This window comes from Pelagimonas sp. (genome assembly GCF_058892305.1).
Genome location: NZ_JBZXVN010000043.1, coordinates 1 through 55,962 on the forward strand (window position 1 = coordinate 1; position 55,962 = coordinate 55,962).

Consider the following 55,962-nt stretch of genomic DNA (forward strand, 5'->3'; position numbering starts at 1 on the left):
AGTTGGTCCGTGAGGGCGGTCACAGTGACGTGCTGATGATTGATGCAACCCACCTGAAGGCGCATCGCACAGCATCCAGTTTTGGGCTCAAAAAGGGGGCAAAGGCCGCTTCATTGGCCTGACCAAGGGGGGGAACTCCAAACTGCACGCCGTGACCGACGCACAGGGCCGTCCGATCCGGATGTTTCTGACCGCCGGAAACCTCGGCGACTATATCGGTGCACGGGCCATAATGGGATCATTGCCACAGGCCCATTGGCTGCTCGCAGATCGCGGGTATGACGCTGATGGGGTCCGTAACAACCTGAAAGATATGAAGATTGAGCCATGCACCCCTTCGCGCAAGTCACGTAAACAGGTCATCCCGCACGACAAAACCCGCTACAAACTGCGTCACAAAATCGAGAACATGTTTGGCAGGCTCAAAGATTGGCCGCGCATCGCAACCCGCTACGATAGGTGCCCTGAGCTGTTTCTCTCGGCCATCGCGCTCGCAGCAACAGTATTGTTATGGTTATGTGTCCTGAGCCTAGGCAAAGTGGGCCCTTGATGACCTCGCCCCCCAGACGTTTGGTTGTTGGCGGCATCAGGCCCTGCCCCTAGGGGGCGCATCCCTCCCCTAAAGTCCGTCCAATGATTTACCGGCAGAACCTTCGGCTCTCCCTCAAAGCGCCAAACTTGCTTCTCGCGTGACTTTGGGCTTGGCCCTTGCCGATCCTCCGGTGAGGATTTCGGTTTTATTAAAGCCGGAGCTTTGACTAGGGTCCCAAGAGCGGGTCACTTAGACATGATCCCCCCAACAGGACAGCTTTGACCATGACCACATCCCAATTGCCCGACCTTTCCTGTCGCTCCCATGGGCGCTCTGTTCGGGCTGCGGCTGTCTTGGCTGGGGTTTGGCTGATTTTGATGATCCTTTGGTCGATGTTTGATGCCGCTCCCTGGGTCATTGCGCTGCTCTTCCTTCCGACGCTCCCGGCGGCCTATGAATTTGCCACCGACAAACAGGCGTGGTTTGACCTCACCGACACGACGATGCGCTGGCAATCAGGCAAACGTCGGGGCGACATCGCGCTCGACAAGGTTGAGGCCGTACGCCTGAAAACCCGGCTTGATCTTTCGGTTCGGGTCCAGGTTTTGGCCGGGGGCAAGCGGATCATTCTACCGCAAGACTGTGTGCCCCCGCATCAAGACTTGGAAACGGCGCTACAAGCGCGCGGCATTGACGTGACCCGCCACCATTTCGGCATCTAAGCGCCCCTTCCCCCCCTGTGTCATATGGCTGTCACCGAATCCTGCGATTTTTGCAGGCATGAAACATCGTATCGACCCGCTCATCCAAGACCGCGCGCCCTGGCTTTTCCAAAACCGTCCGGGCACCGCCCAGATGCGCACCCTTTTGAACCGAATGTTGGGCTATGAACGCACCTTGCAGATCGGCGAAACGCTTCAGGATATGAGCGCCGATCACATCATGACCACCATGGGCAATCTGTTGGCGCGCAATGTTGAGACCACCGGATTACGCCACCTACCCGGCTATGGCCCGGCGCTGATTGTTGCCAACCATCCAACCGGCATTGCCGATGGCATCATCCTGAACCATGTGCTGCGTCAGGTGCGCCCCGACATTTTTTACTATGCCAATCACGATATTCTGCGCGTTCTCCCCCAGATGGGCGAGGTGATCGCCCCGGTCGAATGGCGCAAAGAAAAGCGCAGCCATGCCAAGACCCGCGCGACCATGGCCTATACCCGTCACGCGGTTGATGCGGGACGGCTTGGGGTGATTTTTCCTTCTGGGCGGCTCGCCAAACGGCGTGGGCTAAGCCTGCATGAACGACCGTGGATGGCCTCGGCGGCGATGATTGCCCGCAAGTTCGATCTGCCGGTGATCCCGGTGCATATTCAGGCGCGCAATTCGGCGATGTTCTATCTGTTTGATCGCATCCATCCGACCCTGCGCGACATTACATTGTTCCACGAGACCCTGAACAAAGCCCAACAGCCCTATCAAATCACCATAGGTGAACCGATTTCAGCCTCGGCCCTTCCGGCGAAATCCGAGGACGGAATTGCGATGCTGCGCAGGGCAACCCTTGGGTTGGCGGGGCGCAAAGCCCCGGCTGTGTCTTTAGTCGATGCCACACGCCGCCCAAGCCGGACGTGATCCGGAGCTGGGCCGCAAACGGATCAGCCTTCGCTGACTTCTTCGGGTTGGATATTGATGGCCTCAAGCGCTGCGGGCATCTCTGGCCCAATCGACTCAAAGGGCCGCGCCTGCGGGCGGACCGGCTCTGGCCCGATCCCGTCTGGGCGGGCCACGGGGCGCAGTGAACTGGACATCCCAACACAATAGTCTTGCTTGCGCGTCCAATCCTTCATATCCTGACGCTTGCGTTTGGAATGAAACGGCCCCCAATCCGCCGCAACCCCACGCCAGTTTTCACTGACGACGCCGTCGCGCGGAACCGTCACCGCCATGATCCGCATGGCGCAGGAGAGATTATCCTCTGGATTTTTAAGCGCCTGACCGCTGCGCGCCTTGCACTTATAGTGCCGTGCCGTGGCGGGTAGAATTTGGACCAGCCCATACCACAAGCCACCACCGCCAACCGCATGGGGGCGATGGGTGCTTTCGTGCCATGCGAGCGAGGACACGAGGCCAACCCAAAAATCTTCGCGCTGTTCGCGGCTCGCACTAGGATAGGCCGGGCAATAGGCGGCAATGTCACGCGGCACCATTTCGGGCAGAACCGAGGCATGGGTTCGCAGGCTGGTTTGGATGGCGCGAGTCCAGCTAGACCGCCCCCCCTTGGTTCCCCAGCGGGCATTTGGCAACGGACGAACCGCCCGCCGCGCCACAGGGCGCAGAGAAGCAGTTACAGCGAGCTTCGAGGGCACAGCATCAACCCCAGCCGCGGCCGTCGGAGCAGATTCCAATGGAGCGGGACCAGGATTGGCAGTGGCTTGCGCCGCAAGAAGCGTGAAAAGAAGGGCAGCACGCAACATGGGCACGATAGGTGCCGCAACTCAAAGATTCGCGCAAGACTTGTGGTCGTTCTCAAATCGGCAACACAGCGTTCGCCAATTGGTGTCGAAGCCGCGGAAAGACCGACACATCGCCCGCGACAAACCGTTTTGGTGCCCCGTTTTGGCCGCAAAGCCCAGTCACGTTAGACCCTGAAATAAGGAGCGACATGCTGCCACCATGCGTATTCTAACAGAAAAAATCGCCGCCTTTCGGGCGGCCCAGGGCCTCTTGTCAAACGACAACGAGAGCCTCTTGCCCCTCTCTTCGGAGCCGACCCCAACCGAGGTTGTTCCACTGCGTCCGCGCGTTGACATCCCGGTTTGTGATCCGGCACCGGACGCCAAAGCACAGGAAAAAGCCTTTAAACGCGGGCAATTCCTTGCCCGACAAGACGCCTGTGAGGAGCTTGCAAATGAGATCCGGTCTGCGGAAGCCAACCGTCAATTGACCCCCGGCTTGGCATCGGTTGCCCAGATATTAGCCAAGGGTGCCCGCTCGGATATCCTCACCGCGATGCAAGCCTCAGTTGCCAAGACGGAACCTAAAAAGGCACAAGTCATTCTGACATCGCTCGAGGCAAGCTTTGAGGACTGTCCAGATGACCCGGCCTTGGCCTATATCCTGGCCATGGCCCATGTTGATCTGGCCCAGTTGTGGCGCGGAGCTTCAAGAACACGCGACCTTGCGCCGCAGCGCCGTAACGCCCATGACGCGCACATTCAGGCGGCGGCAGCTCTGGCGGACAAATACGACCCATTCGAATTTGATTCGCCGCTTTGGGCCCAAGTCCGTTGTGCTGTGCTCGAAGCCGACCCGTGCCCTGCGCAGCGGGTTTCCGACGATTTCGAAAATCTTATTGATCTGGACCCGTCCAATCCCTCACATTTGCTTGCTCTGGGTCGAGATTTGTTGCCGCGTGGATATGGCACTTTGGAACTGCTCGATATTCAGGCCCGCCGTCAAGTTGCCCAACTCAGAGATATTTGGGGAACCGGAGCCTATACTTGGGTGTTCATGGGGGCCATACAAATGGACCCTTCGGCCTTTCGACGGGTTGATCCCGAACTCTTTGTCGAAGGTGTGCATGATATTCTGGGGCGTCATCCCTCGCAACATATGGCCAATGTCATGGCGGCCTTTAGTGGGCTAACCATTGCGGCCCCAAGCGAAGGGAACAGCTCACGCATGCGCCTAATGGATTGTTTTAGCTGGATTCTCCAAGACCACCTACGGGAATTGCATCCGCTGGTCTGGGCTCTGGCTCCTGTGCCCGGCAAACCCAACATGCACCTTGGTGATGATGTCGATCTGATCAAACTTGGCACAACCCGAGCCATTGGCTCCATCGCCCAGCATTTCGCCCCGGCGCTGGACGCGGGGCGCCGGCTTGTTTTCACCCCCAACGGTCTGCAACTGCGAAAATCTGAATGAGCCTCCGGGCTCTTCTCGCCTGCCTCTTGCCCCCTGCCCCGCCTTGGCGTATTCCCTGCGTCATTCCATGAGAGCCGAGGAACGCCATGCTGGACCTGACATTCGACACCCCAAAACCCAAGGTCATTGCCGGGGCCAAGTATGACTGGGAATTGGTCATCGGGATGGAGGTGCATGCGCAGGTCTCCAGTCAGGCAAAACTCTTCTCCGGGGCCTCGACCAAATTTGGTGCCGAGCCGAACTCAAACGTGGCTTTTGTTGACGCTGCCATGCCCGGCATGTTGCCCGTCATCAACGAATACTGCGTCGAACAAGCGGTGCGCACCGGGCTTGGCCTAAAGGCGGAAATTCACCTGAAATCGGCCTTTGACCGCAAGAACTATTTCTACCCCGATCTGCCGCAGGGATACCAAATTTCCCAGCTATATCATCCGATTGTCGGCGAAGGCGAAGTCATCGTTGATATGGAACCGGGCATTGCCCGCCGCGTACGCATTGAGCGCATTCACATCGAGCAGGATGCGGGTAAGTCGATCCACGACATGGATCCGCATATGTCCTTTGTTGACCTGAACCGCACCGGTGTGGCGCTGATGGAGATCGTCAGCCGCCCCGACATTCGCGGACCAGAGGAAGCGGCGGCCTATATTGCCAAGCTGCGCCAGATCCTGCGCTATCTCGGAACATGCGATGGCAACATGCAAAACGGCAACCTACGCGCCGATGTGAACGTGTCGATCTGCCGTGCGGGTCAATTCGAGAAGTATATGGAAACGCAGGACTTTTCGCATCTAGGCACCCGTTGCGAAATCAAAAACATGAACTCCATGCGCTTTATCCAACAGGCGATCATGGTCGAGGCGGAACGCCAGATCAAGATCGTTGAAGGCGGTGGTGAAGTCGATCAGGAAACCCGTCTTTATGATCCTGATAAGGGTGAGACACGCTCGATGCGCTCAAAGGAAGAAGCGCATGATTATCGCTATTTCCCTTGCCCCGATCTGATGCCATTGGAGATCGAACAGGCGTGGGTTGACGACATTGCCAAGACTCTCCCTGAACTTCCAGATGAGAAAAAAGCGCGTTTTGTCAAAGACTTCGGCCTGTCTGAATATGATGCGTCGGTTCTTACCGCCGAAACCGTAAGCGCGGATTTCTTTGAAAAGGTTGTGGCCGGGTCCGGTGATGGCAAATTGTCCGCCAACTGGGTCATCAACGAGCTGTTTGGACGCCTCAAGAAAGAAGATCACGACATCACGGATAGCCCGGTGAACCCAGAGCAACTCTCTGGTATCATTAAGCTAATCAAGTCCGATGCCATCTCTGGGAAGATTGCGAAAGACCTGTTTGAGATCGTCTATACCGAAGGCGGCGACCCAGAAGCCATCGTTGAAGAACGTGGCATGAAACAAGTGACCGACACCGGCGCAATTGAAACCGCGGTAGATGACATCATCGCCGCCAACCCCGCGCAGGTCGAAAAAGCCAAGCAAAATCCAAAGCTTGCCGGTTGGTTTGTCGGACAGGTCATGAAGGCCACCGGCGGCAAAGCCAACCCCAAAGCGGTAAACCAGATCGTTGCCGCCAAATTGGGCCTGTGATCCGGGTTTAGGCTCAATCCTCCGAAACCCCCAGTAGTCCCTTTCTCCCCCTCGAATTTTTCGGGGGGGTAGGACGTTTTTTTTGATGCGAATAGAAGATTGCGACATGAAAAACATCTTATTGTCAGCAGTGATGCTGATCGCCCTAAGTGCTTGTAAAAGCAACGGAACCATGACCATGAGCAGCGCCGATGGCCAGAAGGCCACAGTGGCCTTAGGCGGCCCCAAGGCCAAGGTCTCTAAAGAAGCGATCGAAGCCTGCTGGAAACGGGCTGGTTTGAAGGGGGACATATACAAGTTTATGACCCCAGCAGAGGCAGCGGGCCTGCTCCCCTCGGAGGCGATTTCGCAAACACAAGTGGATGTGTTCAAAACCTGTTTGGGTCACTGACAACGGTGGGGTGAAACCCCACCCTACATCCCTTAACCCAACGCCCGATGCCGGTAACGGACCGAGCGCTTTTTGTGCAACAGGGCAAAGGGGACATTCTCCACCGCGTTTGGGGGAGATTGCCACAGCGCGATAAGAGCCCCGGATCAGGTCCAGACATGCAATTTGTCCGATTCTAGGTCGGTTTGGGGGAGATTGGCAAAGTCCCGCCCCTTTCGGCGATCCACATCGGGACCACTGCAGTTAAAATCGGTTTACCGGTGTTAACGCCCTATCCAAACCACGCCAAAGTCACCGCCGCGAGGACCAAATACCGACCGGCTTTGGCGACTGTGACCAAGAGCAGAAACGACCAAAGTGGCTCACGTAAAACACCGGCCATCACCGTCAGAGGATCGCCGACAATGGGAAGCCAGCTCCCCAACAAAGACCAGCGGCCATAGCGGTGATACCAGCCCTGCGCGCGGCTCAATTGTTGATCAGAGGCGGGGAACCATTTGCGGTTCCGAAACCGAAGAGCAAAGCGGCCCAGATACCAATTGATCACCGAACCAAGCACGTTGCCGATGGTCGCGACCAAAACCAAAAGCGCCGGAGGTTGCCCGCCACCAAGCAGCAAGCCAACCAAGACCGCTTCGGATTGCATGGGCAAAATCGTGGCCGCAATCAGCGCCGAAGCAAAGAGACCGAGATACCCGATCATCGCCGCTTGGGGCCGAGAGTGATCAGATGAAAAAGCCGCGGCATGGCAATGGCCCCTGTTGATGACATCGTGACGGGTTTTGAGGATCACAAGCCAAGTTGCAAGGGGGTCACGCCCAATAGGTCCGTTCGGACAAATCAATGGAGGACAATTCGGCCTCAAGGGTTTCAAGAAAGGTGTTTTCCACCTCTGAGAACCGACGGGCCGGATTTGAAAGGAAATAGATGTCGACCTCTGGCAGGTCCTCATAGGGCGGCAATTGGCGGAGATGACCGGCGGCAACATCTTGTTTCGCAACATGAACGGGCAAGGCTCCGACGCCGACATTGGCCATGATCATCCGCCGGATTTCATTGAGGCTTGACGAGACACCGCGCCACCGATTGGCAAGCCCAAGACGGGCGCGCAGTTTCGAAATCACCTCTAGCGGGCCGCCTTCTGCTTCGGTTTGAAAGGCCACAAAGGGGTCACCTTCGAGATCGCGAGGGGCAATTGTGTCGGCATGAAACAGCGGATGGCGCGCCCCGCAATAAAGGCCGAAATATTCACGATAAAGCACCCAAGTATCGAGGTTTTCAGGCTCAGCCGACAACAGGCAGATGCCAAAACTGGCGCGATTTTGGGTGATGACCGTCTCGACCTCATCGCTTTCATGCACGGCAAAAGAATAGGTCACATTGGGATGCGCCTTGCAAAACCGATTGAGGAAATCATCGAAATGCTCGGAGATCACATAGCTGGTGATGGCAATGGACAGATGCCCGCGCAGCTCGGCCTTATCGACGTCCATCAGCGACGGCAATTGCGAGATCGAGCCAAAGATCGTGGCGCATTCTGTATAGAGAACCTGTCCGGTGCGGGTGATGGTGAATTCGTTGGGCTTGCGAATGATCAGGGTCTTGCCCGTGGCCTGTTCAAGGCGTTTTAACGCAGCAGAAACAGTGGGTTGTTTGAGGCCGAGGAAGTCGGCCGCTTTGGAAATTCCACGCTGTTCGACAACAACCATAAAGGTGCGCAGCAGGTTCCAATCGAGGTTCCAGGGAAAGCGGTGTTGATGGGGAGGTTTCATAAATTTCATCTATATTTAGAATGCCTATTATTTATTTGCGCGATATTGCGCGTCATGCAAGTGTTTTGTCAGAGCGGGCATACCGCCGCATAATCGCACGGGTCAAAACCCGGCATTTTCTCATAGGGAGTTTGACATGACCTTTCGCCGTACCATCCTAAAATCGGCCATTGCTGCCGCTGGCCTGGCTGTTTTTGGCCTCAACACCGCCGCCGCCGAAGAACTCGACAGTCTTAAGGAAAAAGGCGTGATCCGCATTGCGATGTCGGGGGCCTACCCCCCCTTCAACTTTGTGAACGACGAAAACCAAGTGGTCGGATTTGACCCAGCGGTTGGGGCCGAGATCGCCAAGCGCATGGGGCTAGAAGCCGAGATCGTCACCACCGCCTGGGACGGTATCATCGGCGGGTTGTTGGCCAACAAATACGACGCCATTGTCGGGTCCATGACCATCACCGCAGAGCGCGACGAAGTCGTTGATTTTGTTGGCCCCTACTATTCAGACAAGCGGGCCATTTTCACCAAGCCCGGCTCGGATATCACCGGTCTTGACGGGTTGAAGGGCAAGAAAGTTGGCCTCACCTTGGGGGAAACCCATGAGGATTGGGCGCGCGAACAGGGCTATGACATCAACACCTACAAGGGGTTGCCAGAGCTGTTGCTTGAGCTGGAAAACGGTCGCGTCGATGCGATTGTAAATGACTCGATCGCCGCCATTTTGGCAATGACGGCCAAGGGGCAGGAATTTGCGATGTTTGATGATCCGGGCACCAAACCCTTTGGCGCAGGGATCGCGATCCGCGAAGGCAATCCGGCGCTGGCAGCCGACATGCAAAAGGCGTTGGATTCGATGATGGAAGACGGCACCTATCTGGCCTTGGCCAAAAAGTGGATCGGGGCGGATATTCGCTAACACGTTGACCAACGTATAAAACCGCCTCGGGATGTCGATCTTGGGGCGGTCCTATTTGGCCGAGACATATGGGACGGTGCTATGGATTATGACCTGATGCTCAAGGTCTATCCGTTTTTTCTTGAAGCGGCATGGGTGACCATTTTGCTGTCGGTATTGACGGCGATCCTTGGGGTGATGTGTGGTACATTGGGGGCGGCAGCGCGTTTGTCACGCTTTGCGGTGGTGCGGTTCTTGGGGGCGGCCTATGTTAGCCTATTTCGCGGCACACCGGCGCTGATCCAGCTGTTCATCTTGTATTTCGGCGGGCCGCAAATCGGCATCCAGCTTGACGCCTTTGAGGCCGGTGTGATCGGCCTCGGTATCAACGCCGGGGCCTATATGACCGAAACCATTCGCGGCGCAGTCATCTCGATCGACAGGGGCCAACGCGAAGCCGCCCGCACGCTCGGGTTGAGCCAGTGGCAGGCGATGTACAAGGTGATCTTGCCACAAGCCGCCCGTCTGATGGTGCGACCGCTGGGGGTGAACCTGAACATGCTGATCAAGGCCACAGCTCTTGTGGCCGCAATTTCGGTGGTCGAACTCACCTACACCGCGCAGCGCTATATCGGCTCAACCTACAAACCCTTTGAGATGTTCCTTTTGGCGGGCATTCTTTACATGATCATCATCTTTGTGGTCGGCCGGGGCGTGGCCTGGCTTGACCGCAAGGTTCAGATCACCTGATCGGAAAGGACAGATCACATGGGCCTCGATTTTTCGATCCTTCCCAAATACATGGACATCATTCTTTTGGGATGTGCCTGGACGATTGGCATCACCGTCGCCGCCGCGATCCTAAGCTTTTTCGGTGGGATTTTGTTTGCAGTGACGGCGCTATACGCCCCTTGGATTGTGCGACTTCCGTTTCGGATTGTTGAAGGGGTCTTTATGGGAACCCCCTTGTTGCTGCAACTGTTCCTGATCTACTTCGGCCTTGTTCAAATCGGCATTGACCTGCCCGCCTTTGTCGCCGGTATCATCGGCTTGGGGCTGCATTTTGCAGTCTACAACTCGGAACTGATTCAGACAGCCATCTTGGCCGTCGACAAAGGTCAGATGGAAGCGGCGCGCACCTTGGGGTTGAGCCGAAGACAAGCGCTCCGCAAGGTTGTCATCCCACAGGCAGTGCGCGACGTGATCCCGCCGATTGGCAACAACATGATCGCACTCCTCAAGGATAGCGCGCTTGTTTCGGTCATTGGGGTGAGCGAACTCACCCTGTCAGCTCAGCGGGTGATCGGCAAAACCTATCGCCCCTTCGAATTCTACATTCTCGCCGCCGCGTTTTACTATGTCATCAACCTGTGCATGGAATGGGTGCAGCGCAAAATTGAACGCCGCATTTCCGTGTCCCGCTGACCCTTTGAGGCCTCATATGACCACAAAATCCGACTTCGTAGACATTCGCCACGCCCAAAAGTCCTTTGGCACGGTAGAGGTTCTAAAGGACATCAGCCTAAGCGTCGCCAAGGGCCAGATCGTCGCCATTATCGGCCCCTCGGGGTCAGGAAAATCTACCCTTTTGCGGGCGATCAATGATCTGGACGCCCTAAACGGGGGGGAGGTTTGGCTAGATGGGGTTCAGGTCAACAAAACCCTACCCCACCGCCAATATGAAAAACATATCAATGAGATGCGCCAACAAATCGGTATGGTGTTTCAACACTTCAATCTCTTCCCGCATCTGACCGTGCGCGAAAATGTCACCATGGCTCCGCTCTTGCTCAAAAATCTGAGCAAGGACCAGGCCGATCAATTGGCGCAAGAGCAGCTTGACCATGTCGGCATGTTGGAACGCATTGATTATTACCCCTCACAATTGTCAGGTGGTCAAAAACAGCGGGTGGCAATTGCCCGCGCATTGGCGATGCGCCCCAAGCTGATGCTGTTTGACGAGGCGACCTCGGCGCTTGATCCTGAATTGGTGGATGAGGTCAATCAGGTTATGAAGAGGCTGGCCGAGGAACAGATGACCATGATTATCGTCACCCATGAGATGGATTTCGCCGCCTCGGTCTGTGATCGGGTGCTCTTTATGGACAAGGGCGTGGTGGTCGAAGAAGGACCACCCGAGGTGGTGTTCAAAACCCCAACCCAAGACCGTACGCGGGAATTTCTACGCAAACATATCGAAGGTGGAACGTGACCGACACGCCCTCTTACTTGTTTTATCAATCCCGCAACCCGCGCCCGTTTCTTGACTATGGCGAGGGGATTTATCTTTTTGATGAGAGCGGCAAGCGCTATATCGACGGTTCCTCTGGGGCAATGGTGTCAAATATCGGCCACTCCAATCCGCGCGTTTTGGCCAAGATCAAAACCCAGATGGACAAGGCGACCTTTGGTTACCGGCTACATTTTCGCACCCATCCTTCCGAAGATTTGGCCGCGAAAACCGTGGCCATGACACCCGACGGATTGGACCGGGTCTTTTTTGTCTCGGGCGGATCCGAGGCGGTGGAAAGCGCCGTGAAACTGGCCCGACAATACGCGTTGACCCAAGGCCAAGCGACGCGACACAAGGTGATTTCACGCTTTCCCTCTTATCACGGCTGCACCTTTGGGGCGTTGGATTTGACCGGATATGATCCGCTGCGCGCGCCCTTTGCCGAGATGATGGAAGGCATGCCGAAAATCGCCGCTCCGGTGACGTATCTTGACCGCGATGACCTAAGTGACGCGGAGCGCGGTCTGCGGTACGCCGAGCTATTGCGCGACCGGATTTTGCAGGACGGGCCGGAGAATGTTTTGGCTTTTGTGATGGAGCCGGTGGGCGGCGCGGCAACCGGGGCTTTGGTGGCACCAGATAGCTATTACCAGCGTGTGCGCGAGATTTGCGACGAATACGGCGTGCTGTTGATTTATGACGAGGTGATGACCGGCGCCGGACGCACGGGGCGGTTTCTGGCCTGTGAGCATTGGGGGATCACCCCCGATATCGTCGCGCTTTCCAAAGGGTTTGGCGCGGGGTATGCACCGCTTGGTGCGATTGTCGCCGGGGCCAAAATTGTCGAACCGGTGTTAGACGCAGGTGGGTTTTTGCATGGGTTTACCTATGCGGGCAATCCCTTGGCCTGTGCCGCCGGGTTGGCGGTTTTGGAAGAGCTTGAAGAACAGGGTTTGATCGAAAACGCCGCCCGGATGGGCGCGGTTTTGATGGAAGAATTACGCAGTTTGATGGCGGATTATCCGTTTATAGGCGATGTGCGTGGCAAGGGGTTGTTGACGGCCTTTGAGTTTGTCGCGGATCGCGAGACGATGGAACCGCTTGCCCCGGAATTGGAGGCCCATGCGCGGCTTGTTGAGCTGGCCTATGAACGCGGGTTGATCTTGTATTCACGACGCACACGCGGTGGCACGGCGGGGGATCATTTCCTATTGGCCCCGCCCTTGATCATCACCGCCGAACAGATCGGTGAGATGATGGTGATCCTGCGCGATGCTATAGATGCCTGTGCCGCTGAGCTGGGATTGGATGGGATGTTGGACAGATCAAAAGACAGGTCGGACGATAAGGGGAGGGCGACATGAAGCTTCCGGACAAAAGCAGCCACATGGAGGCAGTGATCGCCACGATCAAAGATGGCGACACGGTGATGGTGGGGGGCTTTGGCGTGCCGGGGACGCCGTTCACCTTGATCCGGGCCTTGGTGGCCCATGGCGCGCGCAACCTAACGGTGATCAAGAATGATGCGAATGAGCCGGGCATGGGGATTGATCATCTCTTGCGCAGTGGTCAGGTCGCGCGACTGATCACCACGCATCTGGGATTAAACAGCCATGCGATTGCCTTGATGAACGAGGGGCGGATTGAGGTAGAATTTAACGCCCAAGGTATCTTGGCCGAACGTATTCGGGCCGGGGGCGCAGGCCTTGGCGGCGTGCTCAGCGATATCGGGATAGGCACCGAATTGGCCGCCGGAAAACAGGTTGTCGAATTGGCGGGAAAACCGCATGTGATCGAACCGGCGCTGAGGGCCGCTGTGGCGTTGATCCATGCGGATCGGGCCGATTGTTTTGGCAACCTCGCATATGCCGCCACGGCGCAGAATTTCAACCCGTTGATGGCGATGGCGGCGGAGGCTGTCATTGTCGAAGCGGCGCAGGTCTTGCCGTTAGGCGGCATCGCCCCCGAGGCCATTCACACCGCCGGGGTCTTTGTCGATCATGTGGTGCAATTGCCTAAAATCACAGAGGAATATGCCGTTGTCCGACGCTAAGGACCGCATGATAGCCCGCGCCGCGCGTGAGATCGCGCCGGGCATGGTTGTCAACCTTGGCATCGGGTTGCCGACCAAGGTGGTGAACCATCTACCAGAGGATTTCCCGGTCTGTTTACATACGGAAAACGGCTTGACCGGGATCGGACCAACCCTTCCCCCCGAGCGGGCGGACCGCAGTTTGATTGATGCGGGCGGGGCCTATGTGTCGACGGTGCCGGGATCGGCGTTTTTCGACAGCGCCACCAGCTTTGCTTTGGTGCGCTCCGGGCGGCTTGATCTGACCATGCTTGGTGCGTTTGAAGTGAGCGCCGCTGGCGATTTGGCCAATTGGAAAATACCGGGCAAATTTAGCCCCGGTGTCGGCGGCGGCATCGAGTTGGCGCAAAAGGCGAAACGGGTGGTTGTCTTGACCACCCACACCGACCGTGCAGGCAACCCTAAGCTGAAACAGCAATGCACCCTCCCCTTGACCGCCCAGCGCTGTGTCGCCCGTATTTTCACCGATATGGCAGTGATCGACGTGGGCCCAGAGGGGTTTGTCCTGCGTGAAATCGCCGACGGGATGAGCATCGCCGAGGTCCAAGACGCCACCGGCGCGCCGCTTGCCCTTGCAGACCCAAACGTGACGAGGTTTTGAATATGACCCAAAGTGATGAGCAAAATTTGCGCATTTGTGAGGCTGTTGATGCGGGGTTTGACCGGCAGGTGGCGTTTTTGTCCGAGCTGACGGCCCACCCGTCGACCCGTGGGCAAGAGCAATCGGCACAGGCCTTTATGGCCAAAGAATTGACCACGCGCGGCTATGAGATTGACCAATGGCAGATTGATATTGATGACATCCGCCACCTGCCCGGTTTTTCCCCGGTGCTTGGCCCCTATGAGGATGCGATCAATGTTGTCGGCACACGGCGATCCACATCGCAAAGCGGCCGGTCGCTTATCCTCAACGGGCATATTGATGTGGTGCCCGCCGGGCCGTTGGACATGTGGGACAGCCCGCCGTTTGAACCACATGTCAGCGACGGCTGGCTCTATGGGCGCGGCGGCGGCGATATGAAGGCGGGGTTGGCCTCGAACCTATTTGCGATGGATGCGCTCACCACCTGTGGTCTAGCGCCGGGGGGGGATGTGTTTTTCCAATCGGTGGTCGAGGAAGAATGCACCGGCAATGGCGCGCTGGCCTGTTTGGCGCGCGGCTATAGGGCCGATGCCGCGCTTATCCCTGAACCGTTTTCCGAACATCTGGTCACGGCGCAGCTTGGAGTGATCTGGTTTCAGGTGCATCTAAAAGGTCTGCCGACCCATGTCGCTTATGCAGGAAGCGGGTCAAACGCCATCGAGGCGGCGTTCCCCTTGATCAAAGCCTTGCACGCAATGGAGCACCGCTGGAACGAGGCCAAGAACCGCCCCGATGACTATGGTCATATGGAGCACGCTCTCAATTTGAATATTGGCAAGTTTGAGGGCGGTGATTGGACAAGTTCGGTTCCCGCCTGGTCGGTGTTTGACGTGCGCATGGCGATCTTTCCGGGGCAATCCATCGCCGCCGCCAAGGCCGAAATCGAGACGGTTATACTTGATGCGGCGCGCGACAATGCCTTTTTGCGCAATGCGTTGCCCGAGATTGTCTATCACGGCTTTCACGCCGAGGGCTATGCGCTGTCGCAAGACAGTTCAGAGCGCGCCAAACAGGCGATTGCGGCCTTGGACCATGCCCACCAAAGCGCCACAGGCACAACGCTTGAGCGCGAGGCCATCACCGCCACCACCGATGCACGCTTCTTTGGGCTTTATGCGGACACCCCGGCCTTGGTCTATGGGCCACGAGCCGAAGCGATTCACGGTTTCAATGAGCGGGTCGAGCTAGAGAGCCTGCGCCGGGTGACCAAGGCCACGGCGCTTTTCATCGCCGATTGGTGCGGCACAGAGCCGGTATAGAGGATGATATGAGAGAGGCCGTAATCGTATCTTATGCGCGCACTCCGATTGGCAAAGCCTATCGCGGCGCGTTTAACAATTTGGAGCTTCCCAGCCTTGCCGCACCCGCCGTATCGGCGGCGTTACAGCGCGCCGGGGTTGGCGCGGATGAGGTCGAGGACGTGATCTTTGGCGCGGCGCTCACCCAAGGCACGGCGGCGGTGAATGTGGCGCGCCATATTGCACAGGCCGCGGGTCTTTCGGATCGGGTGGCCGGGGCAACGGTAGATCGGCAATGCGCCTCGGGGCTCAATGCTCTGGCGATGGCCTGTCATTCGGTGCGCTGCGATGGGGTTGATGTGGCGCTCGCCGGGGGCGGCGAGAGTATTTCGCTTGTTCAAAACAGCCATTGGAACGGTCATCGTTATCGCGATCCATCGGTGAGCGGCCGCTATTACATGGCGATGCTCGACACCGCAGAAGTGGTGGCCGCGCGTTATGGCATCAGCCGTGAGGCCCAGGACGCCTATGCCCTGCAAAGCCAAATGCGCACGGCGCAGGCCCAAGAGGCCGGGGTCTTTGACGCAGAGATTGTACCAGTTGCGGCGATAAAAACCGTCACCAAAAAGGACACCAAGGTCGTTACGGAACAAAAGGTTAGCCTGAGCGCGGATGAATGCAATCGCCCCGGCACCACGGCCAAAGGGTTGGCCGGTTTACCGCCGGTGCGTGCCGGAAAAACCGTAACGGCGGGCAATGCCAGCCAGTTGTCGGACGGGGCCGCGGCCCTTGTTGTGATGGAGGCCCAAGAGGCCACGCGGCGTGGACTAAGCCCATTGGGGGCACTGCGCGGGTTTGCCGTGGCCGGGGTTGCCCCCGAGGAAATGGGCATCGGCCCGGTGGTCGCGGTGCCGCGCCTGTTGGAGCGCGCCGGTTTGGCGGTCGAGGACATCGACCTTTGGGAGATCAACGAAGCCTTTGGCGCGCAGGTGATCCCCTGTCGTGACAGGCTCGGGATTGAGGCGGATCGGCTCAACGTCAATGGCGGGGCAATTGCGATCGGCCACCCCTATGGTCTTTCAGGAGCCCGTATGTCCGGGCATGTCTTGCTAGAAGGCGCGCGACGGCGGGCAAAATGGGCGGTGGTCACAATGTGCGTTGGCGGCGGCCAAGGGACCGCTGGCCTGTTTGAAATATTCTAAGGGGGCTATGATGCCTGTTCTGTCCCGTTGCCAAACCGAGGCCTTGGTAGCCTTGCGCCATCGGCTTCATCAACAGCCTGAGCTTTCGGGTGAGGAGATGCGGACCGCCGCCATTATGGTTGATGAGCTGACCAAACGCGGGGCCGATCAGATTTGGCAGGGGCTTGGCGGGCATGGCGTTGCCGCAGCGTTCAACGGGGCGGCGCCCGGCCCAACGGTTTTGTTGCGCTGCGAGTTGGATGGCTTGCCGATCCACGAGGTTTCAGAGCTCCCCTATCGGTCTGTGGCCGATGGCAAGGGGCATCTATGTGGTCATGACGGGCATATGGTCTGTCTTTTGGGGGTGGCGGATCACCTTGCCCAGCGCCCCGCCACCGGCCGGGTGATCTTGCTTTTCCAACCAGCCGAAGAAACCGGGGCCGGGGCAAAGGCGGTGATGGATGACCCGCGTTGGCCCGACATGCGGCCCGACTATGCTTTTGCTTGGCACAATGTCCCCGGCCGCCCCTTGGGCGAGGTTGGACTCTGCGGCGGGCCAGGCAATTGTGCGTCGCGCGGGATGCAAATTTTGTTGCACGGCAAGAGTTCCCATGCGGCCGCCCCGGAGGACGGGCTTTCCCCGGCGGCGGCGATGGCGGCATTGATGACCGCCCTGCCCGGTCTCAGCCAAGGTCAGATTGGTGAGGAGGGCTTTGCTTTGGCGACGTTGACCCACGCCCATCTTGGTGAGCCGACATTTGGCATTGCCCCGGCAGATGGCGAGCTGCGTGTGACGCTTCGGTCGATGACCAATGATCGGATGGAGGCCGTGATGGCAGCAGCAGAGCAATGTGTCGCGCAGGTGCGCGGTGATTTGGCTGTGCGCATCGCCTGGCATGATGTGTTTCGAGCCGTCATCAATGATCATACCGCCACGGACATCGCGCGCACCGCAGCGATGGGTTTGGGGCAAAAGCTGTGGGAGATGCCCACCCCAATGCGCTGGTCCGAGGATTTTGGTCGCTTTGGTGATGACGGAGCCAAGGCAGCGATGTTGTATATCGGGGCCGGAGACAAGCACCCGCAGTTGCACAACCCCGACTATGATTTCCCCGATGCTCTGGTGCCCCACGTCAGCGATCTGTTTTGTGGGCTTGTTGGGAATATTTTGGGGGCCGGACCCGGATGACATCCCCCGCGCCCCCCAGCGCCTGGTGTGAAATTCATCGGGGCCGCATTACCCGCAACATTGATCTGGCTTTGGAGCTTGTGCCGGCGGGGCGGCGGTTTTGTGCGGTGCTTAAGGCGGACGCCTATGGGCATGGCATTGAACAGGTTGTGCCCTTGGTCATGGCGCAGGGCATCACCACGATTGGCATCACCACCAACGGCGAGGCCGCAGCGGTCCGCCAGGCCGGGTTTGGGGGCGCGGTGATCCGCCTGCGCGCCGCCACGCCGACCGAAATGGCAGAGGCCGGGGCGTGGTGTGTCGAGGAACAGGTCGGATCGGTGGCAGCGGCGCGCAGCTTGGTGGCGATGCGGGATCAGGGCGCGCGGGTGCGGGCGCATTTGACCTTGAATGCCAATGGCATGTCGCGGGATGGACTTGAACTGTCGACCGGTTCTGGGCGCGCGATGTGCCAAGAGATTGTTGACCTTTTGGGCCGCGACATCGTTGGGATCGGCACGCATTACCCCTGTCATCAGCGTCAAAACCTCCGCAGTAGCGCGGCGCTGTTTCACCAACAAGTGGCTTGGGTCTTTGAGCAGAGCAATCTGATCCGCTCCGAAACCTGTGTGCATGGAGGCAGCTCACTTACCCTTGTGTCCAAGGAACGGGTTGAGACGGATATGTATCGCTGTGGTGCGATTCTGTATGGGATTTTGAAACCGGAGTGGGGGTTTCAGACCACCATGGCGCTTAAGGCGCGGGTTGTCAGCCTTGGCAGCTATCCCAAGGGCAACACCGTGGGGTACGACAAGGCCTATGAATTGAGAGATGACGCGCGGTTGGCCTGTGTGTCGATTGGCTATGCCAATGGGGTGCGCCGCGAGCTTCAAGGGATTGGCACGGTGACCATTGCCGAGACCCCCGTCCCGGTTCTTGGTAAGATTTCGATGAATTCACTGGTTGCAGATGTTAGCCAGATTGCCGATGTGAGCATCGGCGATGAAGCGGTTGTGTTTGACGGTGCCACCCATGGGCGCGCTGCTTTGGCGGAAACCGAACGTGCCTTTGGCACCATTTTGGCCGATCTGTTCACCGATTGGGGCGCGCGCAACCATCGGATTTGCCGCTAACCCGTCTCTATCTATTGGCCCGTGGCCCCTTAAGCCAGCCCCCCACCAATGCGCCGGTCATGTCCACATTTGGGCAACCGGACCCATTTCGCCGGGCCGAGCTAATCCTGACAGGGCACAGACGCCGCTTTGGCGCAGCCCGCACCACGGGGCACCGGCGACCAAAAGGAGGGTTATCGCAAAGAGGTCGGGCCGAGACAGCCAACCTTAGAAGAATAGCGCGACTTTGGCAGAGTTTTGATGTTTGAGGTTTGATGTTTGAGGTTTGATCCGCTGACTATATTCGCCCTTCCACAGACAGCCCCCAAAAGCCGCTGCCCCCCCCCGCAAGCGGTTGCGCGCTATGCGGTTTTGGGCCGATGGGGACAGGATGGTTTTGTCTGGCAATATTTCACTGTTTTCAGGGACCTCCCCCCGCCGCTGCGCGACCATCACAGCGCTGTGGCGCTGACTAGTTCTTGGGCGGAGAGCATATGGAACAAACCGCAGAGCGTGTTTTCAATCAGGGTGATGGAGGCGTCTAGGGCCTGCGCCAAGGGAACTGCACGATTTCAGCGGCCGTCGTCGCTGGCAATGAGAGACGCGCCGACAGACGTCGAAACGTCAGACAGCAAACCCATGAAATCGCACGGTTTCCTTGGCTGAGGCCGGAAAAATGGGTCCAGCCCAAAATCGCCGATGACGGCGATGAGCCCCTGATCAAACACCCGTTTAAAGTGGGGGTGATGGGGTCGGGTCATGACCCATTAATTTGCGCCGGTCAGCATGAAAAATACGTGTTATCAGAGGTTTGAATTCAGCAGCCAAGGTCGATTGTTTTGGCAAGACAGACGAGCCGCTGACGTGTGTAATTCTTCATGCCCTTCCGGTTCCCCACGTCTTGTCCCAATCTGCGTTATAGGCTTGGCCTGAAACAAGAATTCGGGACCTGAACGATGCCAATTAATGGGGCCTGACCCTAAGGTGCCGTCGGGTGGACGGGGGTTGGAACCGAGCCACGCAGCAGACGCGCCACCACCATGACATGGGTGATGAGCAGCAGCGGCACAAAGAAGGTCGGGACAAACCACATCGCCCCCATATGTGCGATGGCTTCGGTGTGACGCAGGGCATTGGCCAGATCGGCGATGCCAACAAAGCTAAACAGCCAAACAAACCCGAGCTTAAACGGCCAGTTCAGGCGCAGCGCTATGATCGCCAAAAGCGCCCAAAGACCGGCCGCCAAATCTCCGTAGCCAGCAGAATTTGCGAAATTGGCTGGCATTGACGGGCTGACCACGCCGGGGGCCTGAAAAGCCATGCCGATGTGGCGAAAGGTGTGCGGCGCGATCAAGAGGATCAGCGCGGTGTCATAGGGTTTGTCACGCAGCCACGGCCGCAGATACCACGCAAAGAGCAGAGCAATCACAATGAGGCTAAGCCCCAGTTGCAAAAGAAAGATGTCGCGTAAGTCCATTGGTTTGGTCCTTTGGTAATTTAGGTGCATATACACCTATCAGGGTGAAAAAAGACGCGGCTCAGCGGGTGAGCGCGCCTAGGGTGGATTTCAGATCGTCCAGTTGTGCGGCCCCAAGCAGATCGGCGATCTCATCCTGAGCCGATTGCCAAAGCGGCATGGCGAGATGCAGTTGCGCCCTGCCCCTATCAGTCAGGGACACAAGGCGTTGGCGGCTGTCTTCGCCCGCGCCGCTTTGGACCCAAGTTTTGCGTTCCAGAACCTGAAGGTTGCGCGACAGGCCGGTGCGCTCAAGCGCCAATGCCTGGGCCAGATCGGACAATGGCAGCGGGCCAGTATTGGCCAGCGCCGCCAGAATGGTGAATTGCGGAGGCGTTATTGCGGCGGGTTTGAGATGCGTCTCGTAGGCTTGGGTCATGAGCCGAGCCGAGCTGCGCAGCAGGTTGCACGAACAATCGAGCAAATGAGAATAGTCGCGGGTCTGGGTCATCTGGGCCTCGTGCAGCGGAGTGGGAATACAGTTAGGTGTATATACACGCAACTTCAAGAGCGCGGAAAAATACAAAATCGAAACCAACCAAACTCACCGTTTTGACCCAAGGTAAGGAATCCCTGACTGATACGGTTTCTTCGAAAGCGTTAAGAAAGTGTTACCAAGGCTGAATAAGCAAACGGTGTCTCGGTATTGAGCGAGGCGGTGACGTAAAAGTGATTGTCGTAAAACACCCTGCTGGGGGATTTCATCCGGTTTGGTACCAGTTCGAGGGCGTGTCCGATTTCCGGCGCGTCCTCTTGGTTTTTCATGAGCTTGGTTTTCTGGCACTTGGGTTTCTGGCACTTGGGTTTCTGGCACTTGGGTTTCTGGTACTTGGGTTTCTGGTATTTGGGTTTCCCCCCTCACCTGATCCTAAAGGGATCGTGATTGGTGAGAGAGCGCCTGCCCGCCCTATGCTTGCCCCACGCCCCTGTGTCGCCGTGACCGGATAGACGCCGGGGCATCCGTTTCACAAAGGGGTGATCCATGCCGTTTCTCCACTCTCCTCCGTTGGCGCTTGGTTTTCGTAGACTGATGGCTTTGGCCCTTGTCATGGGGGCGATGGTGGCTGTGAGCGCACCGGCAACACCCGCGCAGGCGCAAAGCCCAACAAGCTATGCGGTGACGCAATTTGGCCCACCGCCAATGGTGCCTGATGGCGCGCTTGATCCCAACCTCGAACGCGCGGTGCAGTTGGCTTTTGTCACCAGCATGGCGGAGTCAGTTTGGGGGCCCGAACAGGTAGCGGCATTGGAAACGGTCACGACATCCCACGACCCGCGGCTGGCGTGGATCATCAGCGACATGATGCGCTTTGTCACCAGCGGGGCCTTGAACCGCGACCTGACCGCAAGCGCCGCGCAGCTTTTGAAGATCAGCCCGCCGCGCAGCAATCAATGGGGGGTCATTACCGATCATTTGATTGCTTGGGATATCCCCGCCCCGCCCGACTACCTTGCCGCGAAACGCGCCATTTTCACCAGTGTCGTACCGGGCTGGGACAAGATCTTTGTCGAGGGGGAGATTGATTGGCGTCATGTGTCTTGGGGCGGGGTCTTGATTGACGACCGGCGCTATAATCGCACCGACGAGCCGTGCAATTGCATCCCCGCCGCCGATAACCCCGAGGTGAGCAGCGCCGGCGACGCCACATGGCTAGACGATGATGACATCGTGTTTGGGGTCGAAGTGAACGGAGCCTTTCGCGCCTATCCGCGCCAGATCATGGAAGTGCGCGAAATGGTCAATGACACACTCGGCGGGCGGAAATTGGGCATTCCCTATTGTACGTTGTGTGGCGCGGCGCAGGCCTATTTCACCGATCGGCTGGCGCTTGGCATAAGACGCCCGATTTTGCGCACCTCGGGTTTGTTAATCCGGTCCAACAAGGTGATGTATGACGTGCGCTCAAAATCGGTGTTTGACACCTTTACCGGCAAGGCGGTCACCGGCCCCTTGGCGAAACGCAAATTGCAGCTGGAACAGGTGAGCGTGATCACCACCGATTGGGGCACTTGGAAAGCCGCACATCCCGAGACCACGGTTTTAGTCGAAGCGCTGGCGCTGGGGAAGAACCATGATTTTCGCAATGGGCGCGACGCGGGTGGGCCAATCTTTCCGGTGGGCGACGTCGATCCGCGTCTGCCGGTGCATGAGGATGTAATCGGCGTGATCACCGCCAGCGGCACCCCGGTGGCCTTTCAACGCAGCAAAGCGTTTCTGGCGCTGAAACGGGGCCAAGAGATCAAAGTCGAGAATGTTCGGCTGGTGCTTGACGCCGGTGGGGTCAAAGCCGTCGGCCCGGACGGCAAAAACCTTGGCAGCCACCAGGCGTTTTGGTTCGCCTGGTCGCAGTTTCATCCCAAAACCAAATTATGGGCCGGTTAAACGTCGAGGTCCAAAGACAGAGCATGGATTGACGCCACCAGTTCAGCGCCCATGGCCTTGTGCACCAGACGATGCCGGGCAATGCGCGATTTTCCGGCAAAATCCGGGCTGCGCAGGGTGACGTGGAAATGGCTTTCACCACTGCCGTCGTCGCCCGCATGGCCGTGATGTTTGGCGCTGTCATTTCGTACATCTAAGGTTGTAATCGACAGCGCGTCGCTCAACCGTTTGTGAATTTTCGCCGACTTGGACATTTTTGGCAAATCGCCCCCTGTAAAGTTACGCAGATTAGTCTAAACTCTGGCGTCCGAGTCGAGAAGAGGTGCCCGATGAGCAGAGATGATCCATTTGGTTTCGACATGTCCATTAAGTCCGCGAAGAAGAAAAACCCGCGCGGCCGGAAGGGCATGACAGGGGAACAAACCACATCTACGCGTGTATGTGAACATGACGGTTGCGAAGAGCCGGGCAAATTCCGTGCGCCAAAGGCGCCGGATGTGCTAGATGACTTTTACTGGTTTTGCAAAGACCACGTGCGTGAATACAACGCGAAGTGGAGCTTTTTCGACGGCAAGACCGAAGCAGAAATGAATGCGCAGGAGAGCTCGGACAAGGTTTGGGAGCGTAAAACCAAAGACTGGCGCGACCCCGAGGCCAAGGCCTGGGCGCGTTTGGGGATCGAAGACCCCCATCAGGTTTTGGGCGACAATGCCACGCGTAACCCCGGCAAAGCCGGTGGTGCGGGGCGCAAATTGCCGCCAACCGAACGCAAGGCGATTGATATTCTTGAGGCCAAAGACACAATGACCAAGGCCGAAATCCGTAAGGCTTACAAGAAGTTGATCAAAGTTCTTCACCCGGACATGAACGGTGGGGACCGCAGCCAAGAAGACCAGTTACAAGAAGTGGTCTGGGCCTGGGATCAAATCAAAGACAGCCGCAGCTTTAAATAACGCATTTCAGAAACAAGAGACGGTCCAGATTTTCTGGGCCGTTTTTGTTTGTTTCGGTGGGGTTAGATGATTTGCGATAATATCCCGGCACGGTTGTTTGAACCGATTGATTTTCGGATGGACTTACACGCACCGGTTGTGTTACGTTAATGTGGTAACGCAAAGTCTCCCTATCCTGACAGATGATAGTTACAACCACTCACGGAAAACGGGTTCCGCGCATTACTGCGGAACCCGTTGCCGTTTGGCGTGACCAAACTGAGGGAGTCAAAAGGGTGTCTTGCGTTAGGCAGCAACGAATTTCAGGCTTACCCCATTGATACAATGGCGTTTTCCGGTTGGGGCCGGCCCGTCGCCAAAGATGTGGCCCAAATGCGAGCCACAGCGGCGGCAATGACATTCGGTACGCGCCCGGAACAGTTTGCGATCGACCTTGGTGGCAATGGCATTGGGCATGGCGCGGGTGAAAGACGGCCAGCCGGTGCCGCTATCGAACTTGTCCTTGGAGGCGTAAAGCGGCAGATCACAGCCCCGGCAGGCAAAGGTCCCTTTGCGCTTTTCGTCATTTAGAGGAGAGGTAAAGGCACGCTCGGTGCCTTCGCGGCGCATGACCTTGTATTCCAGATTGCTCAGCATGGCGCGCCATTCCGCATCGCTGCGGGTGATTTCGTAACCGGCCAATGTCGGTGTCGCGAGGCAAGCAGCCGCGGCGGATAACAGAAAAGAACGTCTTTGCATGATGGGTCTCCTTACTCACAAGATTGCCCGCCCCCTGCCTCATGGGACAAGGGCCATGCGCACACATTTGCGCGAGCGGCGATTTGGATGCGGCGGTGGGCGTTTTTGGCCGATGGGGCGGCGCAATCGGGCAGCCACGGGCGCGCCAGCCGCCTATCGTGCCCCCATGACAGAGTTTGTTTTGCACTACGCCCCGGACAATGCGTCGCTCATCGTGCGGCTGATTCTTGAAGAGATGGGCCAGCCCTATGACACCCGTCTGGTGGATCGTCGCACAGGCGCTCAGCACGGCGCGGCCTATCGCAGGTTAAACCCCGCCGGGCATATTCCGGCGCTTGAAACACCCGAAGGGCCGATTTCGGAAACCGGGGCGATTGTGCTTTGGCTTGCCGATCGGCATGGAAACATGGCCCCAGCCCCGACGGACCCGGCGCGCGGTGTGTTCTTGAAGTGGCTGTTTTTCTTGTCAAATACGCTTCAGCCCAGTTTGCGAATGACATTTTATCCAGAAAAATACATCGGGGGCGATGTGGCGGGCAAGGCGAGCATGAGGCAACATATGCAAGCGGCATTGGCCGAACATTTGCAGCTTTTGGAGCAGGCAGCCAAGGGCGATCATGCCTGGTTTGGCGGTGAGGCCGTTTCGGTCTTTGACTATTATCTGGCCTGTTGCCTGCGCTGGTGCGCGCTTTATCCGGAGCAGAAAACCGACTGGTTTAGATTGGCGGACTATCCGAGGTTGCACAGAATGGCGGTTGGGGTGGAAGGTCGACCCGCGGTTAAGATGGCACAAATGGCCGAAGGGTTGGGGCCGCATCCGTTCAGCGCCCCGGTATTGGCCCGCCCCCCAGAAGGCAGCGCCCTTTAAGGGACCGCATTTACCCCAAACAGGGGAGTTTCCAATAGGAGAAAAGTTTACTATAGGAAACAAACCCTCGCAAAGCACACTGACACACACACTCACTCGACACCTTGGAGCGCGCATGTTTCTTTCGGTTTTTGATATGTTCAAGGTCGGCGTCGGGCCGTCTTCGTCCCATACCATGGGGCCAATGGTGGCCGGGGCGCTGTTTTTGGACGCTCTGCGCGCCGCGCCATTTCGGGCGCATGGGTTGCGGGCATCCTTGCACGGATCATTGGCCTTTACCGGGGTTGGCCATGCCACCGATCGCGCCACGGTGTTGGGATTGGCCGGGTTTGCCCCGGCGGATTACGATTTTGACAAGGCCGAGGCGGCTTTGGCGGCGATACGGGACAGTGGACAGGTCACGCCCGAGGGATTGGAGCCGTTACGGTTTGATCCTAAGGTTGATCTGGTCTTTGATTTTGGCCCGGCCCTGTCTGGTCATGCCAATGGTATGATCTTGATGGCGACGGATGCGCAGGGTGATGTCATCTTGCAAGAGACCTATTATTCGATTGGTGGCGGTTTTGTATTGACCGAAGCCGAGCTTGCCTCGGGCGAGGATGTCGATCACGGCACGCCGGTCCCCTACCCGTTTCAGAGCGGAGCGGAGATGCTCGACATGGCGGCGGCGTCTGGCAAAACGATTGCCGAGATGAAACGCGCCAATGAGATTTCGCGCGGCTGTTCGGAGAGTTTAGACAAGGGCGTCGCGCGGATTTGGGAGGTGATGAACGCCTGTATTGATCGTGGGTTGGAGCGTGAGGGGATTTTGCCCGGTGGCTTGAATGTCAAACGCCGCGCGCCGGGGATTTTGGCCCAGCTTGAGGCCGAGCGTGGCATGAATTTGACCGCCCCGCATACGATCAATGATTGGATGAGCACCTATGCCATGGCGGTCAATGAGGAAAACGCCGCCGGTGGTCAGGTTGTGACGGCGCCGACCAACGGCGCAGCGGGGGTTGTGCCCGCGGTCATTCGCTATTGGCTTGATTTTGTGCCCGGCGCGGTTGGGTTCAAGGTGCCGGAATTCTTGCTCACGGCGGCGGCGATTGGCGGCTTGGTGAAATACAACGCCTCGATTTCGGGGGCCGAGGCCGGATGTCAGGCCGAAGTCGGCAGCGCATCAGCCATGGCGGCGGCGGGGCTTTGTGCGGTGATGGGGGGCAGCGCCAAGCAGGTTGAGAATGCAGCGGAAATTGCGCTGGAGCATCATTTGGGCATGACCTGTGACCCGGTGAAAGGGTTGGTGCAGGTGCCTTGTATCGAACGCAATGGGTTGGGCGCGATCAAAGCGGTCTCGGCGGCATCCCTTGCCTTGCGTGGGGACGGTGACCATTTGGTGCCCTTGGATGCGGTGATCGAAACCATGCGCCAGACCGGGCATGACATGCATGAGAAATACAAAGAGACGTCGTTGGGCGGTTTGGCGGTGAATGTGCCAAACTGTTGAGGTACCTGCGGCACCGGTGTTGCGCCTGCGGCGGGCGGAAAACCGGTTTGGATTAGCCCGACAAGCGGCAGATCATGAATTTGCACCCCTGCCCTTTGGCCGTGACAAGGCGCAAAGCCCCCGCTTGACGAAAGCGCAGGGCGTCGCCCGGACCCAAACTATAGGTGTTGTTGCCCTGATCGGCGTGCATATAGCCCGAAATCACAATGAGATGGACCTCTTGCCCTTCGAGGTCATCACCGTCTTGGGTGATTTCGCTACCGGGCGGAAGACGACATTCTTCGATTTCACCGGCCAAGGCGGCGGCACCGGGGGACACGATACGGCGGGCATACCCCGTGTCGCCATCGCGCCAGATGGCTTGGTCATCGCGTTCAATATGGGCTGGAAAGCTGGCCTCGGTCATCGCGAGCAGGCGTGACAGGCTCATGCTATGGGCGGCCGCAAGTTTATCCAGCACATCGGCAGATGGGCTGACTTCGGCATTTTCAAGCCGCGACAAGGCGGCACGACTGACGCCACTTGCGCCCGCTAACTGGTCCAAGGTCCAACCCTTGTCGGCGCGCAACCGTGACAGCCGGTCTGCGAGCCTGACGGTGAGGTCGCTCTTCATTACTATCCCCCCGGGAATCTATCCCGTCTAAGGGACTAGAAACCAAATACCAAGGAAACGCAAGGTAAGCCTAGAATTTCGCACGCAGAAACAGCGCGGCGTTTTGATGCCCCAGCCTTACTGCTTTGACGCAGCAAGGACGACGGGGATGAATTCGGAGAGCAGTGAGGGCGTATCCGCCAAAGACGAATCCAGACCAATTTGGGTCAATTCACCCTCGTGGAGAGCGATGATAAACCGGCAAAGACGGTCAAGTTTTGCAGGATCATCGATCAAATCCGGGCGCAAGCCGGTGAGGATTTGCGCCAGCCGCGCGCGGCTTTCGGTGCGCGATGCCAACAATTGCGCCCGCGCCTCTGGGTTGCGCAAGGCGTGGATGATGAACTCTTTGTTGAGGATGTCCCAGCGCAACTCATCCGCGTCAGGTCGTGCCAAAAGCTCGGTCAATTTGGCCAGTGGATCAGAGGCGTTTTGCGCGGTTTGCGCGATCTCTGACATGCGCGCCCAGAGCCGATCGGTTCGCCGGTCATAAAGCGCAAAGAACAGCGCATCTTTGTCGTCGAAATTCGAATAAAACGCCCCGCGCGAAAACCCGGCCTTTTTGCAGATCAGATCAATAGAGGCCCCGGCAAAGCCCTTTTCGGCAAAGGCCAGCGCCGCGCCGTCGATCAACCGATCACGCACTTCGTCACGCTTGGGGCGGCGTTGGCGGGCCGGGTCGCCGTCGGGATTCGAGATGACGTCGCGTCGGGAAAGATTCATCCGTTGCCTCACTTTGATTTCGATACAATAGTGTATCGAATACGGAATTGCATGCAGGTTTTGCGCTTTAGGCGGGGGATAGATGAAGCAAGAGGCGGACGCCATTGTCATTGGGGCCGGATTGGCCGGGCTTGTCGCCGCAACCGAAGCGGCGGCGGCCGGGTTGCGGGTTCTTGTCCTTGACCAAGAAAGCGAGGCCAACCTTGGCGGTCAGGCGTTTTGGAGCCTTGGCGGATTGTACATGGTTGATACCCCTGAGCAGCGTCGGTTGGGGGTGAAAGACAGTTTTGATCTGGCCTGGGCCGATTGGCAGGGCAGCGCCGGGTTTGATCGCGATGAGGATTATTGGCCGCAAAAATGGGCGCGGGCCTATGTGGAATTTGCCGCCGGAGAAAAGCGGGACTGGCTGCGCGGTTTGGGGCTCAAGCTGTTTCCGATTGTTGGCTGGGCGGAGCGCGGTGGCATTGATGCCTCGAGCCATGGCAATTCGGTGCCACGGTTTCACATCACTTGGGGCACCGGTCCCGGTGTTGTTGAGGTGTTTGAAAAGCGCGCGCGGGCCATGGTGGCCGAGGGTAAGATTACCTTTAAGTTTCGCCACCAAGTGGATGATCTAATTGTTGAAAACGGGTCATGCGTTGGGGTGATCGGATCCCGTCTAGCCGAGGATGATGCGCCACGCGGAGCCCCGAGCAACCGCGATGTGACCGGGACCTTTGAGATGCGCGCCGGGGCGGTGATTGTCTGTTCAGGCGGGATTGGCGGCAACCTTGATCTGGTCAGGGCGAGTTGGCCCAAGCGCCTCGGCAAAGCGCCTGAACATATGATCAAAGGGGTGCCCGCCCATGTCGACGGTCGTATGATCGGTATTTCGGAGCAGGCCGGGGCCAACACCATCAACAAGGACCGCATGTGGCATTACGTCGAAGGGGTGCGCAATTGGAATCCGATTTGGCCCGACCACGCCATTCGCATTTTGCCGGGGCCAAGTTCGATGTGGTTTGACGCGACGGGCAAGCGTATGAAAGCACCGAATTATCCCGGATACGATAGTTTGGGCGCTCTGCACGACATCATGGAAACCGGGTATGATTATACGTGGTTTGTGCTCACCCAGAGCATCATCAAAAAGGAATTCGCGCTTAGCGGATCAGAGCAAAACCCCGATCTTACGGGGCGGGATTGGAAAATGGTACTCGGGCGTGCCTTTGGCCCCAAAGCCACCGGTCCAGTTGAGGCGTTCAAGGAACATGGCGCAGATTTCGCCGTGGCGGAGACGTTGGACGACTTGGTTGGCAAGATGAATGGCATTGCCGGGAATGACATGTTGCAGGTCGATGACCTACGCCGTCAGATCGCGGACAGAGATCGCCAGATCGACAATAAGTTCACAAAAGATCAGCAAGTTATGGGGCTTCGGACCTTTCGGAATTACATCGGTGACAAGCTGATCCGTACCGCGAAACCGCATAAGATTTTGGACCCGAAACACGGGCCGTTGATTGCGGTCAAGCTCAACATCCTGACACGCAAAACCCTTGGCGGGATCGAAACCGATCTGGGTGGACGTTGTTTCCGCCGTGCTGAGGGACGCGGTGCCGAAGTGATGCCGGGGCTTTATGCGGCGGGCGAAGTCTCGGGATTTGGCGGCGGCGGCTATCACGGCTATCGCGCGCTTGAAGGAACGTTTTTGGGCGGCTGTATCTTTTCGGGGCGTCAAGCCGGGCGCGCCGTTGCCGCCGATGTGACGGGTTAACGAGGTCAGGGAGACGAAACCATGGATATCATGAGCATTTTACCAGACGTGCTACTGGTCGCTTTGGCCTTGGTGATGTTGGGCCTTGGGTTGGAACTGACCCTGCGGGATTTTGCCCGTGTGACCCAACACAAAGGCGCGGTGATTTTGGCGCTGGTCTTGCAAGTCATCCTATTGCCGATCGCGTGTTTGTTGATCGTCTACGGCTTTGCCCTTCCGGCGGCCTTTGCGGTGGGGATGATGATCTTGGCGGCCTCGCCCGGTGGCGTAACCGCGAACCTTTTCAGTCACTTATACGGTGGAAAAGTGGCGATGAACATCTCGCTAACCGCCATCAACACGGTGTTGGCGATTGTCACCCTGCCGTTGATCTCCAACATCGCCATCGCGATTTTCGCGCCCGAAGGATCGGATGGCGCGGTGGTACCACTGCAATTTGGCAAGGTCGCTCAGGTGGTTGCGGTGGTCTTGGTGCCGGTCTCGATTGGCATGGCAATCCGTCGGTTTGCCCCCGCCCTCGCCACGCGCGCCCAAAAACCTTTCAAGGTTTTTTCTGCGCTGGTGCTGGCCGGGTTCGCCTTGATCGCGATTGTCTCCGAACGTCAGGCTTTGGCCGAGAGTTTAGCCACGCTTGGCCCGGCAGTCATTGCCTTTAACTTGGTGAGCCTCTTGGCGGGCTATCACATTTCGCGGATGCGCGGATTGGACGAAGGCTCCGCCCGCGCCATCAGCTTTGAGATTGGCATCCATAACTCGACCCTCGCGCTCTATATCGCGCTTTCGGTGCTTGGGAACTTCCAAATCGCCCTGCCCGCCGCGCTTTATTCCGTTTCGATGTATGTCACGGCGGTGCTGTTCGGGCTTTGGTTAACGCGCAAAGACAAGGCGCAATGAAGGTTATCATTCTCACCGGGGCCTCCGAAGGGATTGGGGCCGAGCTTGCCCGCCAGATCGCAACCCGTGACGAGGGGCGCGTGGTTGTTGTTCTGGCGGCGCGGCGGCGGGCGGCGCTTGAATCTGTTGCAGCGGAGATGCGCGCGAAGGGGACACGCGTGGAGATCATTCCGACCGATGTAACGGATCGCGCTGCCTGCCGCCATTTGATCGATGAAACCGTGGCGCGGCTTGGGCGCATTGATGTGTTGATCAACAATGCCGGCATGTCCGCCCATGCCAATTTTGAGACCATCAAGGACGATGATCTTGCATGGTACGAGCGCCTGATGGTTGTCAATTACTGGTCAGTGGTCTGGCTAACCAAGGCCGCCCTGCCCCATTTGCTGGCCAGCAAAGGACAAGTGGTTGGGGTGAGTTCGCTGGCGGGTTTGATTGGGGTGCCCGGCCGCACCGCCTATTGTAGCACCAAATTTGCCATGAACGGATTTCTGGAGGCCCTACGCGCCGAACTTGGCCACAAGGGCTTGCGCGTGACCTTGGCTTATCCCGGCACCGTCGACACCAATATTCGCAAACAGGGGTTCGCGCAGGGCGGCAAAGCACCGGGTGTGTCGATGCTCAAAGAGGACAAAGCCATGCCGGTCGAGACCTGCGCGCGCCTGATCCTCGCGGGCATGACGCGCAACAAGCGCGAGGTTGTGATGACGCGCAAGGCCCGTTTGGGGCGGTGGCTGCGCCTGATCGCTCCGGGTGTGGTCGATCGGATGGCGATGAAAGAGATCAAGGACGGTTTCCGCCCGTGATGCCTTTGGCCGGTCTTATTGCTTGCTCAGCAGGGCCCCATAGAAATTCATCCCCGCCTCAAGGTTTTCAATCGACAGGCGTTCGTCGATGCCGTGAAACCGGGCGATATCATCATTGGTGACCTTGAACGGATTGATCCGAAAGGCGTTTTTCGCCGCCAACGCATAGTGGCGCGCATCGGTTGCGGCGATGGTCAGACCGGGCACGGTGGCAAGTGGGCCAAAGGCTTGGGTGATCGCGGTTTGAATTTGCGTATAGCCTGCGCTGGCCTCATCGGCGACCGGCGAGGGGTTTGACGAAAACTGGCGATCGACAACAATCTCGACCTCGGGGTCGTCGATGGTTTCGGTCACATGGGCGATGATACTGTCGATGGTGTCGCGCGGGTGAATGCGGAAATTGATCACGGCCGAGGCTTCGGCGGCGAGCACGTTTTCCTTGTTTGAACCGGCCAACATCGTTGGCGCGGTGGTGGTGCGCAGCATGGCGTTGGTGGTGGCGGCGTCCGACAAGACCACGTTCAGAAGCGGTGAAAACAGCCATGAATTGGCAAACAGCACACGTTTTTCGAGGCTGAAATGACGGCCCAGATTGTCAAAAAACGCGCCCGAAACATCGCTCAGCCCACCGGGAACCGGCGTGGTTTGCAGCGCATCCACCGCCCGCGCAATGCGGCCAACGGCGGTGACACGAGGCGGCAAGGCCGAATGCCCACCGGGCGAGCGCGCCACGAGTTTAACCGTGACATAGCCCTTTTCGGCGAGGTTGATGCTTGCCACCGGAACGTCGAGACCGGGGATCACATCTTGGAGGACAAAGGAGCCTTCGTCCAGCGCCCAGTCCAATGTGATACCCTGTGCTATCAGGTGGTTGGCCACCGCCAAGGCCCCCTCGCCGCCGATTTCCTCATCGCCGCCAAAGGACAGGTAAACGGTGCGCTTGGGGGTAAAGCCAGTGGCCAAAAGATGTTCGACCGTGGCCATGATGGCAATCAGCGCGCCCTTATCATCCAGCGTACCACGCCCCCAGACATAGCCATCGGCAATTTCGCCGGAAAAGGGCGTATAGCTCCAACGATCAAGCGAGCCAAAAGAGATCGGCACCACGTCGGAATGCGCCGCCAAGAGCACCGGCGCGAGGGAAGGATCGGTGCCCTGCCACTTATAAAGCTGGGAGTTATTGGCAAGGGGCTCAAGCGTCAACTTATTGGCGATAAGCGGAAATTCGGATTTCAGAAGCGCCAGAAACCCATCAAATTCCTCTTGATGGCTGCCATTGGCGATGGTCTTAAATTGCACCGCCTTGGAGAGCGACTGGGCGGCGGCGTCAATATCGGCCCCAAGGACATAGGGCGCGGCGCTTTGCGATGCTTGCGGCGTGAACTGCCACGTATTGTAACCGATCACCCCGGTCAAAAGTGCCAAACCGGCCCCGGCCCCCATCAAGATTTTGCGCATGTTCCCCCCAAAGACATCTGTTTTTCTCAGCTTAAAAAGATCGCCCAAAGGTGCCAGCAAGACCTCGCGTCAGTCGCGGTTTTTGGGGAACCACGCCATGGTGATATCGGTGGCGATGGGGTGTTCACCGCTGCTATCGGTGAGCTCGATCGACACAGTGACCTCGCCTTTCTCTTGTTCCATCGCTGAGCGGAGCTGTTCTTCGGGGAGGGTTGCAACCGCGCGAATGTCGCCGCGGATCGGTTTGTGAAGCTCGGCCGTCATGCTGCGCACCACAACCACCGCCCCCTTTGGCACCCAATGGGCAAGCAGGATACCAGCGGCAAATTCACCGGGCATTTGGCAAACGACGCCATGAATCCCGCCAACATGATTGCGGAATTTTCGGCGGTTTTTCAGGGTCATCTCGACGCGGGTCGGATCCAACACGCGGGTGCGAATGCCGACGGTGGCAAAGGCGCGGATCAGGCGACCAAAAATAAAGTCAAAGGCGCGCAAGCGCAGCTGTTCGGGCAAGAAAGCAATACGGGCGAGCACGCCGTTGAGCTGATTTTTCGGCAATTCTAGAGTGGTCGGCATGCTTGGTCCCTGCGCTTTACGTTGCACATGGATTACGTCAGCTTGCCGCCCGCGCCAATCACGACGCGGCGCAAAGCGGGGCGTTTCGTGGCGTCACTTTAACTCTTTGTTTTCGAGGGGGTCTTGAGCCGCGCATTCAGTTTGGCCAGCTCTTTGCGCATCATCGACATGTACATCGAAAACGGTAGATAGCGCTTCAAAAGCCAGCTTTTGCGCGCCGACCTGTGGGTTAGGATATGCGGGTCACCCGCCGCTAGCCCCACAAGAATGGTGGCGGCGACCTCGTCCGCGCCAACGCGGGCCCGTTCAACCATACGGGTGGTTGCGGCGCGGGTGGTGTCATCGGTGGCGCGCATATTACGGGCCAGATCGGTGCGAAAGAACGACGGGCAAGCAACGTGGATAGATATGCCGCGCGGCTCCCATTCGAGCATCAAGGTCTCAGAAATCGCCAAAAGCGCCGATTTGGAAGCGTTGTAGGCGGCGGAATTGGGCAGGTAGAGCATCGCCGCCATCGACGCGATATTGAGCATCTGACTGCCCGGCGGCATCAACGGGCCAAGCGCCTGCGCGGCGCGCACCGGACCAAGGGTGTTGATGTTGAAAATCCAATGCCAATCGTCGATCGGGGTTTGATCAAGCGCCCCCATCTGCGCGACACCTGCATTGTTGATGACCAGATCGACACCGCCCCAATTGTCTTGCAACCAATTGGCAACAGTGGAGAAATCCCCCTCTGAGGTGACATCACAGCGGATTGCAGTTGCACCAATCTCGGTCGCGGTGGCTTGGGCGGCGGTATCGTCGATGTCACCGATCAGCACCCGCGCCCCAGATTGTGCCAGTTGGCTTGCCAAGGCACGACCCAAGCCGCCCGCCCCGCCGGTGATAAAAACCCGTTTCGCCATACTGCCCCCCATCGCCTAGGTCCGATTTAAGCCTGCATGGGCCACCACGATCAAGAGCAAGCCCGCAAAACGCAGCGTTACAGGCGAACACAAAAATTGGTCCAAATTCAACAGCGCAAGATCGAGATGTCACCACCTTACATCACACAAATACGCCGTTTCAAAACGCCTTGCAAAATTATCCACAAAATGTGTATCAGCGCTCATGCAACAAAAAACTCATTATAAAGAAATCGGCATTCGGTTGGCGGCAATCCGTTTGGGGTTTTCCGCCCTTTCGCAAAAGGATTGGGCCGCGAGAAATGGATTTCACCAAACCCAGTACAACAATTGGGAAACCGGTGTGCGCAGGATTCCAGTCGAGGCGGCGGTCACCCTATGCGACATCTATGGCTTGACCTTGGACGCCATATACCGTGGCAGGCTTGATGGGCTTTCAGACACGTCCAGAAAGATTTTGTTGTCCTCCACTCCGATCGCACTCACAACGTCATCCAAAGACAGCCCAAGGTGATCGGCGATTTTCACCATACGATCCAACCGGCGATCCAGAATCGTTTCGAAATATACTTTGGTTACGGGGTCTTGTGCCCTCTGCACGTCAGAAACCACTGGCTCCCCTGCCCCATACTCCTCTTTCACATCCCACCTCCCATACTTCGCAACTGATCATTGCGTTCAACCTACGGGAGACTGTTGCCAGCATCGCCCCAAGATGCAATAGATTGACCAGCCCTGTGCAAAATGTTGAACACCCATGACCCAAATCCACGATAAAATTGAGAAAATCTATCGCCAACGTGGGCTGTCGACACGTCAAGCCGCGCAGATGTGCGGCATAAAATACACAACTTTCAGATCAATGTTGAAAAATGAACGAGACGTGTCAGCGACAACGTTGGACACAATTTCCTCGGCATTTGACATCCCCTTCAGCTACTTTTCAGCCAAGACCCCGGTCATCGAAATCGAACGCCCAAAAAATTCAGACAGCATCACCTCTGCCTTGTCGGAAAACGCGGACTCGGCCTTTCACCGCGCAGGTATTTTATCGGCCAAAGCTGGTGACAAAGTGACGTTGGAAAGCTTTCTCAATTGGTGGGTCACAAACGCAGGACGGCTTGAAAACTTTGACCAAATCGCTCATCGGGTTGATCTTTTTTCCCGCCCACCGACGGATGCCAACCAAATTCAACCGCTCCAAATCGGCAAGTCCAGTTTGGCCAGTAAATATTTCTATTTGGAAGAAACAGGCCATTTAAAACAAACACTTGATGGTTTCAGTCCTGAAACCAATGCCGCGCTTGTTCAAGCCCATATCGAGGCTTGCAACCGTGGCGAACCTGTCATGTCACATCCGTTTTTGGATGAAACACTTCGAACCGGCGAACGGTTTGCACGACGCTATCGGCGGATCATTGCGCCCTTGTACCTAGGCGGAAAAACCCTTTTGGCCAACTACTCAGAGGATATTCTCTAGCCGCGCATCGGCGCGCAAAAACTCAATAAGTTCAGCGCGCGGTGCCCCAACCCACCACTCTGTGCTTGATCTTTTTTCGGGCACGGGTTCCACCCAAGATTGTGCCGCGGGCAACCGCTGAGTAAAGCCATACAGCTTATCCAGATTGGCGTTCAAATGACGATGCGGGATAAAGGCATAGGTCCAATCAATGTCCCATTCCGAAATCGCGAGGATTTGCACCAGTCGCATAAAACACGCCAAGGCAACGCGATCTCCTTTGGCTTGCTGAGCGATGGCCAGCTCACCGATATAGGCCAGCGATCCTGTCATTTTATCAGAAAGAGCTTCGGACACACGCGAAATGGCGGCCCCGGACGGGTTGGGGTATTGATGGCGCGCGGTGCGCATCAGGTAGTCGGCGACATTCTCCCCTTTTAAATCCTGACGAATGGCCGCCGCACTGCCGACACTCACATCACCATGGTTCAAAAACACCCAAAAGGTCGACGCACGCGTGTGATCGGTGCGGTCAATTTGGAAGGTCGGCAGTTGGTAGTCACGCCCCGCAGCGCGAGCGGCGTCTGGTATGCTGTCAAAGTCCTGGCGAACAGAGATATCCAACCCCTTTTCTCCGAGCATTGTTAGATACTTAGCACCTGCCTTTAATAGATCGACCTGCATTTGCACCCTTACTCCAATTGCTCGCCCACAACGGTATGAAACAACATGAGCGATCAGGCAATGGACTACAAAATATCAGCGCGCACACCGCAATGACGTCTTGAACGCACAAGCCTTGCAATTGGTGGGGTCTATTTGGCACAGATGTCCCCCGCTCAAGGCTCATCTTTTCCCCACAAACTGTGGATTTTGACTGTGACGCACGAGTTCAGCCCAAAGTGTTCGGCCCCAAGTGTTCAGGCTTTGAGGTCTTTCAAAAGCCTGCGAAAGGTCTTGCGGGCTGTGCCGGGGTGGCGCACTTTTTGGGCGGCCTTCAGATTGTGCAAGTCATCGCCAACGACAATCACGCCGACCATGCCCCATTCGTAATGCGGCACGCAGATGTGGCCGTAAATTCCGGGCACCTTAAATTCAACAGTTAGCTCTTGATCAACAGCACCATTCCACGGCTCGGCCCCGTCTGGGATCATGCCGCGTTTGGAGGCTGAGTTGTGGCCTGCATCCGTGGCAAGAAAGGTCACCGTGTCGCCAAGATTTATGCGTAGCAAGGCCGGTTCAAACACATTGGGCGTATCTGGATCACCGCAGCCCGCGTTTAGCATCAAGACACTGTGGGCGTTCCCAACTGGCGCGGGCACAGGGCATGCGATGGCGGTTCCTGCGCTCACAAAGGCACCCATGGAAAGGGTGAAATTACGACGGGTAAGCATGAACAAGAAGGTCCTCTCTTGGGCCGATGGAAATCTCGATCTCGACACCGTAGGTGTCTGAAATCGCTGATGAACGTAGCACATCATTCGGCGAGCCTTGTGCGAGGATGCGCCCCTGTCCGACCAGCAAAAGATGATCGGCAAAACGAGCGGCGAGGTTCAAATCATGCAGCGCCACGATCCCAATCGCGTTGCGCGTGGCAACCGCCGTTTTGATGTGATCAAGCACGGAAATCTGGTGGCGCAGATCCAGGGCCGACGTCGGTTCGTCAAACAGGTAAACATCGGAACGCCGAATAAGCGCCTGGGCTGCGGAAACCATCTGGGACTGCCCGCCGGACAAATCGCTGATATAGGCCTCGGACAAATGCCCAATGCCCGCATGGTCAAGCGCTCTTGCAACAGCCGTCATATCATCGTCTGTCACCCGCCAGCCTTTGAGCTGTTTATGGGCCATCATCACAACGTCAAAAACCGTCAGGGCCGCGTTGGCGGCAAAGAACTGTGGCATGAAACAAATGCGTTTCAGGCGCGCGCGGCTGCTTAGGCTATCCAAATCGGTGCCGCCCAGATAGGCTTTGCCCGCGTCGGGTTTGAGAAGCCCCGCAATCACCCGAAATAGCGTAGATTTACCGGCCGCGTTCGGCCCAATAAGAGCCGTCAGTTTTCCAGGTTGCAGAGCGTCGAAACTGACGTTGTTCAGCACTTTGTGGGCGCCATAGGAAAAGCTCAGACCATCTGCTTTTAAACCTGTCATTGCCAGTGCCTCTTGCGTTGTCCGAGGATCAAAAGAATGAAAAACGGGATGCCAATCAGGGAGGTGATCATGCCAATCGGATAGACGATACCGGGGGTAATCGCCTTGGACGCGATTGACGTCCCGGACAGGATCAAAGCCCCGCACAGGGCAGATAGCGGCAGGAAGCCGCGCTGATCTTCGCCAACAATCATGCGGGCAATATGCGGGCCGACAAGCCCAACAAAGGCGATGGCCCCGACAAAGGAGACGGCGACGGCTGCGAGAACCGACACACCGGCAAGGACGCTCACCCGCAAGAGATTGACGTTGACGCCGAGGGCCGCGGCCTTGTCTTCGCCCATACGCAGGGCGGTCAGCGCCCAAGCGCGGCTATAGAACCAAGGCAATAGCACCGCCAACACAACCGCGCAGATCGCCACCTTGTCCCATGTGGCACGGGACAGAGAGCCAAGTTGCCAGAAAATGAGCTGCGCCAGCTGCATCTCGGAGGCACCGTATTGCAAGAAGGCCAGCAAGGCATTGAACGTGAAGAGCATCGCGATGCCGACAAGGATCATCGCCTCGGGCGACACGCCGCGCAATTTGGTAAACAAATAGAGCGCCATAGACGCGCCCAACGCGAACACAAAGGCGTTTACAGTCACGAACAAACCGCCCACGCCGGGGACAATGGACCAGCCCAGAACGATGGCGAGCGCTGCGCCGAAACTGGCGGCGGATGACAACCCCAATGTGAACGGGTCCGCAAGCGGGTTGTTCAGAATGGTCTGCATCTCGGCCCCTGCGACACCAAGCATCGCACCGACACACACGGCCATCAAGGCGACCGGCAGACGCAATTTCCAGATGATCACGTCTTCTTTTGGCGTGGCAATGGATGGGTCCAAGATAACCTGAAGCGTGCGTCCAAAGGTCAAATTTGCCGGTCCGGTGATAATATCGAGGATCATCAGGGCGGCCAGCGCTACGAATGCGCCGAGCACCATAAGCACCCGTCGACTGCTGCGCTTGCGGTAGCCTTGGACAAGACCAGATGCCGTTGGCGCTATTGTTTGATCAGTCATGTTGGAAACCTGAAAAAGGGATGTGACCTGCAGGTTTCTGCCTGCAGGTCGGGTGAGCGCATCACTGAGCTGCGGGAGCAGACATCCAGAATGTTCCGTCGGCTTCGAACGGCAAGAAACGTTCGTGTAGCTCTTGGAAGTTGGCCCATGGATCGAGATCTTCGAAATCATCGGGGTGGAACCATTTCGCCAATTGCTGGATCGCAATGAAGTGATAGGGCGAGTTGTAGAATTGGTGGAAGATGGCGTGATAGTTGCCCGCTTTCACCGCCTCGAGATCGGCAAACCCATCGCGAGATGCCAGCGCCTTGATACGTTCGGCATTGGCCTCCTCGGTTGCTTCATAGCCCAAAAGAACCGACGTCACTTCGGGGCGCGCTTCGGCCCAGTTCGCCCCAGTGGCGACGATATGGGCAGGATCAGCTTCGATCACACCCTCAAGATTCAGCGTCACGGAATAGGCGTTTGCCAAGGTCGAGGCATAGTTTGTGCCCCCGGCCAGTTCGACGAAACGGCCATAGTTATAAGGCCCAAACGACCAACAGCAGAAATCAGCCTGCCATCCCGCCGCGTTTTCGACAACCACCAAGGGGCGTTCTTCTGCGGGGATTTGGTCAACAATATTAGTGACTTGGCGCATCTGAGAGATGTAAAAGTCGATGAATTCAGCCGCACCTTTTTCCGCCCCAAACACACGGCCAATCAGCAGGAGTGACGGCACAGTGTTTTCCGTCGCATTGCGGCGGAAGTCGATGAAAGCGACCTGAACACCTGCGGCATCAAGCTTTTCGATCAGACCGGTTTCTTCGGCCTTGAAGAGGCTGCCCGCTTCTAAAAGCAGCAAGTCGGCTTCGCTCTCCAATACGGCTTCGATGCTGAAATCACCGGCATAGGGGTTGCCAAAGTTGATCATTCGGGCCGTATCTTCTGGAAACGCGGTCTGAAACTTGCGGAACCCGTCCGGGTCATATTGCACAAGATCGTCTTTCCAGCCGACAATCTTTTCAAAGGGGTTGTCGCCGACAACAGCCGAAATCCCGTACATCATCCGGCCTTCGCCGAGGATGATTTTGTCAGGCATCTCAGGAAGCGTCACTTCGCGGCCAGCGATATCGGTGAAGGTCAAGGCTTCTGCTTGAGCATCGGTGGCTGGCACAACAAAGGCTGTGCTGGCTGCAATAGCACCAAGGAAGCCGCTTAAAGATGTCGAATGCGACATTTGCGGTCTCCGGTTGGATAATTACAAAGCCGCTCATAAGTTTGATTTTTCGGGAAAACAAGCAAAACCGACAAAAAAAGTCAGAATTAATAAGCGCCCGTCGTGAGCGCCCCGATCCCCAGCCTTTGACAAAGCGCATTGTGAGGCTCGGACCCTGGCCCAGCCCCCAACAGTCACACCTGTGGTGCTCTTGCACAAAAGCATGATCCAACACTGACGAAACTTGGGTTGAGGTCACAACTTTGACTGCTGCGAAAGCCGTTTCCACAGTTCAGATTTTCCGCAGGACCGACCGAAAACCAAGAGGAAACCAGAAAACCATAACCCTATGAGCGACCAGACGCCTGTGCCGTCAAAGCAAGATGTCAGTCACCCTTCGCGCTGCGGGCCAATCGCGCCGCAGATTGCAAGGCTTCAAATGCGCGGTAACGCTGCGCGTGCGCCTTTTCGATGTGCCCGGGTGCAGGGGTATAAATACGCCCCAGCGACGACATCTCGGCCATGGCTTGGCCGACATCGGCCTTCACCCCTGACGCCACAGCCCCCAACATGGCCGCCCCCAGAAGAACAGGCTCGGCTGCGCTGGGTTCTGCAAATGGGATACCGGCGGCATCCGCCAATAGCTGTTTGACGATCGGATGCTCGCCTGCGCCCCCGCTGATCACAACTATTTTGGGATCAACACCATTGGCCGCCTGTACCGTTAGGATTTGTCGGAGCCCGTAGCCAAGCCCCGTGATACCGGCAATGTAGAGCCCAATGAGGCTTTGCACGCTCACATCTGCATCCAAACCCGATATGACCGCCTTGGCGTTTGGATCGGCGAAAGGCGCACGATTGCCCAAGAATTCAGGCACCACGATCTTATCTTTGGCCAACACCACAGCGTCGGAGGGGTGATCAACAAGATCGGCAATGTGATTGAGCAGGTATGTCAGCAAAGACTGCCCCGCGCCCTTTGCAAGTTGTGACGTCTGTGCAAAGGCAGGATGGTGTTTTACCAGTTGCACGATGGCCTCTCCGGCCGCAGATTGCCCGCCCTCGCTCAGCCATAAACCCGGAACCATCGCCGAGTAATATGGCCCCCAAACTCCGGGCACAAATGCCTCTTGCTGTGACGACGACATGGTGCAGGCGGAGGTCCCGAACACATAGGCCATGCGATCTTGCGCGCCCTGCACCGTTTGTCCGCCATGAGCGGGCCCATTGGCCCCGACGGTCGCCAAGCCACCGGCATGGGCATCAATCAAACCCGCGCCCACTGGCGTTCCGACAGTCAGACCAAGGTCGTTTGCCGCTTGAGCCGTAAGCCCAGATCCCAACGCCGTCCCTGCATCAACGATATTTGTGCCGATCCGTGCAAAACCATCATCCGCCAGATCGCTGAGCCCAATCGCATGGAAGTAGCTGTCATCCCAGGACTTTTCGTGGGCCATATATGTCCACTTGCAGGTGACAGTGCAGACGGACCGCGCAAAGTCATCTGTTGCACGCCACGTCAGATAGTCGGTCAGGTCAAAAAACTGCCCTGCCGCGGTGTAACTCTCTGGCAGGTTTTCTTTTAGCCAAAGCAGTTTCGGTGTCTCCATCTCAGGGGAAATCGTGCCCCCGACATAATTCAACACCCTGTGTTTTGTCTCATTGATCCGGGTGGCTTGTTCGGTGGCGCGATGATCCATCCAGACGATCACATTCCGCGCATTGTCCCCGGACGGGCTTACCGTAAGTGGCTGAAATGTCTTATCCAAGGCCACGAGTGAACAGGTCGCGTCAAACCCAATACCTTTGACAGTATCCGCCGTGACGCCACTTTCGGCCAAAGCCTCTTGGACTGCCGCGCAAATGGCACCCCAAATGTTGTCGCTGGATTGCTCAACGATATGGCCCGCGTCTTTGTAAATCGTGATTTCGCGCTTGGCCGTGCCCAGCATCGCGCCAGTTTCGTCAAAGAGACCGGCGCGTGCACTACCGGTGCCAACGTCGATCCCGATGAAACAAGTCGAATTGGCCATGCTACAGATCCACGCTATTGGGCAATAACACCAGATCACGGATTGTGACATTGCGGGGGCGCGTCAGCATGAAAAGCACGCAATCAGCAACCTCTTGTGGCTGCATCAAACTGCCATTTGCCAAGGCCTCGTCCATTTTCTCTTTGGGCCAGTCATCCAGCAATGCTGTGACAACCGGCCCTGGGAGAATTGCTCCGACCCGGACGCCATCAGAGGCCACTTGCCGGCGAACCGTGTGGGTAAAGGCCTGAATGGCGTGTTTCGATGCGGTGTAGATTGGCTCCCATATTACGGGAACAACGCCTGCGATCGAACTGGTCATGATGATATCACCGGATTTCTGCGCAACCATATACGGCAACACCGCATGGACCGCCCGAAAGGTTGCGTTGATGTTGAGGTTCAACATCCGATCCCATTCATCCGGATCGCCCTCGACCAAAGCCCCCCCAACGTATCCCCCGGCATTGGCATGGAACACATCCAGCCCGCCCAATTGATCAAGGATTTTGGGGACCATTTCGGAAACGCTCGCTGGATCAAGAAGATCAGTGACAATGGCATGTGCGCCTGCGCCGAGATCATCGCAAATGCTGCGCAATTTGTCTTCGGCATGATCGACAAGGGCGACTTTCGCCCCTGCCCCGATCAGTGTTTTGGCACATTCCAGACCTATGCCAGACGCTGCACCGGTTATAACTACACATTTGTTTTGCATGGACTTGGACATGTCGTTTCCTTAGGCGCGGCCATGGCTGGCACGAGACCGGCGGGCCAAACTATCGACGATCACGGCAAGGGCAAGAACCGCACCTGTGATCATATAGCGAAGTGAAGAACTGAGGTTCAGAAGGGTCAGACCGTTTGATATGGCCATGATCACAATCACCCCCAACAGGGCGGACCACGCCGTTCCTCGGCCGCCAAACAGCGACGTGCCACCAATGACTGCCGCGGCAATCGCGTTTAGGTTTACATCACCTGTACCGGCTTGCTGACTGGCTGAGGCCAATCGTGCGGCGGCAAACACCCCGCCCAGAGCTGCGAGTGTCGAACATACCACAAAGGCAGACATTCGAATGCGGTTGACGTTGATACCGGATCGGCGCGCGGCTTCTGCATTGCCACCCACGGCAAACATGGATCGCCCCCATTTCGTCCGTGTCAGCCCATAATCCAAGACAACAACAAAAGAGACAAACACACCAAACATCCAAGGCACACCGCGACCTTGTTCAAGGTAAAACACCGCGAAGACCAGAGCCGCTGTTAGGATCACAGCCTTGGCCATTGCCGCGCTGAGACCGCTGGACGAAAGGCCCGCCTCAACGCGTTGCCCGTTGGCGCGGGCGGTCCCAAATATGATCAAGGCACCGGGAATAACGGCGACAAGGTAGGACAGCCAGGCGGGCATAATGAGAATTTGGCCAAACCGGACCAGTGGTGACGAGAATGGCATATTGATCGAGCCCGTCGGCCCAAGAATATAGAGTTGAAGACCTAGCAACGCCAGAAGACCAGCAAGGGTCGCGACAAAACTCGGCATTTCAAATTGATTGCGCAGGAACCCAAAGAGAGCACCGACAAGCGCACCTGTCAAAGCAACGGCCAGGATAGTGAGCGACAAAGGCACCTCGGAATTTACCCACAAAACCCCCGTCATCGCAGATGCAAGCCCGCTCATGGAACCGATGGACAGGTCGATCTCTCCGAGGAGCAGAACACAGACGACACCGAGCGCGATAAGGCCCACTGCGGCGGCGTCAAAGAGCAGGTTCACGAGGTTATTTGGGGCCAGAAACACCGGATTCAGGCTGCTGAAGACAACCGAGATGAGCAAGAGGCCGACGAAGACCGGCAACATGCCCAAATCGCCGGATCGCACCTGATCCACGAACCCACGCGCCGCCCCTATAAGGCCAGTGTCGTGCCTGACGCGGCTATCTGCCCGATCAAGCTGAGGTTTATTTGTGTCGTGTGTCATTGAGTGTCGCCCACTTTTGCGAGTTTGCGCTCCGCACGGCGGGACACAGCGTTTTCGCTGGCACCGGTGATTGCTGAAACGAGGTCTTGATGTGAAGTGTCGGCATCAAAGGTGCCGTTGTTTTTGCCCAATCGCAGGACAACGATACGGTCTGCCACAGCGCGCACGTCTTCCATATTGTGCGAAATCAAGATGACACCGTGGCCGCGATCCCGCACACGCTCAATAAGGTTTAAAACCTCAGCTGTTTGGGCAACGCCAAGGGCCGCTGTTGGTTCATCCAACATGATAATTTTAGGGTCGAGCAAAAGCGACCGCGCAATCGCAACGGTTTGACGCTGCCCCCCCGAAAGGGATGCGATGGGTTCGCGAACAGATGGAATTCGTGCCGCGAGCTCTTGCAACAAGGTCCAAGCGCGCACCTCCATTTGGACTTCATCCAAACGCCAAGGCGAAAGTTCGTGACCCAGAAAAAGGTTCGACACAACGTCGAGGTTCTCACATAGGGCAAGATCCTGAAACACCGTGGCAATGCCCATCTCCAAGGCTTTGCCTGGGGTGTCCAAAGTCACCTGTTCACCGAGATATTCGATGGTGCCCGATGTGGGTTGGTGTACGCCCGCAAGCACCTTGATCAAGGTCGATTTGCCCGCGCCATTGTCACCAACAAGGGCGACAACTTCGCCCGCGCGAACATCTAATGCAATATCCTCAAGAGCCGTCACAGCACCAAATTGTTTTCCGATCCCTTGCAACCGCAAGATAGGATCCCGCGCATCTCTATGCGTGTTTCCCTGTGTCATGACGTCCTCCTCTTCGCCACATTGGTGTGCGGTGCCTGCGATCAGGCACCGCACCGTGTCACTTACTTAATGCCAAGTGCGGCACAGGCGTCTGCGTATTCTGCGGTGCAGACTTTTTCAGCAGTTTGGATGCCGGCATCAAAGATCAGCTCTTTGATGTTTTCTTGGGTCACAACGGCCGGCACAAACAGCTGCGAAGGCGTGTTGTAGAGTTCGGTTGTGGCGTTGGGCGTCTCGCCTTTGAGCAACTGAACAGCAACTTCCGCAGCGGCGGCAGCAACAATCTGCGATGGCTTGGAGATTGTGTTGTACTGGTCGCCAGCAATGATCAATTGCAGTGCCGCGATGGTAGCATCGTTGCCTGTGACAGGTGGGAGGGGATCAGCGCCAGACGCTTTCAGCGCTGCAATCGCGCCACCGCCAGTGCCGTCATTGGCAGCAACGATACCCATGATGTCGCCACCAAAACGTGTGATCTGACCTGCGGCCCATTCCTGAGCCTTTGGCGGAGCCCAATCAGGTGTGTCAAACTCCGAAAGCGTCACATAGGGAGACGCGTCAAGCGCACGGTCGATACCGTCGCGGATCAAACCAGCCGCCGCATCTGTGGGGGAGCCATTGATTTGCAGAACCCCAGCGCCATCGGGAACACCTGTCGCTTGCAGATGATCGACCAAAGACTGAGCAATCGCGTACCCAATGCCTTCATTGTCAAAAGAGACATAGAAGTCAGCCACTTTGTCCGGGATTGGACGATCATATGCGATCACTTTGACACCTTGGGAATGCGCGATTTCAACCAGACCAGCCGCCGCCGCAGAGTCGACGGGGTCAAGCACGATGACGGATGCGCCCTGTGCGATCACGGAGTTGAACTGCTGTTGTTGCAGGGCGACGTCGGCATTGCCGTTTTGATAGATCAACTCACAGTCTGAGCACAAACCCGCCATCGCGTCTTGAAAACCAGGCCAATCCGCCTCTTCATACCGTGTCGACGCTTGGTCGGGCATCAAGAATGCCACTGTGTCAGCCATCGCAGTCGATGCGCATAGTGTGGCGACAAGCGTAGACGCCGCCGCAGCTTTGAAAAAGTTAGTCATAGTTTCCTCCAAGTTTTTTGGTTCAGTTGAACCCCTTTGATGCGGCCTTAGACACATCCCTCCCGTTCACAGACGAAGCCGTGCCGAAATTCTTAAAAATATGGTGACGACGCCTTTCGGCGCTTAGCTGCGCAGTGCAGCCGGTTTGGTTAGTTCATCACGACATATGTTCATCGCCATTGCGACGCGGCGCGTGCTTATGTCGTTCTGGGTTAACGCGATCTCTTTGGGGGGCGTCGGTTTGCCCGGTAATGAAGCTCTTGACGGAATCTCTGGCAACCAATCCACACTCATGGACCCGATTGACGATGGGCGACGTGTCACCGCCAATGCGTTTCCTCAACAGCTCCCATGCGGATGTTGCGATGTCTTCGACGGGCTGCTTGATCACCGTGATGCCGGTGCGGCGTGCCTGCATCCACGCATAGTCATCAAATCCAACAACGGAAATCTTGTCGGGCAATTCGAATTTGCGATCCGCGATGCATGACAATGCCGCAAGCGTCGTCATGTCATTGGTCGCGACAATCGCAGACGGCAGCGGATGCACATCCATCCATGCGGCCAAGGTCGCTGCGCCAATTTGCGGATCGGACCCCAGTTCAAGGAAATCAACCGTACCGCCAACCCGTTGAATTTGCGCCTCAACCCCCTCTGCCCGTTCTCGGATCGGTGCAATTTCAAGATCAGACGCAGCGACAAGGACGCAGGTGTGCCCTTTGTCGGTCAGATGCTTTGCCGCGATCATACCTGCTCCGACGTTGTCGATCGTGACAGTGTCCGCGACGTCAAATTCGGAAATACGATCCAGAAAGACGCAGGGCGTGTCATGTTCTGTCTTAAGGCGATCCGGCACTTTGTCTGTGCACGGAATGACAATCACCCCCGCAGGCTGCCATGCCATCAAAGCGTCAAGCCGCCCTGCCTCGGTGACAACGTTGTCATTGGAATTTCCAACAATGATCTCATACCCATCATCGGTAGCCAGATGCTCAATCTCGGTGATGATCGATGTGAAAAATGGGTCTGACAGATCGGGAACCAAAACCGAAACGACACTATTCCGACCAGAGCGAAGCAAGGACGCCGCTTTGTTGACTTGATACCCAAGCCGGGCAGCGACGCTTTTCACCTTGGCGGCTAAATCGTCATTCACCGGCTTCTTGCCGCTAAAAACGTTTGAAACAGTCGCGGTTGACACACCCGCTTCTTTCGCGACGTCTTTGATAGACACCCTATGGCTCATGGTTCGCCTCCCCCCTCAAACGCTGTTAAACGTTTTACAGTTAATCGTTTAACTCGCCATTTGAAGCTGAGTCAATAATAATCTTGAGCCCCCCCCCTCACGACAAAGCCGAGAAGACAGCAAATTGGGTCACACCGTCCTGAGGACCGATTTACAAGCGGGAGCTGTATCCACAAACCCGCCCCTTGCGCATTATCAACGGTTTTTTTTGACGACCCTTGCGGTTAGACCGCCTGCCCGTCGTTCGGCCGGGCCTTGGCACAATGCGGCATGGGACGCGCGACTTCTGCGGTGCATGTGTGGCGCTTATTTCCCAAGATCAAAGCCACAATGATCACGACAAAATCGGAGTTGGGGGCACCCCACCATTAAGAGACTGGCGCACCCGGTAAGTGCCCGTAAAACGCTTCGCTGTCCAACCTGAGACGCATTTGGCACAGGTCGTTGAGATTAAGCGGAGACGTCGTAACGATAAAGTCGGAAGTTCTGTAAGAACATCATTTTGCGGGAATTGGTAATTTTAAATTTGGTCTCGTCCGATAGGGTGACTTCCAAATATCCGGCATCATTCTCATCCACGTTCTTGACCGAGGCGAAGGCAATCCAAACAGACCTATTGATCTGAATACCAAGACGGTGGTCCATCTGCTCGACGGTTTCTTTCAACCTTCCGCGCAGCATCATACTAGAGTGGACTTGTTGAATTTTGAGGTAGTGGTCTTCGGACTGTAAATAGACGAATTCACGAAGGTCCAATCGTTGCCCTGAAATGGTGACGAAAAACTCGGGAAGATTATTATCAATTTCCGAGCTTTGCATCTCGTTGGATGTCTGGTCTCTCTCATCCGGCGTGGGGCCGTAATCTGATGCCGTCGCCATTGATGCGAACTGAATGTCCTGTCTGTCCTCCAAAGAGGTCTTACGTCCTGCCGGCGGCACATATGTTGGATGGGTCGGCGCAACGTAACGCCCATGCAAGATGTCAAAACATACCGCCGCGAGAAGGTTCTGGGCAATCGGGGCCACATTCTCGGGAAAGGCCAACCAATAGTCGGCCCCTAAATACTCAGCGACAAAACCTGCTGTAATGATGTTGATCGGCACCATCGGAAAGATGAGTGCGGGCGTAAAAACATGTGAAATGTAACCACGTCTCACCAAGAACAGGTTCAAATTTACACTAAAAACAAGCCAGCCAGCAGTTACGACAAACAAAATGATCCACAACAAGACCTGCGTGTATGTGTCTAGTTGGGCGATGTCATCGCGATGCATCAAGATGCCGTAGAGCATCACACAGAGGAACAAGAATCGGATAAAGCAGGTATCGAGAAGATACTCCGAAGCAGAATTTGCAGTGGTCTCAAAGGTCCCGCCATCCGAAAACCGGACTAAAAAGGTGGAAACAGTAGGGTCTTTTTGCAAATTCATCTCCTGAACCACGACGGATTCAATTCTTCCCAGTCAAATTGCCGGCGGTAACACGATGCAAGCAATCCTAATTAGCGCTGGATTATGAAAAAATGGTAACCGATTAAAGCCATTGTTTCGACGCTCAGCGCGACACCTTTGACGCGGACCAAAATCTACGGATGGCGCGATCTGCACCTCCCGTCGTGAGTTAAATTTCACGACATGCGGAAACAATGTCGGGCCGCTTTGCGCATGACTTTCAGCCGAAACGGTTCGTCAGGCGCGGTACGCGTAACGTGAATCAAATTTACGACAAAAATACATGTTTTAAGAAAAGCTTATGACTTCTCCCCTCCCACAAGCCTTTGATCCGTTAGACAAAAGGTACTGTATCAACCTTCGTGGTCGACTTACGCCACTGCAAAGTTGATGCACGCTAAGCTTTGATCCCCGTCTGCTCGGGGTTTTGAAAACTTTAAGGAGAGTCTGATGCTACGACGCCATCGCTCTGTAAGACTGCCGCGCATATTGCGCAAAACCCGGTTCCGATTGCTTGACGATTGCAGGGCCAAATAACGCTCTAGCACTGCTTTGGCGCGGCCACGCCAAGCACTCCCCTTACGCCTTTACAGGCACCCAAATCTGAATCTCGTTCTGATGCGATGGCATCCAGAGCGCCCCCGTTCATGCGACCTTTTGCAAGTGTCGCCCGCATTGCCCTCTCGAGTGGCATCAAAACAGTAGAAGAGAGATCACCTCATGCCCATCATCCCAGGAACACCCGGCAACGACACGATCACAGGTTCACTCGTTGAGGACACCATCACCGCAGGTGCGGGTGATGACCTCATTGATGGTAACGCGGGCGATGACACCATCTATGGCGATGGCTCCGACAGCACATCAGGCGGTGGATCAGTTACTCTTGGCACCACGCTGGGCGATGGCCCAGGGTCAACTGGCGGCGGTTATGATCGCGTCCGCGCGGAATCCGAATTTGACACTTTTGATTTTTCCACAGACGCTTTTTACCTTGGCAATGACATCCCTCTTCTGGCGCACCCTAATTACAACGGCTCCGCTGGGGGCGGTGGTGATTATCGCGCCCTGGATGGCGTATCCTTTTCCCAAGATGGCGCTGGCGCCGATCGCACATTCGGCCTGGATGAACTGTCATTGACCGGCGGAAGCCAATCCTATGTTGGTATTATCGATATCGAGCGTTCGGACATTTACGGTGCGGATACCTCGGTTTCGTCGAGCCTGACCGGTCCTCAGGACCTCGTCATGGTCAACAACGCCACTGTCAACTTCACGATGAACGACGGGACAGAGTTCCCACTCGTCCAAATGAAGATGATCCGAGATGAGGATGGCAACACCTTCATGGTTCCAGGTGACGGCGCGCACCCAGACGCTTTCAACTCGTTCCGCCATCTATTGGATTCAAACGATAGCGGCATCAGAAGCTTTGAGATCAATCATGTTTCAGACGTTACAAACGGCGTCATTGTCATGGGCGGGGACTGGGCTGATGGCCAGTTTCTTGAAACAATTGATGACGGTGGCGACGACGTCGGCGATGACACCATTGATGGTAGCGAAGGTGACGACCTGATCTTTGGCGACAACGGTGTCCCTTTGACAGGCGATGCAACAACTTTGGACATCTCTGACATGTCCGGTGGTCAGCTTGCGTCCGAGGATGGTGCCGTCACAACCGATGTTTCGCTGGACGGATTCATCCGGACCACCTCAAGCACCACCTATGGCAAAGCCACACCAGACAACGTGTTCTATTCCGGCCCCGAAGTCGGCGGTGAGAGCAACACCCTCGACTTCGAATTTGACACGCCGGTCTCTGACGTCAGCTTTACCCTCTATGACGTGAACCAAGGCGCTGGCTGGGACGATCAGGTGCGCGTCGTTGCGCTTGACGCCGATGGCAACGAAGTGCCTGTCACATTCTCGGGCGGCAACGTGGACAACGGCGGTGTGGACGTGCGCGGCAATACGATTGACGGCAACGACAGCCAATCAACCTACCGTCTGGACGGCAACAATCCCGACAACGTGCAGGTCCATATCGACGGGCCGATCTCGTCTTTGCAGATCATCCATGAGCCGGGCGATGACTCGTCGACCGTGATCGGCTGGATCGGCGTCGGCGACATTGATGTAACGCCTGTTATTGATCCAGACGGCCTAACTCCCTCCTCTGAAGAGGGTGGTGAAGATGTCATCACAGGCGGCGAAGGCCAAGATACGATCTTTGGTGAAGGTGGTGATGACACCATCATCGTCGGCAGCGCCGCCGAAGGCGCAGGCGATGTGATCGACGGCGGCAATGGCCCTGATGCGACTACCGACAACGACGTGCTCGATCTACGCGGCGCGGGTGACGTGACCGTTGATGCGGTTGCTGATGAAAACGATGCAGGCGCGCAGACCGGTACAGTCACCTTTGAAGACGGCTCAACCCTCGAGTTCGAAGGCATCGAAACGATCCTGCAGGATCCCGAGGCCCCGATCCCGGACGGCACGGTTGACGGCGAAGACACCGGTGAAGACATGGGTGTCGGCTATGACGACGGCAACTTGCCCACCGATGGCGGCGGCGATCTGATCACCGACGAGGCCGATGTGGTCGACGGCAACGGCGGCGATGACACCATCGACGCAGGCGCAGGCGATGACCTTGTTGACGGCGGCGGCGACGACGACCTTCTCGATGGCGGCGCGGGCGACGACTCCCTCTTGGGCGGCATCGGCACCGATACGCTTGACGGCGGCGCAGGTGCAGACGAGCTTGATGGTGGCGGCGATGACGATGACATCACCGTTGGCGCAGGCGACATCGCATTTGGCGGCAGCGGCGACGACGACTTCTTTGTCGATCCGAGCGAGCCCGGCACCGATGGTATCACCGTGATCGGCGGCGAGACAGGCGAAGACCTTTCCGACCCGACCAATGGCGGCGATGGTGACACACTTGACCTGCGCGGCCTTGGCCCTGTGGACGTGGCCTATGACGACGACGATCCAGAAGCGGGTACAGCGACCTACATCAACGACGATGGTCTGCCTGTCACAATCACCTTCTCTGAAATCGAAGAGGTTCTGACCGATCCGCAAGCGGATGATGTGGTCGACGGTCTTGATGATGGCGAGGTCATGGCCCCCGGCTATACCGACGACGAAGGTGACCAGATCGACGGCGACGATGGCATTGATGATGTGATCGAAGGCAACGGCGGCCCTGATACAATTGACGCAGGCCTTGGCGATGACTCTGTTCTTGGCGGCGAAGATGACGATGTGATTGACGGCGGTGCCGGTGATGACACGCTGCTTGGCAACGAAGGCAATGACGATCTCGACGGCGGCGACGGCAACGACACGCTCTTGGGTGGCGAAGAGGCCGACACTCTGGCCGGTGGCGAGGGCGACGACCTTCTCGAAGGTGAAGACGGCGATGACGACATCGCGGTTGGCGGTGCCGACACAGCAGAAGGTGGTCTTGGCGACGATGTCTTCACGGTTGATCCAACCGACACCACACCAGATGTTGATGTGACCATCGACGGCGGCTCGGACGGCACAACCGGTGATCCGGCTGGCCCCGAAAATGGCGACGAGGGCGACATTCTTGATCTGAGCGATCAGACCGAAGATCTGGTCGTGACCTTTGAACCTGAAGATGGCGAAGCTGGCACCGTGGACGGTCTGGACGATGACGGCACGCCTGACATCACCTTTGAGGAAATCGAACAGGTGGTCACCGGCTCTGGTGACGATGAAGTGACCGGCCCTGAAATGGCTGGCCCCTGCATCGTGGCCACCGGCGACGGCGACGACACGGTCACAGGCTCTGGTGAAGACGACACCATTGACGGTGGCGGCGACGACGACCTTCTTGATGGCGGTGACGGCGACGACGACATCATGGGCGGTGACGGCAACGACACGCTGGACGGCGGCGAGGGTGACGACACACTCGACGGCGGCGCAATGGACGACGACATCACCGTCGGCACCGGCGACACCGCCCTGGGCGGCGCAGGCGACGACGAGTTCTTTGTCGATCCAACCCAAAGCGGCACGGCACCAATCACAGTGATTGGCGGCGAAGATGACGAAGAAGCACTCATTGATCCGACCAACAACCCCGACGGACGGATTGGTGACGTTCTGGACCTGACCGGCCTTGGCCCTGTTGAGGTGGTCTTTGACGAAGACGATCCAGAGGCGGGCACGGCAACCTACCTGAACGACGATGGCGAACCCGTCACGATCAACTTCTCGGAAATCGAAGAGGTTCTGGTTGATGACGTGGTTGACACCAGCCCTGTTGCCAATCCTGACACGGCGGAAGTCACCGAAGAAGGCGTTGTCGAGATTGACGTTCTGGCCAATGACACCGACCCAGACACCCCAGTGGAAGAACTCGACGTTATCGACGCCGAAGCCGAGAATGGTATCGTAGACATCAACCCTGATGGGACGCTGTCTTATGAGCCGGATGCTGGCTTTACCGGAGAGGACACGATCAACTACACGATCACTGACCCGGACGGGAACGAGGACACCTCGACTGTGACCGTGACTGTCAATCCTGACACAGGCAGCGACGAACCGGATGCGGTTGACGATGCCTTTGACTTTGACATGGATGGCTATGGCGGCGGCAATGTCCGTCTTGCCAATGGCGCTCAGGGCTTGTTGACCAATGACACCGATCCTAACGATGACGCGCTGCGTGTTGTTGAAATCGATGGGTCTTCGAACCTGAGAACCTGGGTGGATGCCGACAACGGTGGTCAGATCCGCATCGGTGCAAACGGGGCTGTACGCTTCCGTGACGTGGACGGTGACTTTGCCGACACGCCAGATGGCGAAGTTGTCCAAACCTCTGTCAGCTACACGGTTTCCGATGGCAACGGTGGCACAGATACAGCGACCCTCACAGTCAATGTGACCGGTGCCGCCGATGTCGGCACATCGGCACCTGATGCGGTGGACGACACAGCCAGCGCAACAGCGGGTGACGTCACAGTCATCGACGTTCTGTCCAACGATACCGACCCGGACACACCGCTGGCCGATCTCGATGTGATTGATGCCGACGCCGAGAATGGCATCGTCGATATCAACGACGATGGCACGCTGTCCTATGAGCCAGACGAGGGCTTTACCGGACCTGATACGATCACCTACACGATCACGGATCCCGAAGGGAACACCGACTCGGCAATCGTCACGGTCAGTGTTGTCGAAGGCGAGGTGACCCCAATTGCCAACCCTGACACAGCGGATGTGGACGAAGACGACAGCGTCATCATCGACGTGTTGGCCAACGACACCGACCCCGACACCCCCGTAGAAGAGCTTGTGGTCACAGAGGCCACAGCACCAAACGGAGAGGTCGTGATCAACGACGATGGCACGCTGAGCTACACGCCAGACCCCGACTTCAACGGCGAGGACGAGATCACCTATACGATCACTGATCCTGACGGGAACACGGCAACGGGCACAGCAACGGTCGACGTCGCACCTATCAACGATGCGCCAGAGGCGGTCGATGACAGCGCGACGACAGATGAGGGCGAAACCGTCACCATCGACGTGCTGGCCAACGACAGCGATGTCGAAGACGGCAACGACCTTGATGTCATCACAGCCTCGGCGTCAAATGGGTCCGTGACCATCAATGATGATGGTACGCTGGACTACACGCCGGATGCGGACTTCACCGGAACCGACACCATCAGCTACACGGTTGAGGATTCTGACGGCGCAACAGCCACCGCTTCGGTTTCTGTCGCAGTCGATGAGGTCACAGGCGGAGACGGTGTGGTTGACGGGGCCGATACAGGCGAAGCCATGGATCCGGGCTACGACGATGGCGAAGGCGACCAGGTTGACGGCACAGACGGCATTGATGACGTTATCGAAGGTAATGGTGGCAACGACACCATCAATGCTGGCCTTGGCGACGACGACATTGATGGCGGCGACGGCAACGATGTGATCCGCGGCGGCGACGGCGACGACACGATCGAAGGATCGACAGGCCTTGACGAAATCTTTGGTGGTGCCGGTGACGACACCTACCAAGGCGATGACGAGGGCCACATAGTTGTCTATGTCGACGATGACGGTAACGGCGATGTCACCAAGTATCCTTCGCTAGAGGGCGACGGGGTCAACAGCATCGAGCACTTCTCCGGTGCCGAGATTGAAGGCCAGGATGACAAGATCTCCTTCACCACGGCAGTTGGCGAAAACAGCATCGAAGAGGACATCCAAGGGCTCGACGACACTGCCACCGGCTACTTCTTCCCTGAGGATGGCAACTACATCAACTTCGGCCCCGAGAACGACTATATGCTCTCGGATATCTTCAGCGGCACCTCGCCAGACGGTGAATTGCCTGCGGTTGGACCCGTCGGTGAGTTCTTCGTCAACGGTGGCACAGAAGACGGTCAGGTCGGTGATATCAGCTTCGAAAACTTCGAGCATATCTTCTTCACAATCGAAGAAGAGCCCGAGGAAGAAGAAGATGTCATGTCGATGATCTCAAACGGCGACACCTTGGACGAGACCATGCCCCAGGATGACGAGATCGAAGACGACGAGGACCTGATGCTCCTCTAAGCAGGCCGCAATCGTCACCAAAAAACCAAAAGCCGGCGTGTTAAAGCGCCGGCTTTTAGATATGGTCTTAGGGTCTGGCCCCATGAAGTGTTGGACCGCTGCACAGGAAACTGTCCGAGATCAGTGGCTCGCATTTCGAGGTCACGACTTCTGTGGTTTACAGCGAGGGGCGCACGCCACTGAAAACGTGCTGTTTCTCTTGCCCTTTGAGTGGCGCGAAATCTGCGCTTCACTGCTTTGAAATATAGCAACAACTCTTTCAACTGCTTTCCTTGCAAGCCATAAGTTGCACACCAAAGTAGCGTAGAATTCATAGGCCCAGAGCGCTAGGTCATTT

At 57.1% G+C, this 55,962-nt stretch carries 51 protein-coding genes and 2 pseudogenes; 27 read left to right on the plus strand and 26 right to left on the minus strand.

Features of this window, described 5'->3' with window-relative positions:
- From AC5EFR_RS17340 to AC5EFR_RS17350, 3 genes and pseudogenes are all read left to right on the plus strand, one after another.
- Positions 1–550, plus strand: a pseudogene (locus AC5EFR_RS17340) (IS5 family transposase); the annotation flags it as partial.
- A gap of 266 nt (positions 551–816) precedes the next feature.
- Positions 817–1,254, plus strand: coding sequence for a hypothetical protein (locus tag AC5EFR_RS17345; protein WP_493577021.1), 438 nt, complete (start codon positions 817–819; stop codon positions 1,252–1,254).
- A gap of 58 nt (positions 1,255–1,312) precedes the next feature.
- Positions 1,313–2,170 carry a 1-acyl-sn-glycerol-3-phosphate acyltransferase gene (locus AC5EFR_RS17350; RefSeq protein WP_493577022.1) on the plus strand — a complete coding sequence of 286 codons (858 nt, stop codon included), beginning with the start codon at positions 1,313–1,315 and terminating at the stop codon, positions 2,168–2,170.
- Between the two features lie 23 nt (positions 2,171–2,193).
- Here AC5EFR_RS17350 and AC5EFR_RS17355 read toward each other — a convergent pair whose 3' ends face one another.
- Positions 2,194–3,012, minus strand: coding sequence for a transglycosylase SLT domain-containing protein (locus AC5EFR_RS17355; RefSeq protein ID WP_493577023.1), 819 nt, complete (start codon positions 3,010–3,012; stop codon positions 2,194–2,196).
- 199 nt (positions 3,013–3,211) lie between these two features.
- Here AC5EFR_RS17355 and AC5EFR_RS17360 point away from each other — a divergent pair, with 199 nt between their 5' ends.
- The 3 genes from AC5EFR_RS17360 (at position 3,212) to AC5EFR_RS17370 (ending at position 6,457) form a co-directional block, all read left to right on the plus strand.
- Entirely contained in the window at positions 3,212–4,465 is a 1,254-nt protein-coding gene (locus AC5EFR_RS17360; RefSeq protein ID WP_493577024.1) for a hypothetical protein, read from the plus strand.
- An 86-nt stretch (positions 4,466–4,551) separates the two neighbouring features.
- A complete protein-coding gene (gatB, locus tag AC5EFR_RS17365; RefSeq protein ID WP_493577025.1) occupies positions 4,552–6,066 on the plus strand; it encodes an Asp-tRNA(Asn)/Glu-tRNA(Gln) amidotransferase subunit GatB in 1,515 nt (504 codons plus the stop codon).
- A gap of 106 nt (positions 6,067–6,172) precedes the next feature.
- Entirely contained in the window at positions 6,173–6,457 is a 285-nt protein-coding gene (locus tag AC5EFR_RS17370; RefSeq protein ID WP_493577026.1) for a 50S ribosomal protein L20, read from the plus strand.
- Between the two features lie 271 nt (positions 6,458–6,728).
- On the opposite strand, the gene AC5EFR_RS17375 is transcribed toward AC5EFR_RS17370, so the two are convergent.
- Positions 6,729–7,160 (minus strand): YqaA family protein, encoded by a 432-nt coding sequence (locus AC5EFR_RS17375; protein WP_493577027.1) that lies wholly within the window; start codon positions 7,158–7,160, stop codon positions 6,729–6,731.
- Positions 7,161–7,269: 109 nt separating this feature from the next.
- Positions 7,270–8,238, minus strand: coding sequence for a LysR family transcriptional regulator (locus AC5EFR_RS17380; protein ID WP_493577028.1), 969 nt, complete (start codon positions 8,236–8,238; stop codon positions 7,270–7,272).
- A 127-nt stretch (positions 8,239–8,365) separates the two neighbouring features.
- On the opposite strand from AC5EFR_RS17380, the gene AC5EFR_RS17385 reads away from it, so the two are divergent.
- The 11 genes from AC5EFR_RS17385 to AC5EFR_RS17435 all read left to right on the plus strand — a co-directional run bounded on the left by AC5EFR_RS17385 (position 8,366) and on the right by AC5EFR_RS17435 (position 18,809).
- Positions 8,366–9,142: a transporter substrate-binding domain-containing protein gene (locus AC5EFR_RS17385; RefSeq protein WP_493577029.1), complete on the plus strand. Its 777-nt coding sequence runs from the start codon at positions 8,366–8,368 to the stop codon at positions 9,140–9,142.
- Positions 9,143–9,223: 81 nt separating this feature from the next.
- The gene (locus AC5EFR_RS17390) at positions 9,224–9,871 is read left to right on the plus strand and encodes an amino acid ABC transporter permease (RefSeq protein WP_493577030.1); all 648 of its coding nucleotides are present in this window, start codon (positions 9,224–9,226) and stop codon (positions 9,869–9,871) included.
- Positions 9,872–9,889: 18 nt separating this feature from the next.
- Complete coding sequence (locus AC5EFR_RS17395; RefSeq protein ID WP_493577031.1) at positions 9,890–10,546, plus strand: amino acid ABC transporter permease; 657 nt, start codon at positions 9,890–9,892, stop codon at positions 10,544–10,546.
- Between the two features lie 16 nt (positions 10,547–10,562).
- On the plus strand, positions 10,563–11,333 hold the full coding sequence (locus AC5EFR_RS17400) for an amino acid ABC transporter ATP-binding protein (RefSeq protein WP_493577032.1): 771 nt from the start codon (positions 10,563–10,565) through the stop codon (positions 11,331–11,333).
- A complete protein-coding gene (locus AC5EFR_RS17405) occupies positions 11,330–12,718 on the plus strand; it encodes an aminotransferase family protein (protein WP_493577033.1) in 1,389 nt (462 codons plus the stop codon). Before AC5EFR_RS17400 ends, AC5EFR_RS17405 begins: the two co-directional genes overlap by 4 nt.
- On the plus strand, positions 12,715–13,407 hold the full coding sequence (locus AC5EFR_RS17410; RefSeq protein ID WP_493577034.1) for a CoA transferase subunit A: 693 nt from the start codon (positions 12,715–12,717) through the stop codon (positions 13,405–13,407). Before AC5EFR_RS17405 ends, AC5EFR_RS17410 begins: the two co-directional genes overlap by 4 nt.
- Positions 13,394–14,047: a 3-oxoacid CoA-transferase subunit B gene (locus AC5EFR_RS17415; protein WP_493577035.1), complete on the plus strand. Its 654-nt coding sequence runs from the start codon at positions 13,394–13,396 to the stop codon at positions 14,045–14,047. The genes AC5EFR_RS17410 and AC5EFR_RS17415 overlap by 14 nt, the downstream gene beginning before the upstream one ends.
- A gap of 2 nt (positions 14,048–14,049) precedes the next feature.
- Positions 14,050–15,348 (plus strand): ArgE/DapE family deacylase, encoded by a 1,299-nt coding sequence (locus tag AC5EFR_RS17420; RefSeq protein WP_493577036.1) that lies wholly within the window; start codon positions 14,050–14,052, stop codon positions 15,346–15,348.
- A gap of 8 nt (positions 15,349–15,356) precedes the next feature.
- Positions 15,357–16,529 carry an acetyl-CoA C-acyltransferase gene (locus AC5EFR_RS17425; RefSeq protein WP_493577037.1) on the plus strand — a complete coding sequence of 391 codons (1,173 nt, stop codon included), beginning with the start codon at positions 15,357–15,359 and terminating at the stop codon, positions 16,527–16,529.
- A 10-nt stretch (positions 16,530–16,539) separates the two neighbouring features.
- Positions 16,540–17,697: an amidohydrolase gene (locus tag AC5EFR_RS17430; protein ID WP_493577038.1), complete on the plus strand. Its 1,158-nt coding sequence runs from the start codon at positions 16,540–16,542 to the stop codon at positions 17,695–17,697.
- On the plus strand, positions 17,694–18,809 hold the full coding sequence (locus AC5EFR_RS17435; RefSeq protein ID WP_493577039.1) for an alanine racemase: 1,116 nt from the start codon (positions 17,694–17,696) through the stop codon (positions 18,807–18,809). Before AC5EFR_RS17430 ends, AC5EFR_RS17435 begins: the two co-directional genes overlap by 4 nt.
- A 958-nt stretch (positions 18,810–19,767) precedes the next feature.
- Here the strand turns inward: AC5EFR_RS17435 and AC5EFR_RS17440 are convergent.
- The 3 genes from AC5EFR_RS17440 to AC5EFR_RS17450 all read right to left on the minus strand — a co-directional run bounded on the left by AC5EFR_RS17440 (position 19,768) and on the right by AC5EFR_RS17450 (position 21,069).
- On the minus strand, positions 19,768–20,265 hold the full coding sequence (locus AC5EFR_RS17440) for a DUF8737 domain-containing protein (RefSeq protein WP_493577040.1): 498 nt from the start codon (positions 20,263–20,265) through the stop codon (positions 19,768–19,770).
- Between the two features lie 61 nt (positions 20,266–20,326).
- Positions 20,327–20,755: a MarR family winged helix-turn-helix transcriptional regulator gene (locus AC5EFR_RS17445; RefSeq protein WP_493577041.1), complete on the minus strand. Its 429-nt coding sequence runs from the start codon at positions 20,753–20,755 to the stop codon at positions 20,327–20,329.
- Between the two features lie 149 nt (positions 20,756–20,904).
- The gene (locus AC5EFR_RS17450; protein WP_493577042.1) at positions 20,905–21,069 is read right to left on the minus strand and encodes a hypothetical protein; all 165 of its coding nucleotides are present in this window, start codon (positions 21,067–21,069) and stop codon (positions 20,905–20,907) included.
- Positions 21,070–21,286: 217 nt separating this feature from the next.
- Between AC5EFR_RS17450 and AC5EFR_RS17455 the strand changes: the two genes are divergently transcribed.
- Positions 21,287–22,687, plus strand: a complete 1,401-nt coding sequence (locus AC5EFR_RS17455; RefSeq protein WP_493577043.1) for a DUF3179 domain-containing (seleno)protein — start codon at positions 21,287–21,289, stop codon at positions 22,685–22,687.
- Here AC5EFR_RS17455 and AC5EFR_RS17460 read toward each other — a convergent pair.
- Positions 22,684–22,941, minus strand: coding sequence for a BolA family protein (locus AC5EFR_RS17460; protein ID WP_299929137.1), 258 nt, complete (start codon positions 22,939–22,941; stop codon positions 22,684–22,686). The two genes, AC5EFR_RS17455 and AC5EFR_RS17460, sit on opposite strands and share 4 nt — an antisense overlap.
- A 75-nt stretch (positions 22,942–23,016) precedes the next feature.
- Between AC5EFR_RS17460 and AC5EFR_RS17465 the strand changes: the two genes are divergently transcribed.
- Positions 23,017–23,640, plus strand: a complete 624-nt coding sequence (locus tag AC5EFR_RS17465) for a J domain-containing protein (RefSeq protein ID WP_299929140.1) — start codon at positions 23,017–23,019, stop codon at positions 23,638–23,640.
- Positions 23,641–23,925: 285 nt separating this feature from the next.
- On the opposite strand, the gene msrB is transcribed toward AC5EFR_RS17465, so the two are convergent.
- The gene (gene msrB, locus AC5EFR_RS17470) at positions 23,926–24,378 is read right to left on the minus strand and encodes a peptide-methionine (R)-S-oxide reductase MsrB (RefSeq protein ID WP_493577044.1); all 453 of its coding nucleotides are present in this window, start codon (positions 24,376–24,378) and stop codon (positions 23,926–23,928) included.
- Between the two features lie 166 nt (positions 24,379–24,544).
- Here msrB and AC5EFR_RS17475 point away from each other — a divergent pair, with 166 nt between their 5' ends.
- Complete coding sequence (locus AC5EFR_RS17475) at positions 24,545–25,246, plus strand: glutathione S-transferase family protein (RefSeq protein WP_493577045.1); 702 nt, start codon at positions 24,545–24,547, stop codon at positions 25,244–25,246.
- 115 nt (positions 25,247–25,361) lie between these two features.
- Entirely contained in the window at positions 25,362–26,735 is a 1,374-nt protein-coding gene (locus AC5EFR_RS17480; RefSeq protein ID WP_493577046.1) for an L-serine ammonia-lyase, read from the plus strand.
- A 52-nt stretch (positions 26,736–26,787) separates the two neighbouring features.
- On the opposite strand, the gene AC5EFR_RS17485 is transcribed toward AC5EFR_RS17480, so the two are convergent.
- Both AC5EFR_RS17485 and AC5EFR_RS17490 read right to left on the minus strand, forming a co-directional pair.
- Positions 26,788–27,348 carry a helix-turn-helix domain-containing protein gene (locus AC5EFR_RS17485; protein WP_299929157.1) on the minus strand — a complete coding sequence of 187 codons (561 nt, stop codon included), beginning with the start codon at positions 27,346–27,348 and terminating at the stop codon, positions 26,788–26,790.
- 117 nt (positions 27,349–27,465) lie between these two features.
- Positions 27,466–28,110 carry a TetR/AcrR family transcriptional regulator gene (locus tag AC5EFR_RS17490; RefSeq protein ID WP_493577047.1) on the minus strand — a complete coding sequence of 215 codons (645 nt, stop codon included), beginning with the start codon at positions 28,108–28,110 and terminating at the stop codon, positions 27,466–27,468.
- A gap of 82 nt (positions 28,111–28,192) precedes the next feature.
- On the opposite strand from AC5EFR_RS17490, the gene AC5EFR_RS17495 reads away from it, so the two are divergent.
- From AC5EFR_RS17495 to AC5EFR_RS17505, 3 genes are read left to right on the plus strand one after another with little or no spacing between them, the layout of a single operon-like run.
- On the plus strand, positions 28,193–29,866 hold the full coding sequence (locus AC5EFR_RS17495) for an FAD-binding dehydrogenase (RefSeq protein WP_493577048.1): 1,674 nt from the start codon (positions 28,193–28,195) through the stop codon (positions 29,864–29,866).
- Positions 29,867–29,887: 21 nt separating this feature from the next.
- On the plus strand, positions 29,888–30,760 hold the full coding sequence (locus tag AC5EFR_RS17500) for a bile acid:sodium symporter family protein (protein ID WP_493577049.1): 873 nt from the start codon (positions 29,888–29,890) through the stop codon (positions 30,758–30,760).
- Positions 30,757–31,566: an SDR family oxidoreductase gene (locus tag AC5EFR_RS17505; RefSeq protein ID WP_493577050.1), complete on the plus strand. Its 810-nt coding sequence runs from the start codon at positions 30,757–30,759 to the stop codon at positions 31,564–31,566. The genes AC5EFR_RS17500 and AC5EFR_RS17505 overlap by 4 nt, the downstream gene beginning before the upstream one ends.
- 15 nt (positions 31,567–31,581) lie before the next feature.
- On the opposite strand, the gene AC5EFR_RS17510 is transcribed toward AC5EFR_RS17505, so the two are convergent.
- The 3 genes from AC5EFR_RS17510 to AC5EFR_RS17520 form a co-directional block, all read right to left on the minus strand.
- Positions 31,582–33,024, minus strand: coding sequence for a M20 family peptidase (locus AC5EFR_RS17510; protein ID WP_493577051.1), 1,443 nt, complete (start codon positions 33,022–33,024; stop codon positions 31,582–31,584).
- A 69-nt stretch (positions 33,025–33,093) separates the two neighbouring features.
- On the minus strand, positions 33,094–33,603 hold the full coding sequence (locus AC5EFR_RS17515; protein WP_493577052.1) for a DUF4442 domain-containing protein: 510 nt from the start codon (positions 33,601–33,603) through the stop codon (positions 33,094–33,096).
- 98 nt (positions 33,604–33,701) lie between these two features.
- Positions 33,702–34,511 carry an SDR family oxidoreductase gene (locus AC5EFR_RS17520; RefSeq protein ID WP_493577053.1) on the minus strand — a complete coding sequence of 270 codons (810 nt, stop codon included), beginning with the start codon at positions 34,509–34,511 and terminating at the stop codon, positions 33,702–33,704.
- A gap of 205 nt (positions 34,512–34,716) precedes the next feature.
- Between AC5EFR_RS17520 and AC5EFR_RS17525 the strand changes: the two are divergent.
- Positions 34,717–34,860, plus strand: a pseudogene (locus tag AC5EFR_RS17525) (hypothetical protein); the annotation flags it as partial.
- 38 nt (positions 34,861–34,898) lie between these two features.
- On the opposite strand, the gene AC5EFR_RS17530 reads toward AC5EFR_RS17525, so the two are convergent.
- The gene (locus AC5EFR_RS17530) at positions 34,899–35,153 is read right to left on the minus strand and encodes a hypothetical protein (protein WP_493577066.1); all 255 of its coding nucleotides are present in this window, start codon (positions 35,151–35,153) and stop codon (positions 34,899–34,901) included.
- 115 nt (positions 35,154–35,268) lie between these two features.
- Here AC5EFR_RS17530 and AC5EFR_RS17535 point away from each other — a divergent pair, with 115 nt between their 5' ends.
- Complete coding sequence (locus AC5EFR_RS17535; protein WP_493577054.1) at positions 35,269–35,991, plus strand: helix-turn-helix domain-containing protein; 723 nt, start codon at positions 35,269–35,271, stop codon at positions 35,989–35,991.
- Here the strand turns inward: AC5EFR_RS17535 and AC5EFR_RS17540 are convergent.
- The 12 genes from AC5EFR_RS17540 to AC5EFR_RS17595 all read right to left on the minus strand — a co-directional run bounded on the left by AC5EFR_RS17540 (position 35,974) and on the right by AC5EFR_RS17595 (position 48,983).
- The gene (locus AC5EFR_RS17540; protein ID WP_493577055.1) at positions 35,974–36,654 is read right to left on the minus strand and encodes a hypothetical protein; all 681 of its coding nucleotides are present in this window, start codon (positions 36,652–36,654) and stop codon (positions 35,974–35,976) included. The genes AC5EFR_RS17535 and AC5EFR_RS17540 overlap by 18 nt on opposite strands.
- A gap of 236 nt (positions 36,655–36,890) precedes the next feature.
- Complete coding sequence (locus tag AC5EFR_RS17545) at positions 36,891–37,364, minus strand: pseudoazurin (RefSeq protein ID WP_493577056.1); 474 nt, start codon at positions 37,362–37,364, stop codon at positions 36,891–36,893.
- Positions 37,348–38,121, minus strand: coding sequence for an ABC transporter ATP-binding protein (locus AC5EFR_RS17550; RefSeq protein ID WP_493577057.1), 774 nt, complete (start codon positions 38,119–38,121; stop codon positions 37,348–37,350). The genes AC5EFR_RS17545 and AC5EFR_RS17550 overlap by 17 nt, the downstream gene beginning before the upstream one ends.
- Positions 38,118–39,188, minus strand: a complete 1,071-nt coding sequence (locus tag AC5EFR_RS17555) for a FecCD family ABC transporter permease (RefSeq protein WP_493577058.1) — start codon at positions 39,186–39,188, stop codon at positions 38,118–38,120. The genes AC5EFR_RS17550 and AC5EFR_RS17555 overlap by 4 nt, the downstream gene beginning before the upstream one ends.
- Before the next feature lie 61 nt (positions 39,189–39,249).
- The gene (locus tag AC5EFR_RS17560) at positions 39,250–40,407 is read right to left on the minus strand and encodes an ABC transporter substrate-binding protein (RefSeq protein WP_493577059.1); all 1,158 of its coding nucleotides are present in this window, start codon (positions 40,405–40,407) and stop codon (positions 39,250–39,252) included.
- A gap of 365 nt (positions 40,408–40,772) precedes the next feature.
- Positions 40,773–42,419 (minus strand): FGGY-family carbohydrate kinase, encoded by a 1,647-nt coding sequence (locus AC5EFR_RS17565; RefSeq protein WP_493577060.1) that lies wholly within the window; start codon positions 42,417–42,419, stop codon positions 40,773–40,775.
- Position 42,420: 1 nt separating this feature from the next.
- Positions 42,421–43,149 carry an SDR family oxidoreductase gene (locus tag AC5EFR_RS17570; RefSeq protein WP_493577061.1) on the minus strand — a complete coding sequence of 243 codons (729 nt, stop codon included), beginning with the start codon at positions 43,147–43,149 and terminating at the stop codon, positions 42,421–42,423.
- A 9-nt stretch (positions 43,150–43,158) separates the two neighbouring features.
- The gene (locus AC5EFR_RS17575; protein ID WP_431376978.1) at positions 43,159–44,403 is read right to left on the minus strand and encodes a sugar ABC transporter permease; all 1,245 of its coding nucleotides are present in this window, start codon (positions 44,401–44,403) and stop codon (positions 43,159–43,161) included.
- Positions 44,400–45,206, minus strand: coding sequence for an ATP-binding cassette domain-containing protein (locus tag AC5EFR_RS17580; protein WP_493577062.1), 807 nt, complete (start codon positions 45,204–45,206; stop codon positions 44,400–44,402). Before AC5EFR_RS17580 ends, AC5EFR_RS17575 begins: the two co-directional genes overlap by 4 nt.
- A 62-nt stretch (positions 45,207–45,268) precedes the next feature.
- Positions 45,269–46,306, minus strand: a complete 1,038-nt coding sequence (locus tag AC5EFR_RS17585; protein ID WP_431376976.1) for an ABC transporter substrate-binding protein — start codon at positions 46,304–46,306, stop codon at positions 45,269–45,271.
- A gap of 157 nt (positions 46,307–46,463) precedes the next feature.
- Positions 46,464–47,552 carry a LacI family DNA-binding transcriptional regulator gene (locus AC5EFR_RS17590; protein WP_493577063.1) on the minus strand — a complete coding sequence of 363 codons (1,089 nt, stop codon included), beginning with the start codon at positions 47,550–47,552 and terminating at the stop codon, positions 46,464–46,466.
- A gap of 450 nt (positions 47,553–48,002) precedes the next feature.
- Positions 48,003–48,983 carry a LytTR family DNA-binding domain-containing protein gene (locus tag AC5EFR_RS17595; protein ID WP_493577064.1) on the minus strand — a complete coding sequence of 327 codons (981 nt, stop codon included), beginning with the start codon at positions 48,981–48,983 and terminating at the stop codon, positions 48,003–48,005.
- 741 nt (positions 48,984–49,724) lie between these two features.
- Between AC5EFR_RS17595 and AC5EFR_RS17600 the strand changes: the two genes are divergently transcribed.
- Positions 49,725–55,625 carry an Ig-like domain-containing protein gene (locus tag AC5EFR_RS17600; protein ID WP_493577065.1) on the plus strand — a complete coding sequence of 1,967 codons (5,901 nt, stop codon included), beginning with the start codon at positions 49,725–49,727 and terminating at the stop codon, positions 55,623–55,625.
- Positions 55,626–55,962 lie beyond the last annotated feature (337 nt).

Coding starts and splice junctions, on each gene's coding strand:
- AC5EFR_RS17510 (WP_493577051.1), bottom strand. CDS start 33,024: ATGCGCAAAATCTTGATGGGGGCCGGGGCCGGTTTGGCACTTTTGACC.
- AC5EFR_RS17475 (WP_493577045.1), top strand. CDS start 24,545: ATGACAGAGTTTGTTTTGCACTACGCCCCGGACAATGCGTCGCTCATC.
- msrB (WP_493577044.1), bottom strand. CDS start 24,378: ATGCAAAGACGTTCTTTTCTGTTATCCGCCGCGGCTGCTTGCCTCGCG.
- AC5EFR_RS17565 (WP_493577060.1), bottom strand. CDS start 42,419: ATGGCCAATTCGACTTGTTTCATCGGGATCGACGTTGGCACCGGTAGT.
- AC5EFR_RS17450 (WP_493577042.1), bottom strand. CDS start 21,069: ATGAAAAACCAAGAGGACGCGCCGGAAATCGGACACGCCCTCGAACTG.
- AC5EFR_RS17350 (WP_493577022.1), top strand. CDS start 1,313: ATGAAACATCGTATCGACCCGCTCATCCAAGACCGCGCGCCCTGGCTT.
- AC5EFR_RS17440 (WP_493577040.1), bottom strand. CDS start 20,265: ATGGACTTACGCGACATCTTTCTTTTGCAACTGGGGCTTAGCCTCATT.
- AC5EFR_RS17390 (WP_493577030.1), top strand. CDS start 9,224: ATGGATTATGACCTGATGCTCAAGGTCTATCCGTTTTTTCTTGAAGCG.
- AC5EFR_RS17370 (WP_493577026.1), top strand. CDS start 6,173: ATGAAAAACATCTTATTGTCAGCAGTGATGCTGATCGCCCTAAGTGCT.
- AC5EFR_RS17465 (WP_299929140.1), top strand. CDS start 23,017: ATGAGCAGAGATGATCCATTTGGTTTCGACATGTCCATTAAGTCCGCG.
- AC5EFR_RS17410 (WP_493577034.1), top strand. CDS start 12,715: ATGAAGCTTCCGGACAAAAGCAGCCACATGGAGGCAGTGATCGCCACG.
- AC5EFR_RS17360 (WP_493577024.1), top strand. CDS start 3,212: ATGCGTATTCTAACAGAAAAAATCGCCGCCTTTCGGGCGGCCCAGGGC.
- AC5EFR_RS17430 (WP_493577038.1), top strand. CDS start 16,540: ATGCCTGTTCTGTCCCGTTGCCAAACCGAGGCCTTGGTAGCCTTGCGC.
- AC5EFR_RS17495 (WP_493577048.1), top strand. CDS start 28,193: ATGAAGCAAGAGGCGGACGCCATTGTCATTGGGGCCGGATTGGCCGGG.
- AC5EFR_RS17385 (WP_493577029.1), top strand. CDS start 8,366: ATGACCTTTCGCCGTACCATCCTAAAATCGGCCATTGCTGCCGCTGGC.
- AC5EFR_RS17420 (WP_493577036.1), top strand. CDS start 14,050: ATGACCCAAAGTGATGAGCAAAATTTGCGCATTTGTGAGGCTGTTGAT.
- AC5EFR_RS17590 (WP_493577063.1), bottom strand. CDS start 47,552: ATGAGCCATAGGGTGTCTATCAAAGACGTCGCGAAAGAAGCGGGTGTG.
- AC5EFR_RS17540 (WP_493577055.1), bottom strand. CDS start 36,654: ATGCAGGTCGATCTATTAAAGGCAGGTGCTAAGTATCTAACAATGCTC.
- AC5EFR_RS17550 (WP_493577057.1), bottom strand. CDS start 38,121: ATGACAGGTTTAAAAGCAGATGGTCTGAGCTTTTCCTATGGCGCCCAC.
- AC5EFR_RS17455 (WP_493577043.1), top strand. CDS start 21,287: ATGCCGTTTCTCCACTCTCCTCCGTTGGCGCTTGGTTTTCGTAGACTG.
- AC5EFR_RS17345 (WP_493577021.1), top strand. CDS start 817: ATGACCACATCCCAATTGCCCGACCTTTCCTGTCGCTCCCATGGGCGC.
- AC5EFR_RS17585 (WP_431376976.1), bottom strand. CDS start 46,306: ATGACTAACTTTTTCAAAGCTGCGGCGGCGTCTACGCTTGTCGCCACA.
- AC5EFR_RS17575 (WP_431376978.1), bottom strand. CDS start 44,403: ATGACACACGACACAAATAAACCTCAGCTTGATCGGGCAGATAGCCGC.
- AC5EFR_RS17355 (WP_493577023.1), bottom strand. CDS start 3,012: ATGTTGCGTGCTGCCCTTCTTTTCACGCTTCTTGCGGCGCAAGCCACT.
- AC5EFR_RS17425 (WP_493577037.1), top strand. CDS start 15,357: ATGAGAGAGGCCGTAATCGTATCTTATGCGCGCACTCCGATTGGCAAA.
- gatB (WP_493577025.1), top strand. CDS start 4,552: ATGCTGGACCTGACATTCGACACCCCAAAACCCAAGGTCATTGCCGGG.
- AC5EFR_RS17480 (WP_493577046.1), top strand. CDS start 25,362: ATGTTTCTTTCGGTTTTTGATATGTTCAAGGTCGGCGTCGGGCCGTCT.
- AC5EFR_RS17535 (WP_493577054.1), top strand. CDS start 35,269: ATGACCCAAATCCACGATAAAATTGAGAAAATCTATCGCCAACGTGGG.
- AC5EFR_RS17560 (WP_493577059.1), bottom strand. CDS start 40,407: ATGTCGCATTCGACATCTTTAAGCGGCTTCCTTGGTGCTATTGCAGCC.
- AC5EFR_RS17500 (WP_493577049.1), top strand. CDS start 29,888: ATGGATATCATGAGCATTTTACCAGACGTGCTACTGGTCGCTTTGGCC.
- AC5EFR_RS17445 (WP_493577041.1), bottom strand. CDS start 20,755: ATGACCCAGACCCGCGACTATTCTCATTTGCTCGATTGTTCGTGCAAC.
- AC5EFR_RS17485 (WP_299929157.1), bottom strand. CDS start 27,348: ATGAAGAGCGACCTCACCGTCAGGCTCGCAGACCGGCTGTCACGGTTG.
- AC5EFR_RS17570 (WP_493577061.1), bottom strand. CDS start 43,149: ATGTCCAAGTCCATGCAAAACAAATGTGTAGTTATAACCGGTGCAGCG.
- AC5EFR_RS17505 (WP_493577050.1), top strand. CDS start 30,757: ATGAAGGTTATCATTCTCACCGGGGCCTCCGAAGGGATTGGGGCCGAG.
- AC5EFR_RS17490 (WP_493577047.1), bottom strand. CDS start 28,110: ATGAATCTTTCCCGACGCGACGTCATCTCGAATCCCGACGGCGACCCG.
- AC5EFR_RS17555 (WP_493577058.1), bottom strand. CDS start 39,188: ATGACTGATCAAACAATAGCGCCAACGGCATCTGGTCTTGTCCAAGGC.
- AC5EFR_RS17400 (WP_493577032.1), top strand. CDS start 10,563: ATGACCACAAAATCCGACTTCGTAGACATTCGCCACGCCCAAAAGTCC.
- AC5EFR_RS17520 (WP_493577053.1), bottom strand. CDS start 34,511: ATGGCGAAACGGGTTTTTATCACCGGCGGGGCGGGCGGCTTGGGTCGT.
- AC5EFR_RS17435 (WP_493577039.1), top strand. CDS start 17,694: ATGACATCCCCCGCGCCCCCCAGCGCCTGGTGTGAAATTCATCGGGGC.
- AC5EFR_RS17375 (WP_493577027.1), bottom strand. CDS start 7,160: ATGATCGGGTATCTCGGTCTCTTTGCTTCGGCGCTGATTGCGGCCACG.
- AC5EFR_RS17460 (WP_299929137.1), bottom strand. CDS start 22,941: ATGTCCAAGTCGGCGAAAATTCACAAACGGTTGAGCGACGCGCTGTCG.
- AC5EFR_RS17600 (WP_493577065.1), top strand. CDS start 49,725: ATGCCCATCATCCCAGGAACACCCGGCAACGACACGATCACAGGTTCA.
- AC5EFR_RS17395 (WP_493577031.1), top strand. CDS start 9,890: ATGGGCCTCGATTTTTCGATCCTTCCCAAATACATGGACATCATTCTT.
- AC5EFR_RS17545 (WP_493577056.1), bottom strand. CDS start 37,364: ATGCTTACCCGTCGTAATTTCACCCTTTCCATGGGTGCCTTTGTGAGC.
- AC5EFR_RS17580 (WP_493577062.1), bottom strand. CDS start 45,206: ATGACACAGGGAAACACGCATAGAGATGCGCGGGATCCTATCTTGCGG.
- AC5EFR_RS17515 (WP_493577052.1), bottom strand. CDS start 33,603: ATGCCGACCACTCTAGAATTGCCGAAAAATCAGCTCAACGGCGTGCTC.
- AC5EFR_RS17595 (WP_493577064.1), bottom strand. CDS start 48,983: ATGAATTTGCAAAAAGACCCTACTGTTTCCACCTTTTTAGTCCGGTTT.
- AC5EFR_RS17380 (WP_493577028.1), bottom strand. CDS start 8,238: ATGAAATTTATGAAACCTCCCCATCAACACCGCTTTCCCTGGAACCTC.